The following is a 55,744-nucleotide window of genomic DNA, read 5'->3' on the forward strand; positions in this document are numbered from 1 at the left end:
CGGGGGGTTCTCGCGCGTCGACCGCCACCGGCGCACCGCCCGCGGCGAACACGACGTGCGCCACTGGCACGTCGACCACCTGCTCGGACACCCCGACGCCCGCATCGACCGCGTCGTGCGAAGCGTCGGGGGCGACGTGGAGTGTGCGGTCGCCGACCGGCTCCCGGCGGGCCCGGTCGACGGCTTCGGCGCGTCCGACTGCGACTGCGGGAGCCACCTCGCGGCGGGGACCAGTCCCCCCGCCGACCTCGCGGCGCTGGTCCGCGAGGCGCACGAGGCCGCAGTCGCGGAGGCCGGCGGAGCCGTCGACGTGGTCGGCGGGTCGACGGCATCGGCCGCCGGCGCCGTCACCGACGCGAACGCGACTCAGTGAGCGATCGGGGGCGCTCGTCAGCGCTCGTCGGCCCGACCGCCGGCTACAGGTCGTACCGCTCGACGACCTCCCGGAGCTGCTCGCGGCGCCCCTCGATCGCGTCGTCGCGCAGCGCCTCCTCCTCCTCGGTGGGTGCGGTCAGTTCCGGCACGCTCGCCGGAGTCCCCTCGTCGTCGAGCGCCACGAACGTGAAGTAGGAGGTCGTCGTCCGGCGGCGCTCGTCGGTTCGAGGGTTCTCCGCGCTGACGTGAACCTTCACGTCGAGGCTCGTTCGCCCGACGTTGAACACGTACCCCTCGATCACGGCGACTTCGCCCATCTCGATGGGCGAGATGAAGTCGACGTGGTCCATCGAGGCGGTGACGACCTGTCGGTTCGAGAAGCGCATCCCGGCGATGGCGCCGCAGATGTCCATCCAGTGGAGGACCGCGCCCCCGAGCGCCCGCTCGAGGTTGTTCGTGTCGTTCGGCAACAGCAGTTCGGTCATCTCGGTGTACGACTCCGCGACCGTCGCCGTCTCGTCCATGCCGTCGGTGAGACGGCCGGCGACTTGAACCCCCTGAACGGTGACGGCTTGCCGGGCGACCGGCAGCGCGGCGGTCAGCTTCCCTCTCGAGTGCCGTCGTCGAACTGGACCGAGTCCTGCGGCCGGCCCGCCTCGTCGATCACGTCGTCGGAGACGACGATCGGGCAGTCGATCCGGACGGCGAGCGCGAGCGCGTCGGAGGGGCGCGCGTCGAAGACGAACCGCTCCGGCTCGCCGTCCTCGTACCGCTCGGCGTCGACCTTGGCGTAGAAGGTGCCGTCCCGGAGGTCGTCGACCCGGACGCGATCGATCGCACCCCCGAACTCGGTGAGGATGTCGACGAGGAGATCGTGTGTCAGCGGGCGGTCGAACGGCTCGCCTTCGAGCGCCATCCCGATCGACTGCGCCTGATCGGCGCTGACGAAGATCGGGACGTACTCGCTGCGAACGGACAAGATGACCGCCGGCACGTCGCCGCCGGGTGCGGAGCCCGCTCCGACCCCGACGACCTCGGCTTCGTGTTCCATACCGGATCGTTGCGGCGGCGGCATGAATAGCTGTCCCACGCGAGCGCCGGCGGGGGCGTCGGCGCCTCGATCGGGTAGCGGCCCCCTCAGCGACCGCCCCAGTACCAGTACGCCCAGCCGACCGTGAACACGAGCGCGGCGCCGAGGAAGAAGATGACGCCCGGCTCGAGCAGCGAGACCGCGTACTCCGCCAGCGGGTCGACGACGTACTCGACGGTGCCGTCGACCTCTCCGCCCGCGCCGCTGTCGGGCGTCGTCTCGATGGACGGGCCGCCCCCGCTGTCCTCGGTCGCGGCGTCGCCGCCCGCGTTCTTGGCCACGCGGGCCGTCGGTCCCGCCACCGAGAGGACCCGTTGGGCCGCGAACGCCGCGAGCCCGATGATCCCGTAGCCGCCGAGCAGTCGCATCAGGGCGGACTTGATCCCGCGCGACCCCTCGGAGCCGCCGGCGAACAGCACGAGCGGCTCGTCGGCGGCCGCGTACACGTCCATCTCGCGGCCCTTCTCGGAGTAGGTCGTGTCGATGACGTCGACGAGGTCGGCGCCGTCGAGCTTCGAGAGGTGGTACTGGACGTTCTGGAGCGAGGTGTCGACGGCGTCGGCGAGCTCCGATTTGGTCGCCGGCTCGTCGTGGAGTCGCGTGAGGATTTCGCGCGCCGTCTCGGAGCCGAGGGCGGCGATGAGCTCGTCCGCGTCGTCGTCGTCGACGCCGACCACCCGGGGTTCGCGGTCTTCGGGGGTTGCGTCGGGGAGGGAGGGCAACAGCCGCGACATATCTGGCCCTCCGCCCCGTGAGAATACAAATTTGTTGGATCATCGAGTGGGAGACGGAGGTCACCGACTCACAAACCCTAAACGCGGCGACGAAGTACATCGTGGCAATGACAGAGACGCCAGGGGGATCCGACGGCGCGTCCCCGCCCCCGACGGCGAGCGACCCGGCGGCGGCCGCCGGCGACGAGAATACCCCCGCGAGCGGGACGGTCGGAACGCCCTCCGGCGGCGATGGGGACGGCTCGGTGACGGTGGTCGGCACCGCGCACGTCTCCAAGCAGTCCGTCGACGAGGTCGAGGAGACGATCGAACGCGAGCGGCCCGACGTGGTCGCCGTCGAGCTCGACGAGGGGCGGTACCGACAGATGAACGGCGAGAGCCCGGAGGATCTCGACGCCAGCGACCTGCTGCGGGGGAACACCGTCTTCCAGTTCCTCGCGTACTGGATGCTCTCGTACGTCCAGACACAGCTCGGCGACCGCTTCGACATCGAGCCCGGCGCCGACATGCGGGCCGCCATCGACGTCGCCGAGGGGCTCGGCATCGACGTGGCGCTGGTCGATCGGGACATCCAGACGACGATCCAGCGCTTCTGGGCCCGGATGTCGGTCACGGAGAAGCTACGGATGGTCGGCGGGCTCGCGTTCGGCGTCACCGACTCCCGCGTCGTCGGGGTGTTGGTGGGGCTGTTCGTCGGGATCCTCGCCGGCCCCGTGATCGGGCTCTTCGGCGGGAGCGTCGGGGTCACCGACGCGCTGTTAACGAGCGTCACCGGCGGCGTGCTCGCCGCGGTCGCGGTCGCGGTCGCGGTCGATCAGGTCGGGAAAGTCGCGCTCTCACCCGACGGACGACTCTACGCCGCGGCGGCGCTGGGCGTCGCCGCCGGGGTCACCGCCGCCGCGGTCGGCGCGATCGACGGGATCGTCGCGACGTACCTCGGCGGATTCACCGTGCGGGCGGTCGGGAGCCTCGGGCTGGGCGTGTCGCTGGGGCTGACGCTCGGCGTGCTCGCGTCGCTCGCGATGAGCGTCGTCGGACGGGGGGCCAGCGAGCCCGAACACGGCGGGATCGAGGAGCTCGGGATGGAGGACCTGACCGACACCGACGTGGTGACGATGATGATGGAGGAGTTCCGCCAGTTCTCCCCGGGCGGCGCGGAGGCGCTCATCGACGAGCGCGACGCCTTCATCGCCCACCGGCTCGTCGCCCTCCGCGAGGCCGGCTACGACGTGGTCGCCGTCGTCGGCGCGGGCCACCGCGCGGGGATCGAAGAGTATCTCGCGAACCCCGCCTCGCTCCCGCCGATGGAGGACCTCGTCGGGAAGGAGCGCGGGCGCGGGCTCCCGTGGAAGAAGGCGGTCGGCTACGCGATCACCGTCGGCTTCGTCGGCTTCTTCGTCCTGCTCGCGCTCGCCGGCGTGGAGAACGCGTTCCTCTTCCGGCTGTTCGGCGCGTGGTTCCTGATCAACGGCGCGTTCGCGTTCGCGTTCGCGAAGCTCGCGGGAGCTCGCTGGGCCTCGGCCGGGGTCGGCGGCGCCGTCGCGTGGATGACCTCGATCAACCCGGTGCTCGCGCCCGGCTGGTTCACGGGCTACGTCGAGCTGCGAAATCTGACGGTGAACGTCGGTGACATCGGGCAGCTCAACGAGCTGCTCTCCGACGAGACGCAGTCGCCTTCGGAGCTGGTCTCCGCGATGCTCGACGTCCCCCTGTTCAAGCTCATCGTCGTGGTCGCGATGACGAACATCGGGAGCATCGTCGCGAGCTTCCTCTTCGCGGTGTACGTCATCCCCGCGATGTTCGGCGACGTTGGCGGCGTCGACGAGGTGGGGCGGCTCATGATCGAAGGGGCGAGCACCGGCGCGGAACTGCTCCGACGCGCGATCACGGGGGGAGCGTGATCCGGCCCCTCGGGACGGGCGCCTCCCGGCGTGTCCGTGAGGTGAACGCGTGAGCGGAACCGTTCAGGGCCGGCGGATAGCCGGGCTCTACTTCAGCGGGACCGAGATCCGCGACCTGCTGGTCGCGTGGCTCGCGCTCGGCGTCGCGTTCACGTTCTTCTTCGTGAACGGCACCGCCGGCTTCGATCGGCTGCTCGCGGCGGGCGTCTTTCCGCCGCTGCTGGTCGGACTGCTCACCGCGGGCGTCGCGTTCCTGCTCCACGAGATCGCCCACAAGGTCGTCGCGGTCCACTACGACCAGGTGGCCGAGTTCCGCGCGGACAACAGCATGCTGTTTCTGGCGGTGATGAGCTCGCTCCTCGGGTTCATCTTCGCCGCGCCGGGCGCGGTCCACCACCGAGGCCGGCTGACGCCCCGTGAGCACGGTCACATCGCGCTGGCGGGGCCGGTGGTCAACCTCCTGCTCACGGTCGTGTTCGTGCCGGCGCTCCTGCTCGGCCCCGTGATCGGGAGTCCGGTGGTCACGCTGATCGGCTCCCGCGGGATCGCGATCAACGTCTTCCTCGCGGCGTTCAACCTGATCCCGTACGGCCCCCTCGACGGGAAGACCGTGATCGGGTGGAGCAAGGGCGTGTGGGCCGGCTTCTTCGCGCTCTCCGTCCTGCTCACGGTCGGGCTCGTGTTCGTGCTCGGGCTCGGCTTCGGCGGACCGTTCTGAGCCGGGCACCGCGGTCGGCGACGACCGACATCGCGGACCTCCGCCTCGCGGGGAACGGTGCGCTTTTGCTCCGCGGGCGTCCCTCGACACACATGACCGAGGGCGACGGCGGAGACGACGGAAGCAGTGGCGGGGACGGTGCCGTGGACGAACTCACCTACGCGGACGCCGGCGTCGACATCGGCGCCAGCGAGGCGGCGACGGCCGCGTTGATCGGCGCGGTCGGCGAGGGCGAGGGCGACTACGCCGGCCTGCTCGACATCGGCGACCGCTACCTCGCGCTGGCGACCGACGGCGTGGGGACGAAGCTCCTCGTCGCCGAGGCGCTCGGCGACTACTCGACGGTCGGCGTCGACTGCATCGCGATGAACGTCAACGACCTGGTCGCCGCCGGCGTCCGCCCCGTCGCGTTCGTCGACTACCTCGCGGTCGACGAACCCGACGAGCGGTTCGCCGAGCAGGTCGGCGAGGGGCTCGCGCGCGGCGCCGGCCTCGCCGACATGGAGCTCGTCGGCGGCGAGACCGCGGTGATGCCCGACGTGATCCGCGGGCTCGACCTGGCCGGGACCTGCGCCGGCCTCGCCGCGAAGGACGCCGTCTTCGACGGCGAGGCGGAGCCGGGCGACGCCCTCGTCGGCTGGCGCTCCTCCGGGATCCACTCGAACGGGCTCACGCTCGCGCGCGAGGCCGCGACCCGCGATCACGAGTACACCGACCCCTGTCCGTTCGAGGGGTACGAGACGGTCGGCGAGGCGCTGCTGGAGCCGACCCGCATCTACACCGACCTGCTCGACCCGATGCGGGAGCACGGCGTGCGCGGCGCGGCCCACGTCACCGGGGGCGGCTGGACCAACCTGACGCGGCTCGGCGCCAACCGGTACGTCGTCGAGGACGCCTTCGACCCCCAGCCGGTCTTCGAGTTCGTGCAGTCGGAGGGGGGCGTCTCCGACGAGGAGATGCACCGGACGTTCAACATGGGAACCGGCTTCGTCGCCGCCGTCGACCCCGACGCGGCCGAGTCGCTGGCCGCCGAGACCGACGGACGCGTGATCGGGCGGGTGGAAGACGGCGAGGGCGACGAGGGAAGCGTCGCGATCCGCGGACTGGAGCTATAACCGGTCGCCGTCGATACCGCTCTCGATCGCTTATAAATATCCAACTTCGGCTCGACGGTAAACGCGTCCAGAGACGCAACCGCCCACTGGTGAATCGTTGGTTCCGAGTCGGGAACGAATCCCTCCAGATCCCCGGCCGCGAAGCGCTTCGTGCCTCTGGCAGCCGGCGGCTGTGCCGCCGGCGACCTCCCGCAAGCGACTCGCGGCCGACGGCCGCTCGTCGGCACGCGCCACCGCACCGTTCAGTTACGAAGAGTTGGCACCACCGTTTTGCGCGGCCTCGACCCGGTCCGCCGTCGACGCCAGCGCCTCGGCGAGGGTCCGCGCCTGCGCCACCGAGAGATCGACCTCGTCGGCGTGGGCGGGGAGGTCGCCGAGCGCCGTGTCGTCGAGTTCGACCGCCAGCGTGACCTGTTCCGGGTCCTCTCTGGGCGCGGTGACGTTCACGACGCCGGGCGCGGCGACATCGAACTCGTGGCCGCGAGCGCGACCCTCCACGAGGTCGAGCGTCGTGTAAGCGTTCACGCGGAGCAGGCGATCGCTCATCGGACCGCCTCCGAGTCAGTCGCTCGCATCGTCAGTCGTCCGCCGGGGTCAGCGGCGCGTCCTCCATCGAGTCTTCCTCGGCGTACGGGTACCACGTCCGCTTCGTGTTGTGCATCATCGGGTCCTCGTAGTCGGTCTCTTCCGGGTCGACGAAGGCGTCCAGTTCCTCGTCGTCGTGGCGGGCGACGAACGCCCGGAACGACTCGCCCTCCTCGCGCTCGGCGGCGAAGCTCTCGATCAGGTTCGCGATCGCACCGGGCACCTCGTCGACCGGCACGCGCTGGGTGACCCACCGAGCGAACTGCGGGTTCTCGCCGAGCCCGCCGCCGAGGCCCACGTCGAGCGCCTCGACCGGGTCCCCGTCCTTGCGGGTCTTCATCCCGCGCAGGCTCACGTCGGCGATCTGGGGCTGCGCGCACGAGGCCGTACAGCCGGAGAGGTGGATGTGGAACTCGTCGACGTCGGCCGGGAGGTCGACGTTCGCTTTCAGCCAGCGGGCGAACCGGACCTGCCGGTTCTTCGTCTCGACGATCGACAGCGAGCAGAACTCCGTGCCGGTACACGCGACCGAACCGCGCATGAACGGGGACGGCTCCGACGAGTAGTGCTCCAAGAGAGGCTCGTCGAGGAACTCGTCGAGCGCCGCGTCCGGCACGTCGGTGACGATGACGTTCTGGCGCTGCGAGAGGCGGACCTCGCCGGAGCCGTACTCGTCGGCGAGATCCGCCAGTTCGAGCACGTCGTCCGCGCCCATCCGCCCGACGAGCACGTTCAGCCCGACGAAGTTCGTCCCGTCCTTCTGGTCGTGGACGCCGATCAGGTCGTTGCGCTCGCCCTCGCCGGCGTTGTACGTGTACTCCTCGCGAACGTCGCGTCCGGCGGATTCGAGTTCGAAGTCGACGTACTCCTCCTGAAGCGTCTCGCGGACCTCGTCCGCGCCCCACTCGTCGACGAGGAACTTCACCCGCGCGTTGTACCGGTCCTCGCGGTCGCCGTAGTCGCGGAACAGCGCGGAGAGGCCGCCGGCGACGTCCGGCACCCTCTCCGGCGGCACCCAGACGTCGATGTCGCGGGCGAGCCGCGGCTCGTTGCGCGAAAGCCCCCCGCCGACGCGGACGTTGAAGCCGACGGCGTCCTTGCTCTCGTCGCCGTCGCCGCCGTTTCCTCCGGTGACCGCCTTATACGCGGGCTCGAACGCGAGATCGTTGATGTCGCCCTGCCCGGAGCCGTCGGCGGACCCGGTCACGGACACCTTCCACTTTCGCGGGAGGTTCGCGTGGTCGTCGTCCCCTTTGAACCGCTCGTTGAGGTCGCGGATCACCGGCCACGCGTCGATCACCTCCTGCCCGTCCTTTCCCGCGACCGGATTTCCGACGATGTTCCGCCAGGAGTCCCCGCAGGCCTGCTGCGTCGAGAGCCCGTTCTCCTCCAACTTCTCGAAGATCGCCGGCACGTCCGACAGCTCGATCCAGTGGAGCTGGATCGACTGGCGGGTGGTGAAATCGGCGTACGCGTCGCCGAAGATCGGGTTCACTCCCGGGCCGCGGGCGTACTCGTCGGCGATTTCCCCGACAACCCGAAGCTGTCCCGGTTCGAGCACGCCGTTCGGGGTCCCGATCCGCATCATGAAATACCCCTCCTGTCCGTTCCGCTGGTGGTACAGCCCCCACCATTTGAACCGCTCGAACCACGCGTCGCGCTCGTCGTCCGGGATCGAGTCGAACCCCGCCTCGGCGAACTCGAACAAGCGGTCGCGGATCTCGTTGCCGTACACCTCCGATTTCCAGTTCTCGACGTCCGTTGGCATCGAGAGCCCCTACAGCCGACGCCCCCATAGGCGACCGCGTCGGGTCAACATTCGGCGGTGCTGCATCACGGTGGCACGTGTTGCCGTCATCTTCACCGTCGCACGCGGCGGACCGCGGATCGGTCGAGTTCGGCGAACTCACCCCCGCGTACCCGCCCGACGGGGATCCACCCGGTGGTTCCCTTCTCCCCGCACGCGATACACTGGCCGTACACCTGCACCTCAACGGTCGAGCCGTCGGCGCCGACCGACTGGAAGTTCTCGACGACCAGATCGGTGAGCGCACACTCGCACAGATCCGGCGCGTCGAGGCGCCACAGCTCGCTGACACGCACTTTTCGGTCGTCGTTGACGGAGATCCACGCCCCGTCGTCGAGGACGCGCAAACGAGTGGTCACACGTCCGATACGCCCGGGAGGACCCAATGGGTGACGGTGCTCGCAATCGGCGACCGTTTCGATGACGCCGCGTATGCGACAGATCGCACGACTGCGCCGCGATACCGCGTGAGAGTTTCTTCCGCACTACCGGACACGAAATCCGGTATCGGTGAGTGGTGGTTCGATTTACATGTGTGACGGTACTTATGACTCGTGCGCGCTTACGACGGTGTAATGACCGAGACGGTTCCCGACTCCAGCGGCGATCGACCCGCTAGTCGGGTCGACGACGCCGAGTACCGACAACACGCGTCCGCGGACGTAGCGCCCGAACTGTTCGACGCCGACCAGGAGGGACGATGACCGAGCGGGCGGACCCCCAGACGAGCGACGAGGAGCGAGAGGGCGCCGAGAACGACGCGGACGCGGAAGAGCCCGATCGCGAACCCGACGACGGCACGGGTCACCTCGACGACATCGAGGACGGGATCGGCTGTACGGAGATCTGGGAGCGGCTCTCTGAGCGCCGGGAGGGGTAGTTTCACCGTCGCGGCACGTCTCAAACTCCGTGAGGACCCGGGTGCGTCTTACGAGAGGTGCGCGGCGATGTCGGCCTCGGTGATGATCCCGACCGTCTCGCCGCCGTCGGTCACCATCACCGCCTTGTAGTGGTCGAGGAGGTTCCGGACCTCGTCGACGGTCGCGCCCGGCGCGACGGTGGGGAACGACTCGCTCATCACCTCGCTGACCGGGTGGTCGCCGACGTTCTCGCCGGCGTGGATCACGTCGCCCTGACTGATCGAGCCGACCGGGACGCCGTTCTGAAGCACCGGGAGCTGCGAGTACGCCTCCTCCTCCATCAGGTCGACCGCCTCGCGCACCGCGTCGTCGGGGGCGACGCTGATCACCGTCTCGTTCATCAGGTCGCTCGCGCGAACGACCTCGCCCTCCGCCTCCTGCAGCGCGTTGACGATCCGCCGGAGCGTCGAGAGCCGCGGGTCGACGTCCCCGCCTTCGATACGGGCGATGAGCGGCTGCGAGACGTCCGCCGCGTCCGCGAGTTCGCTCTGGGTCAGCTCCAGCGTCGTCCGCCGCTCGCGGAGGTCCTGTGGCGTCGGGAGTTCCATACGCTGAATAACTCGGGGTTATTAGAAAAGGTTTCGACGACGACCGATTTCGCGGGAGCGCCGCGCAGACCGCCGCTCCCGCGATCAGTGCGGCGCGTCGACCGTTCCGGCTATCGTCGGTTGGTCGTGGTTACTGCCCGGCGTCGACGTCGGCGTCCTCCTCGTCGCCCTCGGTCTCGATGACCTCGATGACCTCGAGGGGAACGTCGCGGAGCGCGCCGCCGACCTCGCTTTTCGCGATCCGCTCGGCGTGCTCTTCGCTGTCGGCGTTGAAGATGTCGATCTCCAAGAGGAGACCGACGAGAGCGGTGTTCGCGGCGAGGAACGCGGCGTCGAACGGCTCCCCGCAGACCGGACAGCCGGTGACGCCGGGTTCGACCTCGACGTACTGCTTGTCCGTCTCGTTGAGTCGCTTGCCGGCTTCGCTGACCGCGACGCCGATGGCGTCGTCGGTCTCCTCGACATCACGGACCAACCAGGCTGCTTCCATCGCGACTTCGTAGTTGCTCATACCCGAGCCGACGGGCCGCAGGGTTTCCTTTCTTGTGGTTCGCCCGCGGTCCGCGGGTCTCGGTCGCACACCGTCGAACGTCGGGCGCTCGATCGCACGCCGAAGCGACAGCACGGCCGGCTCGCATCGAACGCGGCGGGCGACGCCTACAGCCGGTCGACGATCGCCGCGGTGACCTCGTCGGTCGTCGCGTCGCCGCCGAGGTCGCCGGTGCGCGGACCGTCGGAGAGCACGCCCTCCACGGCGGCACGCACCCGCTGGCCCTCCTCGGCGTGACCGAGGTACTCCAGCAGCATGGCCGCGGAGAGGATCGTCGCGGTCGGGTTGGCGATCCCCTCGCCGGCGATGTCGGGCGCGGTGCCGTGAACCGGCTCGAACAGCGCGTTGTCGTGGCCGACGTTCGCCGAGGGGAGCAGGCCGAGCCCGCCGACGAGACCGGCCGCCAGATCGGAGAGCACGTCGCCCGCGAGGTTCGGACAGACGATCACGCCGTACTGGCTCGGGTCGAGCGGGAGCTTCGTGGCGAACGCGTCCATCAGCTCCTCGTCGGCGTCGACGCCGCGCTCCTCGGCGACCGCGAGCACCTCCTCGCGGAAGCGGCCGTCCGTCTCGCGCATCACGTTGGCCTTGTGCGCGACGGTGAACCCCTCGTCGGGGTCGCCGGCGGGGCCTCGGCCGTCTTCGACGAACTCGCAGGCGTACTCGGCCAGTTCGCGGGAGGCCGAGGAGGTGACGACCCGCGTCAGCGTCGAGAGGTCGTCCGAGAGTCGGTCCTCGTGGCCCGAGTAGACGCCCTCGGTGTTCTCGCGGAGGAAGACCACGTCCGTCTCCGGTCGGACCGCGTCGACGCCGGGGTAGGCCCTGGCGGGCCGGACGTTGACGAACGAGTTCACGGCGTCCCGGAGCGGAAGGATCACGTCGGCGGCGGTCTCGCCGGCCGCGCCGAACAGCGTCGCGTCCGCGTCCGCGGCGAGGTCGTACGTCTCCGCCGGGAGCGCCTCGCCGGTCGCCTCTTTGGTCGCGTCGCCCGCGTCCGCCTCGACGAACTCGAAGTCGACGGGAAGCGCCTCCAGCACCTCGACGGCGGCGGGGATGACCTCGCGGCCGATCCCGTCGCCCTCGATGACGACGACCTCGCGGCTCACGCCTCGTCCTCCGCGACGTGTTCGGCCGGGACGTACGGCAGCGACCGGGCGGTCTCGCGGACCGCTTCCTCGTTCGCACCCATCAGCGCCGTGGTGTCCCAGACGCCCTCGACGAGCGCCTTCCGCTGCGCGTCGTGAACCTCCGCGTCGATCACGGTGTCGTCGTAGGTGATCGTCTCCGCGGCCACGTCGATGTCGACCTCGGCGTCGGGATTGGCCTCGACGTAGTCCTGGAGCGCCTCGATGTCATCCTGGTCGGCCGTGACGGTCGGTACCCCGAGCGCGAGGCAGTTCCCCGCGAAAATCTCCGCGAACGACTCGCCCACGACCGCGTCGATCCCCCAGCGCATCAGCGCCTGCGGGGCGTGTTCGCGCGAGGAGCCGCAGCCGAAGTTGGCGTTGACGACCAACACGTTCGCGCCCCGGTACTGTTCCTCGTTGAACGGGTGGTCCTTCTCGTTGTCGTCGTCGTCGAACCGCTGGTCGAAGAAGGAGAACTGGCCCAGCCCGTCGAAGGTGACGACCTTCATGAACCGCGCCGGGATGATCTGGTCGGTGTCGATGTCGTTGCCCCGGACCGGGATCCCGGTGCCGGAGACCTCGGTGACCTTCTCCGCCGGCGCCTCGCCGGCGCTGAACTCGGGCGAGCTCATACGGTCGCCACCTCCTCCATCTCGCGGACGTCGGTGACCTCGCCGGTCACCGCCGCGGCCGCGACCATGATCGGACTCATCAGCACCGTGCGCCCGTCCTTCGAGCCCTGCCGGCCGACGAAGTTCCGGTTCGACGAGGAGGCGCTCGCCTCGTCGCCCTCGAGCTGGTCGTCGTTCATGCCGAGACACATCGAACAGCCGGGTTCGCGCCAGTCGAAGCCGGCCTCCTTGAACACCTCGTCGAGCCCCTCGGCCTCCGCGGCGTCGCGGACGCGCTGGCTGCCGGGGACGACCATCGCGCGCACGTCGTCGGCGACCTCGCGTCCCTCGACGAACGCCGCGGCCTCGCGGAGGTCCTTCAGCCGCGCGTTGGTACACGAGCCGAGGAACGCCACGTCGATGTCGTACCCCTCCATCGTGTCGCCGGGCTCGACGCGCATGTGCTTCTGCGCGCGTCGCGCCGTGTCGCGGTCCTCCTCGGGGAGGTCGTCGGGGTCCGGGATCGGCTCGGTGATGCCCGCGGTCTGGCCGGGCGTGGTCCCCCACGTCACCGTCGGCTCGATCGCCGAGCCGTCGATGGTGACGACGTCGTCGTACTCCGCGTCGTCGTCGGTCCGGATCGACTCCCAGTAGGGCTTCAGCCGCTCGAACTCCTCGGGATCGTCGGCGAAGGCGTCCGTCCCTTTCAGCCACTCGTAGGTGGTCTCGTCGGGGTTGACGTAGCCCGCGCGGGCGCCGCCCTCGATCGACATGTTACAGATGGACATCCGCCCCTCCATCCCCAGGTCCTCGATGGCCTCGCCGGCGTACTCGTACACGTAGCCGACGCCGCCGTCGGTCCCGAGCTTCCCGATGATCGTCAGGATGACGTCCTTCGCGGTGACGCCCTCGCCGAGCTCGCCCGTGACCTCGATCTTGCGGACCTTCTGTTTCTCCATGGCGACACAGCCCGTCGCCAGCACGTCGCGGATCTGCGACGTGCCGATGCCGAACGCCAGCGCGCCGAACGCGCCGTGCGTCGACGTGTGCGAGTCGCCGCAGACGATCGTCATCCCCGGCTGGGTGAGTCCCTGCTCCGGCCCGATGACGTGGACGATCCCCTGATCGCCGGAGTCCGGATCGGAGAAGTCGATGCCGGAGTCCCGGACGTTCTCCTCCAGCTCCGCCATCATGCTCTCGGCCGCGTCGTCGCGGTAGGGGCGATCGCGGTTGCCGGTCGGCACGATGTGGTCGACCGTCGCGTGCGTGCGCTCCGGGAACGCGACCTCCTGCCCGCGCTCCTGCAGCATGCCGAACGCCTGCGGGCTGGTGACCTCGTGGACGAGGTGGAGCCCGACGAACAGCTGGTCCTGCCCGGTGGGCAGCCGAGTCACCTTGTGCCGGTCCCACACCTTGTCGTACAGCGTTCCCTCGCTCATCGGCACACACCTGCGTGGCGCGTCGACCGCACGGTCCCGTCCGTCCGGTTCTCGCCGCCGCGTACGCCCATCAGGCGGTCACCTCGGCACTCTCTTCCTCGTCTTCTTCGCCCTCCTGCCACGCGAACAGGCCGCGCAGCTCCTCGCCGACGGCCTCGATCTCGTGGTTCTTCTCCGCGGTCCGGAGCTGGGTGTAGGAGGGGCGTCCCGCCTGGTTCTCCGCGATCCACTCGCGGGCGAACTCGCCGTTCTGGACCTTCTCTAAGACTTCTTCCATGTTCTCGCGGGCGTGCTCGTCGACGACCACGTCGCCCTGCGTGAGCCCGCCGTACTCGGCGGTGTCGGAGACGGAGTCCCACATCTCGCCGAGCCCGCCCTCGTACATCAGGTCGACGATGAGCTTGAGCTCGTTGAGACACTCGAAGTAGGCCATCTCCGGGGAGTAGCCGGCGTCGACCAGCGTCTCGTACCCCTGCTTCACGAGCGAGGTGACGCCGCCGCAGAGGACGGCCTGCTCGCCGAACAGGTCGGTCTCGGTCTCCTCGCGGAACGACGTCTCGACGACGCCGGCGCGGGTACAGCCGATGGCGGCCGCGTACGCGAGCCCCTGGTCGTGGGCGTCCCCGGTCGCGTCCTGATACACCGCCAGCAGACCGGGCGTCCCCTCGTCGTTCTCGTAGTTGCGGCGGACGAGGTGGCCCGGCGACTTCGGCGCGACCATCGTCACGTCGACGTCTTCGGGCGGCTGGATCTGGTTGTAGTGGATGTTGAACCCGTGCGCGAACTGGAGCGTGTCGCCCGCCTCCAGATTCGGCTCGATGGCGTTCTCGTACACGTCCGGCTGGACCGTGTCGGGTACGAGCACGCTGACGATGTCGGCCTCGGCGACGGCGTCCGCGGGGGTCTCGACGCGGAGCCCGTCGCTCTCGGCGGCGCTTCGGGAAGAGCTGTCCTCTCGGAGGCCGACGATCACGTCGACGCCGCTCTCGGAGAGGTTCTGAGCGTGCGCGTGGCCCTGCGAGCCGTAGCCGAGCACGGCTACGGTCTTGTGAGCGATCGCCTCCTCGTCGGCGTCTTCGTCGTAGTATACGGTCGAGTCGAACGTCTGTGTGTCGTCTTCAGTCATGTGAATCGTGTGTGTATGCGTGCGTTCGCGTGTCAGTCGTCGTGCGTCGTCGGTTCGCCGGCCGTTCCGGGCTTCTCTCCGGGCGCCGTCGGCGTGTTGCCGCGTGCGAGGGCGGTCGGCCCGGTGCGCGCGATCTCGACGATGCCGAACCGCTCGAAGGCGCCGATCGCGTTGTCGATGCTGGCGTTGTCGCCGGTGAGTTCGACGGTGATCGTCTCCGGACCGGCGTCGACCGTCCGGCCGTCGTACATCTCGGCGACCGCGTGGACCGCGGCCGGGTCGTCGGCCTCGACCTTCAGCAGGACGAGCTCCGAGGTGACCGCGTCGCCGGCGACCTCGCCGACGGAGATGACCGGCTTCAGCTTCGCCATCTGCTTTTCGATCTGGTCGATGCCGGGGTCCGTCTCCTCGACGACCATCGTGATCCGGGAGTGACCGTCCACGGTCGTCGGGCCGACGGTGAGGCTCTCGATGTTGAACTGGCGGCGGGAGACGAGTCCGGAGACGCGCGCGAGCACGCCCGGTTCGTCCTCCACCAGCGCCGAGATGACGGCGCGGCGCGACTCGTGTTCCGCCTCGACGACGGGGTCGATGCGGATCCCTTCGAGGTTCCGGCGCCCGTCGGGGTGGTCGCGCTCCTCGGGGCCGGGCTGTTCGCTGGGTGCGGGCCGGGATTCGGATGCGTCCCCGCTCATAGCTGGTCCTCCGTGGTGGCGAACTTCCCGTTCGCACCGCCGCTCGGCACCATCGGCAGCACGTTCTCCTCCGGGTCGATGTGGAAGTCGATCACGGCCGGGCCGTCGTAGTCGAGGGCCTCCTCGACCGCCGGCGCGACCTCGTCGTAGTCGTCGACGCGGAGGCCCAAGGCGCCGAACGCCTCCGCGAGCTTGTCGAACTCGGGCATCCACGTGTAGTCGGAGGCCATGTGACGGCCCTCGTAGAAGGCGTCCTGCCACTGGCGCACCATGCCGATGTACTCGTTGTTGAGCACGGCGATCGTGATGTCGAGGTCCTCGCGGACGGCCACCGACAGCCCCTGCATCGTCATCAGGAAGGAGCCGTCGCCGTCGAAACACACCACGTCGCGGTCGGGCTCGCCCATCGTGTCGGCCGCGACGCGCGCGCCGACGGCGGCGGGCACGCCGTAGCCCATGGTGCCGAGCCCGTGCGAGGAGACCCACGTCCGGGGCTCCGTGTACGTCCAGAACTGCGATGCCCACATCTGGTGTTGCCCCACGCCGGTCGTCACGATGGTGTCGTCGTCGGTCGCCTCGTCGAACGCCTCGACGACGAACTGCGGCTTCAGCGGCTCGTCGTCCGGCGTTGCGTACGTGAGCGGGTACGTCTCCTTCCACTCCGCACAGCGATCGCGCCACGCCTCGGCGTCCGGCGCCTCGCGGACCGCCGCGGTCAGCTGGTCGAGGACGCGCCCGGCGTCGCCGATCAGCGGGTAGTCGGCGAAGACGTTCTTCGAGATCTCGGCGGGATCGATGTCGACGTGGACGACCTCGGCCTCCGGCGCGAACGTGTCGATCCCGCCCGTCAGCCGGTCGTCGAACCGGGTGCCGACCGCGATCAGGCAGTCGGTGTGAGTGATCGCCATGTTGGCGTAGCCGGTGCCGTGCATCCCGGCCCACGAGAGACAGAGGTCGTCGTCCTCGGGGAACGAGCCGATGCCGGGCATCGTCGTCGTCACCGGGATGCCGTACGTCCGCGCGAAGGTGCGCGCGGCGTCGCTCGCGTCGGCCTTGATCACGCCGCCGCCGAACAGGCACACGGGTCGGTCGGCCGCCTCGATCGCGCGGGCGGCCTCCTCGACCGCGTCGGGGTCGGCGTTCGGGTCGGGGTCGGTGCCGGCCGGCGGGGTCGCCGGTCCGGGCGTCTCGTCGGTCTCGTCCTGCGTCACGTCCTTCGGGAGGTCGACGAGCGTCGGGCCGGGCCGCCCGGCGCGCGACAGCTCGAACGCCTCGCCGACGGTGTCGCCGACGGAGTCCGCGCCGTCCGCGAAGTAGTTGTGCTTCGTGATCGGGCGGGTGACGCCGACCGTGTCGGTCTCCTGGAACGCGTCGTTACCGACGAACTCGGTGGGCACCTGTCCGGTCAGCGCCAACATCGCGTCGGAGTCCATGTCGGCGTCGGCGATGCCGGTGACGAGGTTCGTCGCCCCCGGCCCCGAGGTCGCCAGACAGAGGCCCGGCTCGCCGGCGACGACGCCGTAGGCGTCGGCGGCGTGCGCCGCGCCCTGCTCGTGGGCCATCGTCACGTGGCGGATCGAGGAGTCGTACAGCGCGTCGTAGACGGGCATGATCGCGCCGCCCTGAACGCCGAAGGCAGTCTCTGCGCCGGCGGCCTCCAGCGCGGCGACGACCGACTCTGCGCCGGTCGACACCGGTCCCGCGGCGGGACCGTCGGCGTCGTTCGGATCGTCGGTGCCGGTCGACACCGGTCCCGCGGCGGGACCGTCGGCGTCGTTCGGATCGTCGGTGCCGGTCTCGGCGGATTCGTCCGCGTCGTCCTCTCGTGGCTGTGCTGCTGTGTCGCTCATTGTCGTGGTGGTGTTCGGTGGTGCATCTCGCGGGTGTGAGAGTGGGTCGGTCCGAACGCCGAGTCGCCGGACGAGAACTGGCTCGCTCGGTGGCGTTCGTCGATGCGTGGCGTCGGTGAGGAAAGGGTGATGTAGGGGGTTATACCCCTACAATGATCGGCGCGACGGCTCCGGCGACATCGGCGGTCGTCGGGGTCTGGAAGCGCCGTCGCATCTCGGCTCGACCAACGCGTCCGGGGTATAAATCCCTGTCGGGGAACGGAACCGGCAGACCGGCTCCGGGCGGGGGCGATCCCGTCCGCGCGCCCGTACGGCCGTCGCTCGGCGGGCTCCCCGCGCAGGGAGGCGGCCATCAGACCCGGACCTCCTCCTCGCGGTCGACGTCCGCCTCCTCGGCGAACCGCTCGACGTCGCCGGCGGTCACCTGCCGCTTGCCGGAGCCGTACTCCTTGACGCGCTTGGTGATGCGCCGGACCTCGCTGTCGCTCGGGTCGAAGCCGGCCTCCACCAGGTGCTTGCGCACGCTGTGGGTGCCGGTGTGTTTCCCGAGCACGAACTCGCGTTCGGCTCCGACCATCTCCGGGGTCATCACGCCGGTCTCGAACGTGTCGGCGTTCTCGATGACGCCGGCGGCGTGGATGCCCGACTCGTGGGCGAACGCGTTCCGCCCGGTGACGGGTTTGTTCGCCGGCACCGGGATGTCCGAGGCCTCCTCGACGATCCGCGCCAGCTTGGTGATCTGGGTCGTGTCGATCCCGGTGTCGACGCCGTACACCGACTCGACGGCCATCACGACCTCCTCGTAGGCGGCGTTGCCGGCGCGCTCGCCGATCCCGTTGACCGACACCTGCGCCTGCTCCGCGCCGTTCTCGAAGCCGGTGACCGCGTTCGCCGCGGCCATCCCGAAGTCGTCGTGGGTGTGCACGTCGACGCGGGCGTCGGTCGCCTCGACGACCGCCTTCACCGTCTTCCCGAAGCTGGTCGGCATCGCGACCCCGCACGTGTCCGGGATGTTGATCCAGTCGGTGCCCGCGTCGCTGACCGCCTCGACGATCTCGCGCAGGTAGTCGGGGTCGGTCCGCGTCGCGTCCATCGGCGAGAACATGCATTCGACGCCGGCGTCTTTCACCTGCTCGACGGCGTCGACCGCGCGCTGTTTCGCCTCCTGCCGGGTCGCGTGCATCGAATCTTCCAGCTGTACGTCGCTGGTCGAGACGAACACGTGGACCATCTCGACGCCGGAGTCGATGGCGGCGTCGATGTCGCCCTCGACGACCCGCGCCAGCCCGCAGACGGTGGTGTCCGTCGCGGCGGCGATGTCGCTCACTGCCTCGAACTCCGCGTCCGAGTTCACCGGGAACCCCGCCTCGATGACGTGGGTGTTCATGTCGTCCAGCGTCGCCGCTATGCGGCGTTTCTCGTCGTAGCTGAACGACGTGCGCGGTGACTGTTCACCGTCTCGTAACGTCGTGTCGAAGATCCGTACAGGACCGATATCGATGTTAGAAGCTATCGTGCCCTGGAAGAACTCGATCCGCCGGGGTGTCCGACGAAGCCTCCGTGATGTCTGTCATCGACTGACAGAAGCACGGTGGAGAACTTAACACTTGTGCCGACTGCAAAAACGGCCCGGCTGAGCGCGCTCGACGTTCGAGCGTCGATACGGAAAATCGCACGACATCAACGGGTTGGTTCGTCCTTATACACATTATACACACACGGAGGCGATCGGCGTGATGTGGTTTCGGAACCGGGTAAATAAACGGAATAGACGTTCGTTTCGTTCCGGACGAAGCCGGCGCGCGGTCAGCGCGCGGTCTGCGGTCGCCCCAGTCGCCGGAGTTGCCCCACTCTCCGGTCACCCCAGCGGCTGCCTCACTCCCCGTTCAGCCACGCCGAAAAGCCGCCCTCGATGAGCGTCTCGGCCTGCCGGTCGATGTACTCGCGCTGGGTGTCGTGGACCGCGGTGTCGAAGTCGTCGCCGGCGTCGAGGCGCTCGCGGACACGGTCGCGCTTCCAACTCGCCGGCGTCGTCCGGTTCGCCACTCGCCACCGGAGCGGGGCGAGCCACGCGGCCGCCTCCTCCTCGGGGCAGCCCGCCGTCCGGAGGCCCGCCTCGGCGTGGTCGAGGAGGTCCGCGTACAGCGCGTCGGTGTCGGTCGTGCGCTCGCCGTCGAGGCCGATCCACTCGATCTCCGCGCCGAGCCCGTCGGCGACCGCGGCGTAGAAGTTGTCGCGGGCGGTCCCCCAGTCGAGCCCGATGACGGGGTGCTCCCGCTGGGGGAGCGCCTGCATGAGCCCGGCGAACGCCGCCTGGAACGCGATCGAGTCGCGGACGGTGGGTTGCCCGGGGATCGGGCGAAACTCGATCCGGGCGTTGGCGCTCGACCGGCTCGCGCCCTCGAAGACGGGGCGGACCCACCGCCAGTAGCTGCCGTGTTTCGTCCGGAACGTCGCGAACTCGTCGTCGAACCGGTCGGTGCCGTCGGGTTCCGGCATCGGGATCAGCGTCTCGTCGGCGGTGACCCGGTCGACGGCGGTCTCGACGTCGTGGAACTCCCGCGGGAACCGGACCTTCCTCCCGTCGGTGCGTGCGTTGAGCACCGACTCGAACACGTGGATCCGGTTCTCCGTCGCACCCTCCGCGAGGACGCGCTCACCGTCCCACCCGTCGTCGTACAGGTCCGGCGGGAAGAGCGGCGAGTTGACCCCGAGCGCGAGCAGGGGGCCGGCGATCCGGAGCGCGTACCGGAAGTGCCGCGGCAGCGTCTCGGCCTGCGCGACCTGGTAGTGCGGCTGGATCGACGTGATGAGGCTCTCGGGCATCACCGTGTCCGCCGCGAGCGACACCCCCGGCGCCTCGACGACCGTCCCGTGTCGCCCCTCTGTGCCCGCGTTCGCCATCGCGTGGTACCGGACCGCGTCGCTCATGTTGACGGCGACGGTGACCCCGTCGACGTCGACGCTGTCGGTGAGGTACCCGCGGGCCGTCTCCCCGGCCGGCGGGATCGTCCAGAGGCCGTCCGAAACGAGCCGCATCCCCTCGACGCCCGCGGTGTTCTCCGCGGCCTCCAGCCGCGCCCGGACCTCCGCGAGCTGCGCCCGGAGCCCGTGGTCCGACAGCGGCTGCGGGCTCGTCGACATCTCGGCGTTGTGGAGCCCGAGCTCCTTCTCGAACCCCATCAGCTCCAGCAGCCGACGAGGGACCCGCATCAGGGCGTACTCGCCTGCGCGCGACTCCTCGCTCCACCGCCCGTCGGCGACCGCGTAGAACTCGTACTCGAAGCCGACGATCGACTGGTGGTTGTCGAAGGCGCCGTCGCGGAGCGCCTGCTTGACGACCTCCGCCTCCTCCTCGGCGCGGGCGTCGAACTCCTCGGGGTCGACCGCGAGCGCCTCACGGACACCGTCGGCGAGGGCGGACTCGGTGCTCATGGGACGGTCGACGACTCCGCCCGGTAAAAAGGTCTGCGCCCGATCGGCGGCGTGGGACCGGTCGCCACGCGGCGTCGGCGGCCCGCGGTCGCTCGCGGTCCCCCGTCGTCGAGACCGGCCCGTATCGGGGCGCTTTTGCCGAGCGATCGCCGACTCGGGGTATGGAGTTCGCAGCGTTCGGCGACCGAGCGGAGGCGCTGGCGGCCGAGCCCGGCGACATCGAGACGACCCGGCTCGTCGCCGACCTGCTCGCGACCGCCGGCGGCGTCGGGGGCCCCGGCGGAGATGGGACCGGCGACAGCGACGACCTCGCGACCGTCACCCGGTTCCTGCTCGGTCGCGTCTTCCCCGCGCACGACACTCGGACGCTCGACGTGGGGCCGGCCCTGTGTCGCGAGGCGATCGCCCGCGCCGCCGGGCCGAACGTGACCGCGGCCGACGTGGAGGACCGGCTGGCCGAGGCCGGCGAGATCGGCGCGGTCGCCGCCGGCTTCGAGTTCGGCGGCCAGCGCGGGCTCGCCGCCTTCGGCGAGGGGCGCGATCGGCTCACCGTCGCGGGCGTCGACGCGGCGCTGCGCGAGCTGGCGGCCGCCGCCGGCGACGGCAGCGAGTCCCGGAAGCGCGACGCGCTGTTCGGGCTGTTCAACAGGTGTGAACCCGCCGAGGCGAAGTTGCTCGCGCGGCTAGTGCTCGGGGAGATGCGGCTCGGCGTCGGCGAGGGAGCCGTCCGCGACGCGATCGCCGAAGCCTTTCTGGCGGACGAAGCCGAGGGTGACGTGCACGCCGACGGCGACGCGGCGGTTGACGGCGCCGACAGCGACGACGCCCCGACCCTCCGCGCCGACGACGAGGCCGTCGCGGCCGCCGAGCGCGCGCTGCAGGTGACCAACGACTACGGCCGCGTCGCGGTCCTCGCCCGCGATGAGGGGATCGCCGGCCTGCGCGCCGAGGGGCTGGAAGTCGGTCGGCCGGTACAGGCGATGCTCGCGCAGGCGGGGACCGCGACCGACGCGGTCGAGGCGTTCGGCGAGGTCGCCGTCGAGACCAAGTTCGACGGCGCGCGGGTGCAGATCCACTACGTCCCGGGGGTCGGTGGCGACGGCGGCGACGCTGCCGGCGGCCCCGGGCTCGGCCCGTGGATCTACTCGCGGAACATGGACGACGTGACCGACGCGCTCCCGGAGATCGTCGAGTACGTCGAAGCGCGCGTCTCGGACCCGGTCATTCTCGACGGCGAGGTCGTCGCCGTCGACGACGACGGCGACCCGCTCCCGTTTCAGGAGGTGTTGCGGCGCTTCCGCCGAAAACACGACGTGGACCGGATGCGCGAGGAGGTCGGCCTCCGGCTCCACGCGTTCGACTGCCTCCACGCGGACGGCGCGGACCTGCTCGACGAGCCACTCCGGGTCCGCCACGACCGGCTCCGCGCGGTCCTCCCCGACGCGGCCGCGAGCGTCGAGTTCGCGGACGACCCGGCGGCGGTCGAGGCGGCGGAGGCGGCCGCGCTCGACGCGGGCCACGAGGGCGTGATGCTGAAGAACCCCGAGTCGGCGTACACGCCCGGCGATCGGGGGCAAGACTGGCTGAAGCGCAAACCCGACGTGGAGACGCTCGACGCCGTCGTGATCGGCGCGGAGTGGGGCGAGGGGCGCCGCGCGGAGCTGTTCGGGACGTTCCTGCTCGGCGTGCGGGCGGGCGACGACGAGCTCGACACGATCGGCAAGGTCGCGACCGGGCTCACGGACGAGGCGCTCGCCGACCTCACCGAGCGGCTGGAGCCGCACGTGGTGAGCGAGGCCGGGACCGAGATCGAGATCCGACCCGATGTGGTCCTCGAAGTCGGCTACGAGGAGATCCAGACCTCCCCCACCTACTCGTCGGGATACGCCCTGCGGTTCCCGCGGTTCGTCGGCGTCCGGGAGGACAAATCCGTCGCCGACGCCGACTCGCTGGAGCGCGTCGCGCGCCTCGCCGGAGACGCCGAGTAGCGGTCGGGGCCGCGTCGAGAGGCGAGCGTCCCGGCGTCCGGCGAGCGGCGACGCGAGGGCGATAGCCACCCTCAAGGCGCCCGCGTCCGGAGGCCCGCGCATGACGGTCCATTACGACGACTTCTCGGTCGAGTGGCTCGGGTACGCGACGGCGAGACTGGAGCCCGAGGGCGGCCCCGTCGCCTACACGGACCCCGGTCGATACGGCGTCCTCGACGACTACTGGGCCCGCGACGGCGACCTCGTCGTCGTCACCCACGACCACCACTACGACCCCGAGGGGATCCGGTCCGTGGCGCGTGAGGACGCGACGATCGTGATCTACGAGGCGGTCGACGCCGCGGGGATCGATCGCGACGTGGAGCCGGTCGAGTCGCTGGCCGAGGAGTACGACGTGATCCGAGTCGACGACGAGGCGCGCGTCGACGTGGCGACCCAGGCCGGCGAGGTCGCCGTCTGGTCGGTCGCCGCGTACAACGATCCCGAAGGACCCAACGCCGGACCGGACGGCTCGGTCATGCACCCGCCGGGACTCGGCTGCGGGTTCCTCCTCGGGCTCGGCGACCGCACCGTCTTCTGGCCGGGGGACTCCGACGCGTTCGAGGGGTTCGCGGAGCTCGACGTGTCCGTCTTCCTCGCGAACATCGGGGGCGGCGGGATCGTCTCCGACCGCGGCGCCGCCGCCGAGCTGGCCGACGCGATGGACCCGGATCTGGTCGTTCCGATCCACTACGACACCTTCGAACAGCTGGCGGCGGACGGCGAGGCGTTCGCGGGCGACGTGGCCGCGCGCTCGATCCCGGTCGCGCTCGACGCGCGGTCGGCGAACCAGTAGCGGCGGGAGAAGGGGCACGCCGCGGGCAACGATCCGCTGGAGGGGGCGAAGGTCGCCTACGGTCGACGCGCGATCAGCGCCGCAGCGAGCGCCGCGGTCAGAGCCGCCACGACGCCGAACCCGGGCGCTTGGCTCTCCGAGCCGTCGTCACCGTCGGTCGTTCCGTCATCGCCGCCTGACGTTCCGTCGTCGCTGTCTCTTGTTCCGTCGTCGCCGTCGTCACCGTCAGTCGTCTCATCGTCGCCGTCGATCGCTCCCTCGCCCCCCGTCTGCAGCTCCTCGACCGCGGTCGCGAGCGTTCTCGTCGACTCGATGACGCTCCGCGGGGCGGGCTGATTGAGGTAGTTCACGTTCATCACGACGTAGTTGTCCTCGAGCCCCGCGGTCGTGCTGGCGTACGGCTCCTCGTCGAGGATCGACGCCTCGGGGTCGGTGACGAGGACGATCTCGGGATCGGTCTGGAGGATGACCTCGCTCGAGAGCTGGGGGTAGCCGTCGCCCTCGGCGGCGGCGACGTTGTCCACGCCGCCGACCGCCATGATGGAGTTGATGAACGTGTTGTTCGCGGCGACGTAGCCGTCACCGAGCGGATACAGCGCGGCGGGGCGGTCGAGGTCGGCGGTGCGGTTCTCGGCGTCCGCGACCGCCTGGTTCATCTCCGCGTTCGTCTCGGCGGCGGCCTCGCAGTTGCCGACGAGCCGCCCGGTCGTCTCCGTCTTCGCCGCGATGTCATCGACCGAGGTCGCCGCGGCGAAGTGGTACACCGTGAGGTTCTGCTCGCGGAGGGTCTCTGCCGTGCTCGCCGACGACGCGTTCGGGACGAGCACGAGGTCCGGTTCGGTGCCGACGACGCGCTCGACGCTGACGCCGAACCCCTCGGCCGAGACGTTCGCCCGCTCGCTGGCCCCGTCGAGGTAGGCGGCGTACTGCGTCACGCCGACGACGCGGTCCTGCGCGCCGATCTCCCAGAGCGTCTGGGCGGCCGACGGGTTCGTCGTCGTGATCCGCTCGGGTCGCTCGTCGAGCGTGACCGTCGTCCCCGTGGCGTCCGTGATCTCCAGCGGGAACCCGCACGCGTCGTCCGTCTGGGAGACGCTCGGACCGTCGCTCGGGGAGTCGACGGTCGGCGTCGGCTCCGTCGTCGGCTGTGCGCCCGCGACCGGGCCCGCGACGCCGCCCAGAAGGGCGGTCGTCACGAGCAGGGCCATCACGATGACGTGCCTGTCTCGCATCGCGTCGACGACGGCGCTCGTTCAATAAGTATTTACCTACTACAAGTTTTGTTGGAGAACGAATGAGTGCCTGGGGGCGAGCCGCGGGCTGGTCGGCGGCGTTAGCGGCGACGCTGGCCCTCGTGGCCGTGGTGAGCGCCGCGATCGGTCCCGTCCGCGTTCCGCCCACGGCGGTGGTGAAAGCGGTGTTGAACGCGCTCGTCGTTCCGACCGGCGTGGAGACGACCGCCCAGGGCGCCGGGACGCTTACGCTTCCGGGGGTGGACCTCGTGTACCGGTCGCCGTTCGCGTTCCCCGTCGACCGCGTGCACCAGCAGATCGTCGTCGGCGTCCGGCTCCCGCGGATCCTCATGGCCGCGCTCGTGGGGTTCGCGCTCGCGGCCGCCGGAACGGTGATGCAGGGGTTCTTCCGCAACCCGATGGCCGACCCGTCGATCATCGGCGTGTCTTCGGGCGCCGCGGTCGGTGCGGTCGCGTTCATCGTGTTCCCCACCGCGCTGTCGGCGACCCTGGTGCTCCCGCTGGTCGGCTCGGTCGACGTGGCGCTCTCGCACGGCGCGGGGGTGAGCCTCTTCGCGTTCGTCGGCGCGCTCGCCGCCGCCTTCGGCGTGTACGCCATCGCGACGCGGCACGGCCGGACGCCGGTCGCGACCCTCCTCCTCGCCGGCGTCGCCGTGCAGACGTTCCTCGGCGCGGTCATCTCGTACCTCCAGCTGCAGGCCGGCGAGTCGCTCCGGCGGATCGTCGCGTGGCTGATGGGCCACCTCTCCGGCGCCGGGTGGAGCGACGTCGCCGTCACCGCGGTCGTCGTCCCGCCGCTGTTCTGCGTCCTCCTGGTGTACGCGCGCGACCTCAACGTCATGCTGCTGGGCGAAGAGGAGGCCCAGGGGCTCGGTATCGCGGTCGAGCGCACGAAGCGGATCCTGCTCGGCGCCTCGGCGCTGATCACGGCCGCGGGCGTCGCGTTCGCGGGGGTCATCGGCTTCGTGGGCCTGATCGTTCCGCACATGCTCCGGCTGGTCGTCGGCCCCGACCACCGCGTCCTGCTCCCGAGCGCCGCGCTCGCTGGCGGGTCGTTCCTCGTCGCGGCCGACACCGTGGCGCGGGCCGGGAGCACGGAGCTCCCCGTCGGGATCGTCACCGCCGCCGTGGGCGCGCCCTTCTTCGTCTACCTGCTCGTGACCCGGGAGGTGCACGAGCTGTGACCGCCGACTCCCCCACCGTCGGCGATGGGGCGTCCCGCACGCCCGACGACGCCGAGGCCCCACCGATCGAGGTCCGTGACCTGTCGGTCGCCTTCGGCGATGTCCCGGTCGTCTCGGGCGTCGATCTCCGGGTCGAGCGCGGGTCGCTCGTGGGGCTCGTCGGCCCGAACGGCGCGGGGAAGACGACGGTCCTTCGGGCGATCAAGGGGACGCTCTCGCCCGACGCCGGCGAGGTCCGGCTCGACGGCGACCCCGCCGACTCGCTGTCCCCGCGGGAGGCCGGACGCCGGGTCGCCAGCGTCCCGCAGGAGACGAGCCTCGCCTTCGACTTCCGCGTCCGACAGATCGTCGAGATGGGGCGCACGCCGCACCTCGGCCGGTTCGACGGTCACGGGCCGGCCGACGATCGGGCGGTCCGCGAGGCCATGGACGCGGCCGGGGTCGCGCGCTTCGCGGACCGGGCGATCACCGAGGTCTCCGGCGGCGAGCGCCAGCGGGTCCTGCTCGCGCGGGCGCTGGCACAGGAGACCCCGTCGCTGCTGCTCGACGAGCCGACGGCGAGCCTCGACGTGAACCACGCGGTCCGGACCCTCGAACTCGTTAGGGGTCTCGTCGACGGGGGGCGCGCCGCGCTCGCGGCGATCCACGACCTCGACGTGGCCGCGCGGTACTGCGACGAGATCGTCGTCCTCGCGAACGGCGGCGTCCGGGCCGCCGGGCCCCCGGCGGACGTGTTGACGGCAGGGACCCTCCGGGACGCGTTCGACGCCGAGGCGTTCGTCGGGGCGAACCCGTCGACCGGGACGCCGACGGTCACCGCGTTCGACGCGCTCGACGGAGCCGGCGAGAGCGGTGGAGCCGAATCGACCGACGCCCGTGAGTCGACCGACGCCCGCGAACCGCGCCGCGTCCACGTCGTCGGAAGCGGCCGATCGGCGGCGCGAGCGGTCGCGCGGCTGGCCGCCGCGGGCCACGCCGTCTCCGTCGGGGTCGTCCCCGAGGGCGACGCCGCGGCGGGCGTCGCGACCGACGCGGGCGCGACGGCGGTGACGGCGCCCCCGTTCGCGGCGGTCCCTGCCGAGCGGCGGGCCGAAGCGGTCGCTCTCGCCGAGGAGGCCGACGTGACGGTCGCAGCCGGGAGCGGGGAACGGGGAGAGACGGAGGCGAATTCCGAAGCGGGCGCGAACGCGGCGGTGTTGGCGGCCGGCGACCGGATCGCGCGTATCGACGACGGATTCGGCGATAGCGAACTGCTCGACGCGGTACGCGAGTGCGACGGGAACGACGCAGCGGATCGATAACCCGGTCGAGCGGGAGCGCGGCCGCTAACGGGTGTGAAAACGGATATGAATGGCGGACAGGCGGGGTTGCCCGGCGTTCCGGCGCGGGGTATCCCGGTTGCCTTCTCCACCCCGCGACCCGACGAGCGACGGGCGTCCGGCGGTGGGCTGCTCGCTTCCGCGCCTGACCCAGTGTCGCCGACGAACCGCGACGGACCGCTCCTGCGAGCGGACGCCGCGGACCGCTGTCCCCGGCGGACGAGGCTTCCACGTTGGCTCTCGGGGCCCGCGCCGGTCAGACCGGACGCGCCCGCTGTTCGGTCCCCGCTAAAGACTACCTCACGGGTGACGAGCGGGGCCTAACCGCCCGACCTAGTCCACTTCGAGGTACACGGCACCACCTTAAGGGCCTTTCGTTCGCCGGACAGCCGGTCGGAGACCGGGCCCCTACGCCAGCAGTTCGCGGGCGTACACCGCGGCGGACACCGGCATCAGGACCGAGAGAACGACCACGGCGCGAGCGTGCCACTCCAGCCAGCGGTGTTCGGCGAACATCGTGGTGGGCTCGACCGCCGCGGCCCACAGCGCCGCGCTCAGCGTCGTCGCGACGCCGAGCATCACCGCGACGCCGGCGAGCGTCCCCGGATCGAGGTTGCCGCGCTCGACGGAGGCGACGACGACCGCGCCGAGCAGCGCGAACAGGGCGACGCCGGCGCCGCCGAGCGGGCCGGAGGCGTAGTAGCCGGCGAGCTGGGACGCGTACTCGCCGCCCGACACGACCGCGTACGGCGCGCCGAGCGCGATCACGGTGACGACGCCGGCGGCGATTCCCGCCCGGCGCGAGATGTCGCGGAGCTCCATGGTCGTGGCTCGGGAGGGGACGGCGGTAAAAGGACCGGATCGCGGCGAGTCGTCGGCGTGCGGCGGCGTCCGCCGGCGTGCTCCCGTAGCGTTTTGGGTCGCCGGCGCGGAGGGAGGCACATGACCCTCGATGTCGACCCGCCGGAGCCGCCCGAGCTCGCCGCCGTGGACCCCAACGAGTACGAGGACGCGGAGGTCGCGGGCGGGGAGTACCGCCGCGACGAGCTGGAGGCGTTCCTGCGCGAAGGCGCGTGGGAGGAGGCGTTCGAGGAGTGGGCCGCCGGCAGCGACATGGACGAGGCGGACTGGCGGATCGCGCTCGACCTCGATCTGGTCTCCCGGTTCGACTTCTTCTGGGACGACTTCGCCGACCGAGTGGGGTACCACGCCCCCGGACTCCCCGAGGACTGGAAGGAGCGCGACCTCCACCCCGACCTGGACTCGTGGGGCACCGTCTCGGCGATCAACGCGGGGCTCACCGAGCTCGGGCAGATCGTGTGCGAGACGCTGAAACAGGAGTACATCGACTGGGAGGCCGAGTTCGAAGCGCCGGACGACCTCCCCGACTTCGACGAGTAGCGCCGTGCGAGAGGCCGGAGTCGAGGGGGCGACCGCTCAGTGCCCCCAAAGGTTCCCGTCCGGGGCGTAGCGGGCGTCCATGATCCGGTCCCACTGCCCGTCAGAGAGGTCGAGATCGGTGGCGGCGACGTTTTCCGCGAGCTGGTCGGGCGTGCGCGCGCCGACGATGGGGACGCAGGTGAACTCGTCCCACTCCGTGAGCCACGCGAGCGCGGTCTGGGCGGGCGTCGCGTCGAGCTCGTCGGCGACCTCGCGCACCGCGTCGAGCACCTGCCAGCCGCGCTCCGAGAGGTAGAAGCGCTCGAACCGGTCGTCGAAGCTCGCCCGCGAGCCGTCCGGGGCGATCACCTGCTCCGGGTCCTCCGGGTCCGCGCGCTCGTACTTCCCGGTGAGGAACCCGCCCGCGAGCGGGGAGTACGGACACACCGCGAGGTCCTGGTCGGCGCAGACGTCGAGGTACCCCTCCACGTCCTCGTAGTAGCCGGCGTGGTGGAGCGGCTGGACCACGTCGAAGCGCGCGTAGTCGTTGGCGTCGGCGGTCCACAGCGCCTTCGTCAGCTGCCACGCCGCCATCGTCGAGGCGCCGAGGTAGTGCACCTTCCCCTCCGAGACGAGCTCGTCGAGGACACGCATCGTCTCCTCGATCGGCGTCTCCTCGTCCCAGCGGTGGATGTAGTACACGTCGAGGTACTCCGTGTCGAGCCGGTCGAGGGTCCCCTCGACCTGCGCGCGAACGTGCTTTCGCCCCAGTCCCGAGTCGTTGGGGCCGGGCTCGCCGCGCCCGTCGAACGGGAAGTACACCTTCGAGGCGATCACGTAGTCCTCGCGGTCGCGGTCGGCGAGCCACTCGCCGATGTACTCCTCGCTTTTCCCGTTCGGCGTCCCGTACACGTTGGCGGTGTCGATGAAGTTGATCCCGCGGTCCGCCGCCGCGTCGAGCAGTTCGTGGGCCTCCTCGCGCCCCGTCTCCACGACGCCGTTCGTCTCTCGCCCGAAGCGCCACGTCCCGAAGCAGAGCTCGGAGACGCTGAGTCCCGTGTTGCCGAGTCGTCGATACTCCATACGGTCCCCTCTCGCCGCCGATCTGTAAAGCGTGGCGGCAGCGGCGGTTCGGACGAAAAATCCCGCTATCCGCCGCCGATCCCGCCGTATCCGCCGCTCCGCGCCTCCGCCTCGCGCTCGCGGCGGTTCCGCTCGTCGTCCCCGTCCGGCGGCGTCGACCGCTCCGGGTCCCGGTCGGGCCTCCGTGCCACGAGCGCCCAGCCGAGGTTCTCGCGCGCGAGCTGTCGGAGGGACACGGCCCACGTTCACGTCCGCGAGGGAAGGGCCCTGTTCCGAAGGGGCCACGAGGCCGGACTCGCCGGGCGGCGTCGCCGACCGCTGTGGGAGTTAAGCCGACGCCGGACGAACGTCACGTATGGAACACGTTCACTACGCGTACACTCGCGGGATGGACGACGACGAGGCCGCCGAACGCCTACGCACGGCGGACTCCGGCGTCCTGTCGCTCGCTCGGGATAACGACGCGTACGCGCTTCCGCTGGCGCACTACTACGACGGCGAGAAGCTCTACTTCCGCCTCGGACTACGCGACGAGAGCACGAAGCGAGCCTTCTGGGACGCGACCGAAACCGCCTGCTACGTCGTCCACGACACGGAGCCGACCGACGAACCGCAGGAGCTCGACTCGTGGAGCGTCGTCGTCACCGGGCACCTCGCGGAGCTGTCCGAGGCCGAGCGCGAGCGCTTCGACACCGCCGAGATCAACCGTCGATTTACGCCGATCCGCGTGTTCGACGAGGCGATCGAAGCCGTCGATATCACCATCGCCGAGTTCGAGATCCGCACGATGACCGGGCGGACGACGCCGGCCGCGGACCGCTGACGCGAGTCGCGCGTCGCCGATGGGGACGGTCGGCGCAGAGTCCGCCGTATTCAAATACGCGCGCGCAGACCAACGGATATGGACGAGATCGACGACCAGTACACGCCCGCGGACGTGGAGTCCGGGGTCGACGAGTACTGGGACGACACCGACGCCTACGAGTCGGCGAAGGAGGCGCACGCCGACGACCCGCCCTTCTTCTTCGTCGACGGCCCGCCGTACACCTCCGGACAGATGCACCTCGGCACGGCGTGGAACAAGACGCTGAAGGACGCGATCATCCGCCACAAGCGGATGACGGGGCACCGCGTCACCGACCGCCCGGGGTACGACATGCACGGGCTCCCGATCGAGGTGAAAGTCGAGGAGGAGCTCGGCTTCGAGAACAAGCGGGACATCGAGGAGTACGGCATGGAGTCGTTCATCGAGAAGTGCAAGGAGTTCGCCCTGCGAAACCGCGCGGCGATGGACGAGGACTTCAAATCCATCGGCGTGTGGATGGACTGGGACGACCCCTACGAGACGATCAGCCCCGAGTACATGGAGGCGACGTGGTGGGCGTTCTCCGAGGTCGCCGACAACGGGCTCGTCGAACAGGGGAAACGCTCCATCTCGCAGTGCCCGCGGTGTGAGACCGGGCTCGCCAACAACGAGGTCGAGTACGAGGACGTCGAGGACCCCTCCATCTACGTGAAGTTCCCGCTCGCCGACCGCGAGGGGAGCCTCGTCATCTGGACGACGACGCCGTGGACGATCCCCGCGAACACCTTCGTCGCCGTCGACGAGGAGCTCACCTACAACGCCGTCCGCGCCGAGAGGGACGGCGAGGAGGAGCTCCTCTACGTCGCCGCCGAGTGCGTCGAGGACGTGCTGCAAGAGGGGCGTTACGAGGAGTACGAGGTCGAAGGCGAACTGACGGGCGACGAGCTCGTCGGCTGGGAGTACGACCACCCGCTCGCCGACCACGTCGCCGACTACCCCGACTTCGAGGGCGCCGGACAGGTGTACGCCGCCGACTACGTGGAGGCCGACCGCACCGGCCTGGTCCACTCCGCGCCGGGCCACGGGGAGGAGGACTTCCACCGCGGCACCGAACTCGGGCTCGAGATCCGCTGTCCGGTCGCCCCCAACGGCGAGTTCACGGCGGCCGCCGGAGCGTACGCCGGCCAGTTCGTGCGCGACGCCAACGACGACATCGTCGACGACCTGGTCGCCGCCGGCCACATGCTCGCGCACGGCACCGTCGATCACAGCTACGGCCACTGCTGGCGCTGTGACACCGGCATCATCCAGCTGGTCACCGACCAGTGGTTCATCTCGATCACGGACGTGAAAGACGACCTCCTCGACAACATGGAGGAGTCGGAGTGGCACCCCCAGTGGGCCCGCGACAACCGCTTCCGCGACTTCATCCAGGACGCGCCCGACTGGAACGTCTCCCGCCAGCGCTACTGGGGCGTCCCGATCCCGATCTGGGTGCCGGAGGACGCCGACGCCGGGAACCTCGACGACGACATGATCGTGATCGGCACCCGTGAAGAGCTCGCCGAGCGCGTCGAGGAGGACATCGACCCCGAGACGATCGACCTCCACCGTCCCGCCGTCGACGACCTGACCATCGTCGAGGACGGGACCGCCTACCGCCGGGTCGAGGACGTGTTCGACGTGTGGCTCGACTCCTCGGTCGCCTCGTGGGGCACGCTCGGCTACCCGAGCGACGAGGCGGCCCACGACGAGCTGTGGCCCGCCGACCTCATCGTCGAGGCGCACGACCAGACCCGCGGCTGGTTCTGGTCCCAGCTCGGGATGGGCACCGCCGCGGTGGATCAGGTGCCCTACGAAGAGGTGCTCATGCACGGGTTCGCCAACGACGAGGACGGGCGGAAGATGTCCAAGTCCGTCGGCAACATCGTCACGCCCGAGGAGGCGATCGAGCGCGCCGGTCGCGATCCGCTGCGGACCTACCTGCTCAGTCACGACCAGCAGGGCGTCGACCTCGCGTTCGAGTGGGACGGGCTCGGTGAGATCCAGGGCAAGCTCAACATCCTCTGGAACGTGTTCCGGTTCCCGCTGGAGTACATGGACCTCGACGGCTACGACCCCGCCGAGGCCGACCTCGACGACGGCGACCTCGAACTCGTCGACGAGTGGGTGCTCTCGCGGCTCCAGTCGGTGGAGACGGAGGTCGAGGCGGCGTGGGAGGACTACCGCGTCAGCGACGCCGTCAACGCGGTGATCGAGTTCGTCACCCAGGACGTGTCGCGGTTCTACGTGAAGGCGGTCCGCGACCGCATGTGGGAGGAGGCCGACTCCGCCTCGAAGCGCGGCGCCTACGCGACGCTCGCGACGGTCCTCGACGAGACGACCCGACTGCTCGCGCCGATCGCGCCGTACATGACGGAGCGCATGTACCAGACGCTCGACGGCGAGGCCACGACGGTCCACCAGCTCGACTACCCCGAAGCCGACGAGACCCTCCGCGACCCGGATCTCGAGCACGATATGGCCGTCCTCCGCGACGTGGAGGAGGCCGCCGCGAACGCCCGCCAGCAGGCCGGCCGGAAGCTCCGCTGGCCCGTGCCGCGCGTGGTCGTCGAGAGCGACGACGAGGGCGTGACCGCCGCGGTCGAGCGCCTCTCGGAACTGATCGCCGAGCGCGTCAACGCCCGCGAGGTGACCGTCACCGACGCCTTCGACGAGCTGGTCGAGACCGCCGAGCCGCAGATGGGCGCGATCGGCCCCGCCTTCGGCGCCGACGCCCAGAAGGTGATGGAAGCGGTGCAGGGCGCGCCCCGCGCCGCGGTCGAGAACGGCGAGGTGACCGTCGACGGCGAGCCCGTCGACCTCGACGACGAGATGGTCGAGTACGTCGCCGAGCCGCCGGAGCACGTCTCCGGCGCCGACTTCGACGGCGGCGCCGTCTACGTCGACACCTCTCTCACTCCGGAGATCGAGTCCGAGGGATACGCCCGCGACGTGATCCGCCGCGTACAGGAGATGCGCAAGGATCTCGATCTGGACGTGGAGGCTCGGATCCGCGTCGGCGTCGCCGTCGACGACGACCGGATCTCCGGCTTCGTCGACGACCACGCCGACCTGATCGCCGGCGAGGTGCGCGCCGATACGTGGCTCGACGACCCGAGCGACGCCGCAAACGTCGACGGCGGCCTCGTCGAGGAGTGGGAGGTCGAAGGCGTCGCGATCACGATCGGGATCGAGCCGGTCGCCTGACGCCTGATCGGGAGCGCCGCGGGAGACCGTACGGCGATCCGTAAGGACAGGCAGTTGTCAGACGCGGACCCCCGACGGAGCTGATCGGTTTGGGTATTCTCGCCCGTTATTCCCCGTGAAACGTTCTCGTCCCGAAACCTATAGGTGACTTCTTTACCCACGGTCGTATATGCATGTCCGGGCGGCGCGGCCCGACGACGCGGAGGCGCTGCGGACGGCAGTCTCGCGAGCCCGCGAGGCGACCGTCTTCGACGACATCGGAGCTCCCCTTCTCAACGTGTCCGCCGCCGGCGTCCGCGAGGCCGCCGCGGAGGCCGAGTGGTCGTTCCTGATGGAGGACGAGGACGGACCGGTGGGCGTCGCCATCGCCCACCCTGACGCGGAGGGGGCGTCCGACGAACCGGGATCGAACCAAGCGCGCGGCGACGCCGGCGCGGGCGATCTGGAAGCCGAACTGCTCGCGCTGTGGGTCCACCCGAACCACGCGGGGGAGGGCGTGGCGACCGAACTGCTCGCGCGCGTCGCGTCGTCGGTGACCGAACGCGGCGTCGGAACCCTTCGCGCGACCGTCCCCGCCGACAGTCCCGGCGCCACCGAGTTCTTCAGCACGCACGGATTCTCTCACCGCGACACCCGTCGCGGCCCGGCCGGTGACGAGTTGGTCGTCGTCGCCGACGTGGCCGCGCTGCGATAGCGCCCGCGTCGCCGCGCTCACCAACCGGTAGAAGGGATCTGCCGATGCCGGACGGACCGCCCGCCGCGAGTTACTTCAGACGCTCCTGCAGGAACGAGGGGTGCGCCGCGGTGACGCCGTCGACGCCGAGGAGTTTCTCGGAGATGACGTCGCCGAGTTCGTCGCCGTCGCCGGCGCGGACCTCGGCCATCAGCATGTGGTCGCCGGAGGAGGTGTACAGCGCCTGCACCTCGTCGAGCTCCTTCAGCTTGCGAGTCGCGCCCACGTACTGACCCGAGTCGACGTCCATACCCACCATCGCGATCGACTGCGACGAGAGCTTCTTCGGGTCGATCTCCGCGGAGTAGCCGACGATCACGCCCTTCTCCTCGAGGCGGTCGATGTACTTCCGCACCGTCGGCTTCGAGACGTCAGCCCGGTCGGCGATCTCCGCACAGGAGGCCTGTGCGTCCTCCTCTAACACCGACAGGATCCGTTCCTCCGTCGATACCGTACTCATGAGTATCGCTTTGTCTCCACGGAAAAAATACCTTGCGAATCAAAAAACGAGACGAACGGACGACGAACCCCGGCGGGACCGCCGGTCGATCCCGGTGTACGGCCGTATCAGGCGTGCTTGTCGAGGAACATGTCGTGGGAGCGCTCCCACTCGTAGTCGTCATCCCAGTAACGCTCCGCCAGCGGCTCCTCGGGCATCTCGCCGATCGACTGCTTCTCGGCGCCGTAGGACGGGCGGTCCTCGTCGACGTAGAAGCGGCCGGTGAGCACCTCGCCCTCGTACAGCGACTCCTCGGTCTCGCGCATCATCTCCGCGGCCTCGACGCGGTCGGTCTTGTCGAAGTCGTAGTCGTCGGACTCGTTGACGTCGATGTACGGGACGTACTGGCGCGCGTCCTTGTTCCAGGTCGGACACTGGGTGAGGAAGTCGACGTGCGCGAAGCCGTCGTGTTCGATCGCCTCGATCAGGATCTCCTTGGCCTGGTTCGGGTTGACCGCGGCGGTCCGGGCGACGTAGGAGGCGCCGGCGTTCAGCGACATCGAGAGCGGCTTGATCGGCTCCTTGGCGCTGCCGTGCGGCTGCGTCTTCGACTTGTGGCCCTTCGGGCTGGTCGGGGAGGTCTGCCCCTTCGTGAGCCCGAAGATCTCGTTGTTGAAGACGATGTACGTCATGTCGTGGTTCTCCCGGGCCGTGTGGATGAAGTGGTTCCCGCCGATCCCGTAGCCGTCGCCGTCACCGCCGGCGGCGATCACTTCGAGGTCGGGGTTCGCGAGCTTCGCGGCGCGGGCCACGGGCAGCGAGCGACCGTGGATCGTGTGGAACCCGTACGTGTCGAGGTAGCTGTTCAGCTTGCCCGAGCAGCCGATCCCGGTACACAGCAGGGTCTCCTCCGGCGAGCGGCCGACCTCGGGGAGCGCCTGCTTGAGCGCCTTCAGGACGCTGAAGTCACCGCAGCCGGGACACCACGTCGGCTGGGGCTCGACGCCGGGCGTGTACTCGTCGCGGTCGATCTCTCGCTCCTCTCCGATTGCTGAAAACGTGCTCATTGGTTAGTCACCTGCGGCTGGGACGAAGGTGGTCTGCTGGCCGGACGCATCGCCGTCGCCCTCGATGATTGCGGCCTCGAACCCGTCGACGACCTCCGCCGGCTCGAACGGGTTCCCGTTGTACTTCAGCAGGCTCGACAGCTTCTCGCCGTAGCGGCCGAGATTCTTCTGAATGAGCCCGCGGAACTGTCCGGACGCCGTCATCTCGACGACGAGGACCTCGTCGACGCTCTCGACGAACGCCTCCACCTGCTCCGTCGGGAAGGGGAGCATGTCGGAGACGCCGTACGACTTCACCGAGATGCCGGCGTCGTTGAGGCGCCCGACCGCCTCTTCGACGGTCCCCTGCTGGCTGCCGAACGTGAGGATACCGTACTGGGCGTCTTCGGGGCCGGCGTACGACCCGGTGTCCTCCTGGTCGAGGTCGGCGCGGATCGCTTCCAGCTTCTCCGTGCGCCGGTCGATCTGCGCGACGCGGTTGTCGGGCGACTCCGCGATGTGGCCGGTCGGGTCGTGCTCGTTGCCGGTCGCGAGGAAGCGACCGCCCTTCTGACCGGGGATCGACCGCGGCGAGACGCCGTCCTCGACGTCGTGCTGGAACCGGTGGAACTTCCCGTCGGCCGAGTGCGGCTCGTCGGCCAGCGCGTCCTCCGAGAGCGTCTTCCCGAGGGTCGGGTTCGGCTCGCGGTCGAAGTGGCTCTTCGGGACGTTGGTCATCTCGCCGCCGAGCTTCTGGTCGTACAGGAGGATCGACGGGATCTGGTACTCGTACGCCAGCCGGAAGGCGATCCGCGACTGCTCGTATGCCTCCTCGACGGTTCCGGGTGCCAGCACGACGCGCTGGGAGTCACCCTGCGAGGTGTACAGGACGTGCTCGAGGTCGGACTGCTCCGGCTTCGTCGGCATCCCGGTCGACGGCCCGGCGCGCATGGCCTCGACGAGGACGACGGGAGTCTCCGTCATCTCCGCGAGCCCGAGCGGCTCCGACATCAGCGCGAAGCCGCCGCCGGAGGACCCGGACATGGACTTCACGCCGGCGTGCGAGGCCCCGACAGCGAGCGCGGCCGCAGCGATCTCGTCTTCCACCTGCTCAGAGATCCCGCCGAGCTTCGGCAGGTTCTTCGTCATGATGGTGAAGACCTCGGTCCACGGCGTCATCGGGTAGCCGGCGATGAACCGGCACCCCTCGTCGATGGCGCCGTAGGAGATGGCGTCCGAGCCGGACATGAGCAGCTGCGTCTCGTCGTGCTCGCCGGTCGGCACCCCAACGTCCGGGGCGTCCACGTCGTACTCCTCGCTGACCTGGTCGTAGGCGGTCTCGAGGATCTCGATGTTCGGTTCGAGGATCTTCTCCGGCATCGCGTCGCGCATCAGGTCCTCGACGTGATTGAGGTCCATCCCGGTCAGCGCGCAGGTCGCGCCGACGCCGGCGGTGTTGCGCATGACCTCGCGCCCCATGTCGCGGGCGAGGCCGCGCAGGTCGAGCGGGTATACGTGCCAGTTGTTCTCCTCGGCGCGCTCCTCGAAGTTCGGAATCTCGGAGGCGTCGAGCAGTCCCTCGTCGTATACGATGACCCCACCCTCGCGGAGCTCGTCGAGGTTCTCCGAGAGCGGCTTGATCTCTTCGTTCCCGTAGACGGCCTCCTCCTGCGGGTTTCGGGCGAACGAGTCGCCGAGCGCCAGCAGGAAGTTGTAGCCGTCTCCCCGGGAGTTCACCGGGTCCGAGGACGCCCGGACTTCGGTGTAGGTGTGACCCCCGCGGATCCGCGACGGGTAGTGGCGATGCGTGAAGACGTTGAGCCCCGATCGCATCAAGGCCTTCGCGAAGTTCTGGCTGGTCGAAGCGATCCCGTCACCGGATCCCCCCGAAATCCGCCAGATGAGTTCGTCGTCAGTCATAATGGTATGTGAGCCCGTGAGGGCCTCGTAGGTCGATGTTATGTTGGTTACCTCTTAGGGCTTGCTATGGAATCACAAGAGACGATCATGTAGGACCGTCCGTATCGGCTCTCGCGACCGTTCGTATCGCTCGCCGCCGACCGCGTGGGTCGATCGTCCGCCGCTCCGATCGGGACGCCCTTCCGCGTCCTTTTACTCGCCGGCCCCCCGACGGACCGTATGCTCACGTTCATCGGTCTCGGACTCTACGACGAGCGGTCGATAACCGTCGAGGGGCGCGAAGCGCTCCGGTCCGCGGACCGGGTCTTCGCCGAGTTTTACACCAGCAAACTGGTCGGCGCCGGCGTCGAGGAGTTGGAGGCGTATCACGACGCGGAGATCGAGGTCCGGTCGCGCGAGGGCGTCGAACAGGACCCGGAAGCGATCCTCGCGGCGGCGGACGACGGGCACGCCGCGTTCCTCACCGCCGGTGACACGATGATCTCGACGACCCACACCGACCTCCGGCTGCGCGCCGAGGAGCGCGGGATCGACACCCGCGTGATCCACGGCGTGACCGCCCAGTCGGCCGCGTCGAGCCTGACCGGGCTCCAGAACTACCGGTTCGGGAAGGCGACGACGCTCCCGTTCCCGTACGCCCACGGCGGCGACGACGTGCCCGGAAGCGTGGTCGACACCATCGAGGCGAACCGCGAGCGGGGGCTCCACACCGTCGTCTACCTCGACATCAAGGTCGGCACCGGGCCGACCGGCCCCGACCCGGATCACGAGGAGTACATGACCGCCGACGTCGCCGCCGGCCTGCTCGCCGACGGGTGGGAGGACGCGCTCGCGGTCGTCGTCGCCCGCGCCGGATCGCCCGACTCGGTCGTCGCCGCGGACCGCCTGAGCGCGCTCGCGGACCGCGAGTTCGGCGACCCGCTCCACCTGCTCGTGATCCCCGGCGACCTTCACCACGTCGAGGCCGACGCGCTCGCCGGGCTGGCGGGCGCGCCGGCGGACCTCGTCGAGGAGTGAGCGCGGCGGGGCGTCCGACCCCAGCGACCGGTCGTTTGATATTCCCATCTCGCGTCACCATACCACATGACCGATATCCCAGTCGAGCGGCTGATGTCGACCGAGCTCGTCACGATCGGATCGGGGGCGGCCGCAGCGGACGCGGCCGAACGCATGTTGGAAACCGGCGTGAGTTCGGTTCTCGTCGTCGACGACGACGGGCGCCTCGCCGGTCTGATCACCGCGACCGACTTCGTGTCGCTCGTTCGGCGGAACGACCCGGAGGACGAGACGCCCGTCGAGGCGTTCATGACGACGGAGATAGCCACCGTGTCTCCCGACGATTCCGTCGAGGAGCTCGCGGAGCCGACGGACGAGGGGTACACGCACCTGCCGGTCGTCGACGCGGAGAGCCAGCTGGTCGGGATGGTCTCGACGACCGACCTCACGGCGTACCTCTCCGGGCAGCGGTGAGCCGCTCGCCGCCCCGCCGCGGAAGTCGGGGTGACCGGAGGGGTCGCCTACCGGAAGAGTAATCAAATATGCTATCACATCACACAGTATGGATTTGAACGACCGGACTCGCGTCAGCGAGGTCATGTCGACGCCGCTCGAAACGATCGGAGCCGACGAGCCGCTCCGAGAGGCGGCCCGGCGGATGAACGGGGACGACATCAGCGCGCTCGTCGTGACGACCGGCGGGGGCTGTATCGTCACCCAAAGCGACATCGTCGGAGCCGTCGCCGCGGGCAGAGACCTCGACAGTGCGGTGGTTCGCGACGTGATGACCGAAAACGTCGAGACCGTGACGCCCGATCTCATGATGGAGGAGGTCGCGGCGATGATGACGATGTACGGCGTGAAACACCTCCCCGTCGTCGACGACGACTACGTCGGCATGGTCTCGTCGACCGACGTGGCCGAACACCTGTCCTAACCGGGGCGGCAAGAGCCCCAGGCGGTTACAGGAGCAGCAGCGGCACGCCGACAGCCATCCCCGCCGCGATCAACACGAGGTTCCAGAACAACACCGGCCGGATCAGCTCGCGCGCGATGCTCGCGGCGAACGCCGTCTTCACGAGGACGCTCGCGAGCGTCCCCGCGACGACCCCCGTGACCGCGGTGTCGACGGTGATCTGTCCGGTCCCCAAAAGTGAGACGGCCGTGGTCGTCGCCGTCCCGGAGGAGACGAGCCCAGCGAGGAACGACGTGGCGACGAACCCGCCCGCGCCGAACGCGCGCTCGGCGCCCGCCGAAACGACCAGCACGAGGAGGAACAGCGCCCCGAACGTCAGGGCGTTCCGGAGGCTGAACGGCGAGGTGAGCTCCGCCTCCATCGTCGTCCGCCAGTCGCTGCGCCACACCGCGATCCCCACGCCGGCGACCGTGATCGCGCCCAGCGGCGCGCCGACGATCAGGGCGGCTTCGGGAACGAACGCGGCGACGACGGCGGCGTTCCGGAGGGCCATCGCGGCGTTCGCCAGCAGGATCGAGCCGACCGCGATGTCGAGCAGGTCCGCCCGCCCCTTCGCGCGCTTGGCCATCTCCGCGACGACCGCGGTGGAGTTCACGAGTCCGCCGAAGAACCCGGTGACCGCGTATCCGCGCCCCTGGTACCGCTTCACGAGCACGTAGTTGACGAAGCCGATGGCGCTGACCGCGACGACCAGCGACCAGATGAGCCGCGGCTGGACCGCGCCCCACGGGTCGATCGTCTCCGCCGGGAGCAGCGGAAAGACGACGAACGCGAGGATCGTGAACTCGACCGCGCTGCGAACCTCCTCCCGCGAGAGGCCCCACGCGAACTGGTGGAGCTCGCGTTTCAACACCAGCAGCAGCGAGGAGAGCACGGCCACCGTCACCGCCTCGATGAAGAACCCTTCGGAGACGAGCGCGCCCACCCCGTACGTGACGAGCATCGACACCGACGTGGTCAGGGAGAGCCCGTCGACCTCCTCCTCGACGAAGCTCCGGACCGCGAGCAGCACCGCGATGGCGACGATCAGCGCCCCGCCGACGAGCAGGAGCCCGCCGTCGCCGAGCAGCGAGAAGACGGCCGCCGCGAGGCTGATCAGCGCGAACGTCCGGATCCCCGCGGACTTCTGGGACCACTCCCGCTCTAACCCGAGGAACATTCCCAACGCGGTCGCCAAGACCAGCTTCGCGACGTTCGTCTGGAGGTAGACCAGCGGGTCGACGGCGCTCAACACGCGGCGTCACCTCGCCGCCGGCGCCGAGCCCACTGTCGCTGCGCCCGCCGCCGGCCTCCCGGGGTCCGCTCCGACCGAGTCATCGCGCTCATACGCGAAACAGTCGACAGCGACGCCTATAGCTTACTATATACTGATATATAACTCGGCGCGACACGTCTCCGCGACGCCGCGTCAGCGGTTCGTCGGCTCCCGCGGGAGATCGAGCGCCTCGGTCAGGTCGTGCTCCTCGCCGGTGAGCAGGTACAGCACGTCTTCGAGGATGACCACGAGCTCCGGCAGCTCGCGCACCACGAGGAACGTGATCCCGATCAGCGCCACGACCGCGAGCAGCTGGCTCATGATCCGGTCGGAGATGAGGAACGACACTCGGTAGGGGTCGCTCGCGCCGAACATCAGCAACACGAGGTCCGGGTACCACTGCATGTACTGGTTGCCAGCGACGACCGAGATGAACGTCGTGCGGAGGATGTTGAGGACGTAGATGAGCGAGACCGACACCGCGAGCCCGCGGAGCTTCCGTCGGAGGGGCGCGTCGACCGCGGCGACGAGCCCGCCGAAGATCGCCATGCTCCCGAGCCCCGTGCACGCGAGCACGATGTCGATCCGGTAGGTGTGGCCGTCGTCAAGGGTCCACAGGTAGGCGGCGTCGTATCCCTCGCTGCTGGCCACCCGCTCGGGGGCGTAGCCGAGGAGGTCGATGAGCATCCCGGTCTGCGTCGCGACCGCCTCGATGAGGATCCGGCGCGGCTCGGGGAACGCGACTCCCGCGAGCGAGAACGCCGGGATCGTCTCGAACGGGAGGTAGATGAACAGCATGATCGCGATCGCTCGCGTGAGGGTGAACAGCGACGCCCGCCCGTTGTACAGGAGGTACCCGGCGTACATGCAGGCGGGTACCCCGACGAGCGCGAGGATCGACTCAACGTAGCTCTGGTGCTCGAACGCGAAGTACGGCACCGTCGACAGCCAGAACAGCCCGAACAGCGCCCACGTGCCGGCCGCGATCGACCGGCCCGCCGCCAGCCCGCGGCTGTCGAGCAGCCACGCGACGGCGAAGAGGATCGCCACGAGCCACGCGAACGTGAACGTGTCCGGCAGCAGGCTCAGAACTGCCGGCACGCCGGAACCGAACATGTCCGAACCGTCAGTCGTCAGCGGATAAAGCCCTTGTCGTTGCCGACGATCCGTCGGATCGGCGAGCGCGAAAACGGAGACGGAGAGAAGTCGGACCGCTTACCGCTCGTCCGAGTCGAGCACGCGGATCTGGTCGCCGCGAACGGTCACCGGAATCGGGACGGTCGCCTCGTACAGCTCGACGGTCACCTGGTCTTTCCCTTCGTCGATCCGCTGGACGCGGGCCTTCTCGCCCTTGAACGGCCCGGCGATCAGCTCGACGATGTCGCCCTCGGCGATCCCCTCCACGTCGGGGGTCGGCGAGAGGAAGTGCTCGACCTCGGAGAAGGGACTCCGTGCCGGCCCCTCGGAGCCCTGAATCACGCCGCGGGCGTGGGGGATCTCGTCGAGGATCCGGGCGAACACGCTGCCGTCCGTCGCTTCGACCATCACGTAGCTCGTCAGCTGATCGGGAGCGATGACGGCCTGGATCTCCGGCATCTCCTTCTCCGCGAGCATGTCGGCGACCGTCCGCTCCTGGCTCGCGGTGGTCTTCACCGAGAAGATGGGCATTACGCGCCGACCCCCGGAAGGAGGCTCATGATCGCGAACATCAGGAAGCCGATGAAGCCGATGAGGAGGATGCCGGCTCCGGCGATCTTCGACACCTGGAGGAACTCGTCGGTGCCCGGCGTGCTCGCCAGTTTCAGCACCCGAATGTAGCTGTTGAGGTCGTACGGAACGTCCATGTTACGTGGTGGTTGGAGTCGATCCGGTTTTTACCTTTTGATGCGAGGCGGACGGAACGAGAAGGAGAGACACCGGCAGCGGCAGAAGGAAGTCGGCGAACGACCGAACGCCACCGTCGACCGAGCGGTTATTCGACGTAGTCGATGTCTTCCATCTCGGGAGCGGCCTCCCCGTCGGAGACCTCACCGTTGCGGCCGTAGATCTGGGGCGACTCGACGCCGGTCACCACGATCATGGTCCGCATCTCGCCCTCCAGCTCCTCGTCGACGGAGGTCCCCCAGATGATCCGCGCGTCGGGGTCGATGCGGTCGTAGATCTCCTCGACGACGCCCTCGGCCTCCTCGATGGACATGTCGGTGCCGCCGGTGACGTTGACGAGCGCGGAGTTCGCGCCGGAGATGTCGACGTCGAGCAGCGGCGAGCGGAGCGCCGACTTCACCGAGTCCTGCGCCTTCGAGTCGGAGTCAGACTCGCCGAGCCCGATCATCGCGACGCCGCCCTTCTCCATGACCGTGCGAACGTCGGCGAAGTCGAGGTTGACCAGCCCGGGCATCGTGATGAGCTCCGTGATCCCCTTCACCGAGCGCATCAGCACCTCGTCGGACACCTTGAACGCCTGCCGGACGGGGAGTTTCCCGACCGCGTCGAGGAGTCGGTCGTTGGGGACGACGATGACGGTGTCGCTCACGTCGCGGAGTCGCTCTAAGCCGGCCTCGGCGTTCGTCCGCCGGACCTCGCCCTCGGCCGTGAACGGCGTCGTGACGATGGCGATCGTCAAGGCGCCCGACTCGCGGGCGGCCTTGGCGACGACCGGAGCCGACCCGGTCCCCGTGCCCCCGCCGAGCCCGGCGGTGACGAACACCATGTCCGAGCCGTCGATGGCGTCCTGAATCTCCTCTTGGGACTCGATGGCGGCCTCTTCGCCGACCTGCGGGAGGGAGCCGGCGCCGCGCCCCTGCGTCTTCTGCTGGCCCATGAGGATCTTCGTGTCGGCCTCGATGTTGACGAGGTGCTGAACGTCGGTGTTGGCGGCGACCAGCTTCGCGCCGTGGATCCCCTCCTCGGTCATCCGGTTAACCGTGTTGCCGCCGGCGCCCCCACAGCCGACGACGGTGATGTTCGTCTGGAGATCCTGGAGGACATCCTGCAGCTCCTCGTCGGTCATCGTCCCGGTCTGTGGCGGGGCGCCGGCGGCGGCGTCGTTCCCGCCGGTGCCGTCCTCCCCGGCGCCGTCCGCCGGGGATTCCTCGGCTTCGTCGATGGCGTCCTCTACAATAGAGTCCATTATATGGTGTGGTTGCGACCCGGACGTATTTATTTTTGCCCGATCGTCTGACGCGAGTCAGACGGCCGGAGACGGTCTCCAGAGCCGCCGAAGCCCGCGTATCACCGATCAAAAACAAATAGGTCGACCGCCGCGCTTCCGCTGCGTCGCCGTCGGGTCGCCGTCGGGTCGCCGTCGAGGCCGCCACCCGATCGGGAACCACACTGTCACTCGATCGGGAACCGCTCCGTCCGCGCCTCCGACACGTCCTCTGGCGCGACGGTCTCGCCGTCGACTTCGATCGACTCCCCCTCGGCGAGCCGCCCGAACGCCGGCCCTTCCGAGACGCCCCGCTCCGCGGCGAGCCCCGGGTCGAACGCCGTCTCGCGAGCGACCACGGCATCGTCACTGACCTCGACGGCGTCGTAGCCGCGCTCCAACACGTCCGCGAGGTCAGCGACGAGGTCGTCGTATCCGGGCGAACTCTCGGCGACGCCGAACGCGGCCCGGCCCGCTGCTCGCGTCCCGGCCTGCTCGGTGTCGAAGGCAACAGTGTTCGTCTCCACCGCCGCCCGGGCCGCGGCCGCGTCCACGCCCTGCGCCCGCGAGAGCAGGGCCGCCGGAAGCGCCTTGACGCGGAGACCGTCGGGAGTTTCGGGGACGACCTCGCCGAACCGGAGCCCCTCGTCGACCGTCGCGACGTCCGCCTCGAGCCGCTCGACCAGCGATAGGGGGGTGTCGCCGACCTCGCGCACCCACGTCTCGGTCACGACGCGGTGACCGAGGTCCTCGACCGTCGCCGCGAGGTCGGGCCGGTCGCCCTCGATGACCGCCAGATCAGCGCGGCTCCGCGCGAACGCCTGCTCGATAACGTCGCGGTTCGCGTCGGGCGCGCCCAGTTCTCCGAGCGCCCAGTCGGCGCCGACGTGGCCCACCGCCCACTCGGTCTCGCGGACGATCCGGGTGAACCGCGGAGCGTAGTGGCCGCCGCCGAAGCCGACGACGTGCCGGGGCGGGGAGTCGGCGGCGGTCTCGTCGGCCGTCTCGTCGACCGTCTCCCCGCTGTCGCCCACCAGATGCGCGCCGGTTCCGCGCAGATCGAGCACCGCCCGCGCGACCGCCCGCGCCGCCTCGGGGTCGGTCCACTGCGGCTCGTCGGAGCCGAGCTCGACGAACAGCGAGGGGACGGCGGTGGCCGTCGGCCCGTGGTGGGTGCACTCGATCCCCGCGTCGTACCCGTCGGGGGCGTGCGACGCCAGCGCCTCGACGACGCGCTTCTCGGCGCCCGGCGCGGCGCGCGCCAGCGTCTCCGGCTCGCCGCCGTACGGTGCGGGACCGAAGTTGCCGGTGACGTGGGCGGTCAGCAGTTCCCCCGTCTCGCCGGAGTGCCGCGAGACGAACGCGAGGAACGCGGGGTCGCAGTCGAAGGCGGTGGCCGGGTCGTCCAAGTCTATGTGGAGGTCGTCGAATTCCCGCAGTTCGAACCCGTCGGTCCGGTAGTACGTCCCGCCGCCGGCGGCGTCGGGGCGACTCGGGTCGTCGCGGCGCTCCCAGTCGCCGATGTCGAGCAGGTGCTCCCCGATGTGTTCGGAGGCGCTGTCGGCCCGGCTGACGACGATCGCTATCACGGTTCCCGGTCGGGGGCGGGCGACCGAATAGCCGTCGGTTCGGTCGCGGTTCTGAGTCGGTCACTGCCCGTCGAAGTGCCCCCGTGGCGCGCGACCGCACGTCGCCTCGTCGGATCCGCATCACACCGTCCGCGGCGGCACTCCGGCATCACACCGTCCGCGGCGGCACCGACCGCGCGCTCACGGCAGCAACAGGTAGATGAACGCGACGTAGCCGACGACGAGAACGCCGCCGTCGACCCGGGTGATGTGGTCCCCGCGGTACATCACCACGACGAGCAGGGCGGTGAACGCGAGCAGCGCGGGGAACTCGAAGCCGCGTACGCCGGGGCTCACGCTGATCGGCGTGATGACGGCGACGATGCCGATGACCGCGAGGATGTTGTAGATGTTCGACCCGACGACGTTGCCGACGCTGAACTCCGCTTCGCCGCGGATCGCGGCGACGACGCTCGCAGCTAACTCCGGCAGCGAGGTCCCCAGCGCCAGCACCGTGAGCCCGATGAAGATGTCGGAGAACCCGGCCGCCGACAGCAGCGACTGTCCGCCCTCGACCAGCCAGCGAGAGCCGAGGACCAGCGCGACGATGCCGCCGACGACGAGGACCGCGTCGCGGAGGCGCGCGTCCGGCATCCCGTCGCGATCGGCGTCGGAGATGCCCGACTGGGTCTGCTGGACCCGTCGCAGGATGACGCCGGTGAACGCGACGAGGACGGCGAGCAGGAGGACGCCCTCGAACGCGCCGACCCGGCCGTCCCAGCCGAAGCCGACGAGCAGCAGCGCGGCGAGTACCATAAACGGAACGTCACGCCTGAACACGGTCTGAGAGACCGCGATCGGGCGGATCAGCGCGGAGATCCCCAACACCAGCCCGATGTTGGCGATGTTCGATCCGACGATCGCACCCAGCCCGGTGTCGGTCGACACCGTGAGCGCGCCGAGCACCGAGACGAACAGTTCGGGGGCCGTGGTCGCGAACGCGACGACGGTGACCCCGACCGTCGACGCTTTCAGCCCGACGGCGAGCGCGAGATCGCTGGCGCCCTTGACGAGCAGTTCGGCGCCGAGGTACAGGAGGGCGGCGCCGCCGGCGAGCAACAGGAGTTCCGTGAGCGGCGACCCGACTAGCACGAATCGGGCTTGTCGTCGGTATTTTAAAAAGCGTCGTGATTCGAGGGCGCCACAGGGTCGCAACGCGTCGGGGGCGTGTTCGCCATCTGCGTGTTCGCCGTCTCAGACCTGCGTCGCGCGGAACTCGCCGTGTTTCATCCCGACGACGAAGGCGATGGCACCGAAGACGAGCATCGAGGGGAGCACCATCATCAGCGTCGTCTGAAGCTCCATCGGCGTCCCGAAGGTGACTCCGGCGGTTCCGAGGACGACGATGAGCGCGACGATACCGGCCGCACGCGGAAGGTCGAACTTCATGTCCACGGTACGGCTCGCGAGACCCTAAGGGTTCGGCTCGCGGCGGCGGCGTCACCGGCTGGACAGCGCGGTCAACCCCCGGGCAGCGCGGCGCTACGCCTCGATGATCTCGTCGTCGTCCGCCGGCGGCACCCGCAGTTCGCCGTCCATCGAGACGACCGCCCGCCCGCCGACGCGCACCGCGTCGCCGTCGACCCGGACGCGGACGTGACCGGGGCGATCGATGAAGTGGCCCTGCTCGAAGCGCAGCTCGTCCGGGGCATCGCCGTCGAACGCGTCGACCTCGCGGAGGTAGGCCCCGACCGCGCCGCTGGCGGTCCCGGTCACGGGGTCCTCGGACACTCCGACCGCCGGGGCGAACGCGCGCCCGTGGAGCGTCGAGTCGGCGTCGAGCGTGTCGAACGTGAACGCGTACACGCCGGCCACGTCGTGCGATTCGGAGATCGCCTCGATCGCCGCCGTGTCGGGGTCGGCCTCGCCGAGCCGTTCGAGGAAGTTCACGGGGACGACGAGCCACGGCAGCCCGGTCGAGGCGACCGCGACCGGGAGGTCGGCGCCCACGTCGCGCAGCGCCGCGGGGTCGATCCCCAGCGCGTCGCCGAGGCGGCCCGCATCGAGGGTGGAGCCGTCGTCCGCCGTCTCGATCACGTCGACAGTCGGCGGGTTCTGTCGCATCCAGACGGTTCCGTCGTCGTCGACCGTAATCTCGAGGTCGCCGACGTTGGTCCGGAGAGTCCGGTCGCCGGCGTCGATCGCGCCCTCGGCGAACAGGGCGCCGTAGGTCGCGATCGTGGCGTGGCCGCACAGATCGACCTCGGTCGAGGGCGTGAAGTATCGGAGCCGCTCGTCGGCGTCGGCGGCGGCGGCATCGGCACCGGGAGCATCGCCATCAGGGGCGTTGTCATCGCCGGCGTCGAACAGGAACGCTGTCTCCGACGCACCGAGTTCCGCGGCGATCCGTCCCATCCGGTCGTCGTCCAGCCCCGCGGCGTCCGGCACGACGCCGGCGACGTTCCCGGCCAGCGGCTCGTCCGCGAACGCGTCGACGAGAAGCGTGCGTCGCGTCTCCATGCGCCACCGTGACGGTCCGCCCTCAAAAGGCTCCCGAGAGGAGCGGCGCCGACATCGGGGACGACAGGTCCGGAAAGCGATGTGAACCCTTTTGCCCTCCACGCCGGATGTACCCCTATGGGCCTCTTCGACCGGCTGCGAGGGAACGACACGCCCCGCGTGGCGTTCATCGGGATCGACGGGCTTCCCCACCGCCTCGTCGCCGACAATCCGGACACGTTTCCGACGCTGTCGGCGATCGCCGACGAGGGCGACGGGGGACCGATCGACAGCGCCGTGCCGCCGGAATCGAGCGCGTGTTGGCCGGTGCTCACGAGCGGCGTGAACCCCGGCGAGACCGGCGTCTACGGCTTCCAAGACCGCGAGGTCGGCTCGTACGACACCTACGTTCCCATGGGCCGCGACGTGCAGGCGACGCGTGTGTGGGACCGGGCGACCGACGCCGGCCTCGACGCGACCGTGATGAACGTCCCCGTCACCTTCCCGCCGCAGCGAACGGTTCAGCGCATGGTCTCCGGCTACCTCTCGCCCGACGTCGACAAGGCCGCCCACCCGGAGGAGCTCCGGGAGTACCTCACCGAGAGCGACTACCGGCTGTCGGTCAACGCGAAGCTCGGCCACCGAGACGATAAGACGGCGTTCGTCGAACAGGCCCGCCAGACCCTCGACGCCCGTGCGGAGGCGTTCACCCGCTACGTGGAGCGGGACGACTGGGACCTGTTCGTCGGCGTGTTCTCCACCCCGGACCGGATCAACCACTTCCTGTGGGGTGACTACGAGGACGGCGGCCCCTACCGCGATGACGTGTTGGCGTTCTACGCCGCGCTCGACGAGCACATCGGCGCCATCCGGACGGCGCTCCCGAACGACGTGCGGCTCGTCGTCGGCTCCACGCACGGGTTCACGCGGCTCCAACACGACGTGTACTGCAACGAGTGGCTCGAACGCGAGGGGTGGCTCTCGTACGACGGCGACGACCACGGTTCGCTGTCCGACATCGACGACGACGCCCGCGCGTACTCGCTCGTTCCCGGTCGCTTCTATCTCAATGTGGAGGGCCGTGAGCCCGACGGTGTCGTCCCCGAATCGGAGTACGAAGCGGTCCGGGAGGAGCTCCGGACCGAACTCGAGGCGTGGGAAGGCCCGAACGGAAACCCGGTGGCGAAGCGGGTCGTCGAGCGCGAGACGGTGTTCCGCGGCGACCACGACGCCATCGCACCCGACCTCGTGGTGGTCCCGCACGAGGGGTTCGACCTCAAGGCCGGATTCCGTCCCCGCGGCGCGGTGTTCGATTCGGACGGCCCGCGGACGGGAATGCACACGTTCGAGGACGCCGCCCTGTTCATCGATCACCCGGACGCGAAAGTCGAGGACGCGGACCTCCTCGACGTTGCGCCCACGCTCCTGCGCCTGCTCGACGTCGAGTACGGTCGGACCGATCTCGACGGCGCGAGCCTCATCTGAGGTGAGTTAACGTGGAACGCACGCCGGACGGCACCCCGGTCGGCGTCGACGACCCGTACGCGGTCGCGGGCGTCTGCGACCACCTCACCGACGACGGTCGCTGTCGGTTCGCGCTGACGCGAGCCGGCGACGACCGCGAGTTCGCGGCCGAACGCCGCAGAGACGGCTACCGCTGTCACGTCGGCGAAGCGAGCGCGTGGCGTGCCTGCCCGCAGTACCGATCGACGACGGACGGACGCGAATGCTCCCGATGCGGGCTGCCGGAGGTCCGGTTGGCCCACGACGACGCCCGCCCGCTGGTCGAGGAGCACCACCTGTCGTACGGGGACGCCGCCTCTGGTTCGCCCGATTCTCCCGACTCCGAGGACGCCGGTCCACACGAGATCACCGTCGCTCTGTGTCGCTGGTGTCACACGAAGGTCCACAAGTCGTTCGCCCGGATCGACGACGACGCCAGTCCCGATCCCGAGGCGATCGCCGCGAGAGAGAGTCGCCGGAGCAAGGAGCAGTCGGAGTCCGCATTCGAGACCGCGAGCGAGCGGTTCGACCGAGAGCCGTAGCGAGACGGCGACGCCGAAGATATCGTCGCTCGTCGCGGCAGCTCAGTTCTCCGGCTTCGGGCGGATGAGGTTCGCCAGCGCGACCAGCAGGCCGAGGAACCAGCCGAGCGGGACGGAGATCCCGACCCACATCAGGACGTAGCCGAGCCCGGTGACGCCCCACTGCTGTCCGAACGTCTCCAGGTCGAAGGCGCCGCGAAGCGTCTCGTTGATCCCGCCGACGGCGAGGAACGTGTCGAGGATCCAGCGCGCGAGCTCGTAGCTCGGGTCGAGGACCACGTTCGAGATCGAGGGCGTGAGCAGCCCGGCGACGACCGGCGGCAGGAAGATCGCCGTCATCGCGAACGGGTACGCGAGGAGGACGCTAACGAACCGTCCGCCGGTCTTCGAGAACCCGGCTGCGAGCCCGGCGGCGACCACGGCGACGACGCTGGCGCCGCCGATACCAAGCATCACCTCGGTCGGCAGTTGGAAGTGCGCGAGGAGGGTCAAAGAGCCCCAGACGACCGTGGCGACGATCACCGCGCCGAGCACACCGAACCGCGTGACCGCAGAGTCGAGCTTCGCCGCGTAGTACCGGGTGGCGAACCCGACGAGAAGCAGTGGATACGCCACCGCCACGAGCGGTGCCCCGACGACCGCCCAGAGGTAGTATCCGACCGTCTGGACGGAAGTCTCGGGTTTCCACTTCCCCAACACCGCGCTCGGATCGAGCTGTCGGGGAAAGACGACCTCCATCCACGTCTCGTGGAGGCGAACGACGTCAAGGAGGAGCGCTTCCACCAGCCCGGTTTGTCCTCGGCGTTCCATTTGGCTCACCTCGCGCGCGACACACCGTGAACTTTGTGCCTTCGACTTCGCCGCCGAACCGCGCCGTGGCCGCCTCACGAGCGACCAGTTAGCAGACCGAAGGGTACCGGCCAGAGGCCACGCGACTGCGAAATTATCAGATCGGTACACCCTCGACGATACGCTTAACCGTCTCATCGGGCGTATCGGTAGGTATGCATAGACGCGGACTGCTCGCGGCGATCGCCGCATCGTCAGCCGTCGCGGTCGCCGGGTGTGCCGGCGCCGGCGGCGAGAACGGTAACTACGAGTTCGACGCGGAGCCGGCAACCGTCCCGTCCCCGGCCGCGTCCGAAGCGGGGTACGACGGAGAGGAGCCGGAGTCGTTCACCGTCGAACAGGAGTTCGACGTGGCCGGCGTGAACGCGCAGCTGTCCGCGACGACGTGGATTACCAGGTACGAGAACGCGGACAACGGATCCGCGCTGTCCGTGGCAAGCACTCCGGACGCGTCGGTGGGCGGGCAGTCCGTCAACCCGCTCGTCCGCGCGGACGACGCAGAGCTGATCCGACGGTTGTTAGAACAGGTCGATCAGCGCGGCATCGGCGGCAACGACACCGAGATCGAGACGAGTGACATCGAAGAGCGGGGGTCGGAGACTCGAACCGTTCTCGACAAAGAGGTGGAGATCGCGATCTTCGAAACGACCGTCAACGCGGAGGTCAACGCCGGCAACGGACAGAGCGGAGAAGTGGAAGACGTTCCGGTGTACCTGTACGTCGGGACGGTCCAACACGACGAGGACGTGATCGCGCTTATCGGCGTCCACCCCGCCGCCGTCGACGCCTCCGACTCGCTGCTGTCCCTGATGGGGCAGGTCGAACACTAACGCCCTATTTGCGGTCCGTTTAACCCAACAACTCCGGCTAGAGAGTCCATACTCTACCGCAGTACGCTTGTCCGGAATCCGCCGACTACGCCCCTTTTACCGGAGATGTTTCCGCAGGCGGAAGCTTCCCGGTCCGTAATTCACTTATAAGCAATCCGACCGAATGCGACCACCGCGCGTTGTGAGACAGCGGGACGGGCTTCCACTGTCGCGATCCGCGGCCTGAGTCCCCGAGAACCGCTGTTCTCGCAGCCGGAGACTCAACAATGAAACAGCGACTAACGATTCGGTGTGCGGTAGTCTGTACCCTCGTTCTCTCAGTCGCCTTTTTGTCCGTCATTGGGGTTGGGATAATGTCGGTTAGCGGGGCAGTTTGGAATGTGAGTGAGGCGGAAGATATTGAGATTGGTAGTAATGAGAACCAAACAATTAGTGGAATTAAAACACGAGGTGATGAGAAAAATGTGAAAATTCGCGTAGGCTCTCTTGTTAGTAGGGGAGCTGATCTTGACGGTTCAAATTCGTCATACACTGTGCCTGATCGAGACGATGTGTCTCCTTCAGATGTCTACATTAAAAACAAAGATAAGGAAAGCGCGACGGTCGTCGTTGATAATTCGGTGTTAGATGGGTCAGAGTTCAATGTGGAAATATCAAATATAGACACGACAGATGTGAGCATGTATGATGAAAAATTGTCTCTATTAGATGAAAGTATCGAATACAGGGTAGAGCAAGGCGGCTCTGATTGGCTTGTCCAGTTTAGTATACATTCTCCATCCAATGTTAGTATTTCAGGTGACTCATATAATGATAAGACAAAAACTGTGTCACTCAATAGTTTGAAACTAACCAACCGTACGGATTACGTGGTCATTTGGAAAAGATCCGATGATGGAAAATTGGAGCGACAATTGGGAGAATCACAAGGAGTCAAAAAAGAGATCGAGATTGCTGGAGAGAACATAAGTGGTGAGACAGAACTTGCAGCAACAATTCACCCCGGAGTGGAGAAGCCAAATACCGATGTTATTTATGCAGCAAATAGCCGTTCAGTTCAATTCCCAGTTCAATTAGAAGTACTTCAAGAACCGGTACATTATGTCAATAGATCTTCGCACCTGGGTAATCACACTTCTAATCTCTCATTAGTATTTAATACAGAAATAAGTAATGAAAGTGGAAATATATCTATAAACTTTTTCAATAAATCTATGAAAAATATTAGAATAGGCGAAGATCATAGATATTATAGAATCGATGAGAACAGAATCACTATTTTGTTAGATAGTACAGACCCCAGTAGAGAACTCTCATATATAAAAGAGGTACTCGTGAATGACCTTGAGTCAAAGCACTACAATAGTGAATATCCTAAGACAGAGTATTCGCCTCTAAGGGTTGCTCACAGCATTGAACATGAGACAGATATTGTTGCAGCGCAGGGTTCACATATTAGAGTAGAATCAAACGGATCCGATTCAATATCAATAATTTCTAGAGGACAAGAATTGCAACATAGCCCCATTCGTAGTTATGAGGGTACTAGCGTCATCAACACTACAGACCTCTCAGAAGGAGCGTATGAGATCCGGTCAGAATCAAATATCAACCAGACGCAAATTACTGTTGTTAATACTACACTAACACCGAATACCCCAACTACATCAGTCGAAAATGGAATAGTCGCGGAATTTGCTGCTACCGAGCCTCCTCGGCATATAGCCACTAGTATCCAAAAGGATTCAGTGGCAAAAGAAGATACGTTCCGGATTGTTGGTAGTGATACCGTGAATAAATCGGTGAGTGTTTCTGAAAGTGGGGAATACGAAGTAGAATTTATAAATACCAATACTGGTGAAGCAATTAATAGAAATGTGACTGTATTAAATGAGAAAGCCACCATATCAAGCCTTCCGGGGTCAGCAGATCCCGTTTCCATAGGTCAGATTCTTCCTGTTGAAATCTCATCTACATATAATACATCTCTTGTCCGCCTTGACGATCTGAGTACCAACACAACAGCCGCCACGATCAAACTTGCGACACCCAACAAGGGACGGACGACGCTCCGGTTCAACACGTACGCGGCCGCAAACGGGTCGCTGAACGAGAGCATGGCCGTGACGGGAGCAGGGTCTTCGATCGAATCCGTCACCGAACCCGGGCAAAACGCGACGCTTCAGCCGGGCACCTACGAGATCGAGGTTCGCTCGGAACAGGGTCTCGCCGCGACGAGTGACAACCGGACCGTGACACTCACGCGGCGCTCGACGAACGGACTCACCACGTACGCGGGGACGGAAGCGGATCGGGCAGGCCTCGGGAGCGCCGCAGCGGTACGAGACGCCATCGAGAGCGGCGCCCTCTCGCGATCGGAGCGCGTCACTGCGAACGACACGGTGGTCTACGCGGTGAACGCGTCCGGGCTGACCGGACTGCCGGCAGCGCGGAACGCCACGCCCGAGACGGGTGCCGACCTCGACCGCCTCGACGGGATCGAGTTCGGCGTCCGGCCGTCCGCGGGCGAAGACGAAGTGGCCGCAAACGGCGCGAACGGGGAGATCCCACGCGACTCGACCGTCCACGTCGACGAGACCGGGCTCTACGTGGTCACCGACGGCACCGACGCCCTCCCGTCCGACGGGAAGCCGGAGCCCGGAGCGGAGTTCACCGCCGCGTTCCGCGTCACCGACGACCGGCTCCGCGAGGCCTCGTCGGACGCGCCGGGCGGTCACCGCGTGACCTCGACGGTGACGTTCGTCGATCCCGAACGGAACGGGCCGTCTGGCGGCGCCGACCGGATCGCGTCCGGCGGACCCGTCGGCGGCGGTAGGAGCGGCGGCGGTAGGAGCGGCGGCAAAGCGGGAGGCGCAGGCGGGGGAGGCGGGGCCGGCAGAGCGACCGGGCCGAGTGGACCGAGCGGACCGACCAGATCGGCCGGAGTCGGGAGAACGGGGGGCACCGCAGGGGGCGCGGCCGGGGGGTCGAATCCACCTGGCCGATCCGTCGGCGATCGGCCGACCGGGCCGGACGAGGACGGTGCCGCGGGAGTCGGCGGGAGCGAAACGCCGATCGCCCCGTTCGATCCCACCCGAGCGATCGGGTTCGGATCTCGCCCCGACGCCAACCGTTGGGCACCGGCTCCGGCCGGACCGGGCACCGCGTCGGACACGACAGCGACCGGGGGGCCCGGGGGTAGAGAAACGTCCACAACCGGTGCGGGAGCGAGCGACGCCGAGGCGAGCGGCGTCGGAAGCGGAGCGACCGGTGAGACGGAAACGACGAGCAGCGAAACGGGTGGCGACGGGTCGGAACGACCGACGCCGACCTACGAAGACGCGCCGATCCGGACGACCGCCGAGGACGTTCCCGGGTTCGTTCCCCTACACTCGCTGGCCGCCCTCGCGCTGGTCCTCCTCACCGCGAGTCGGCGACTGCGGGGCCGCTGATCCGCGGTCGAGTGCGGGGCCGCCGCGACGACGGCGGTATCCTTTTGCTGGACCGCGCCGTTTGTCCGCGCATGAGCGTCACCATCACCCCGCCACGAGAGCGCGAATGCGAGCTGTGCGGCCGCGAGGAGCGGTGGGACGACGACGCCGACGGGTGGCAGATCGACGGCGAAGCCGGGAACGTCTACTGTATCCACGAGTGGGACATCAACGGGACGTTCACCCCGCTGAGCGAGTGACCCCGGGTCGACCGGCCGGAGCGGATT

The 55,744-nt window shown here is 68.9% G+C and carries 55 protein-coding genes and 1 other RNA gene (1 of these 56 only partly in view); 22 read left to right on the forward strand and 34 right to left on the reverse strand.

Going from position 1 to position 55,744, the window contains the following annotated elements:
* Positions 1-373 carry the 3' portion of a GIY-YIG nuclease family protein gene (locus ACT4MF_RS01140; RefSeq protein WP_444681480.1) on the forward strand. Its footprint begins 164 nt before the window's first position, so only the last 373 of its 537 coding nucleotides appear in the window; its start codon lies beyond the left edge, outside the window; it ends in the stop codon at positions 371-373.
* 43 nt (positions 374-416) lie between these two features.
* Here ACT4MF_RS01140 and ACT4MF_RS01145 read toward each other — a convergent pair whose 3' ends face one another.
* From ACT4MF_RS01145 to ACT4MF_RS01155, 3 genes are all read right to left on the reverse strand, one after another.
* Positions 417-899 (reverse strand): acyl-CoA thioesterase, encoded by a 483-nt coding sequence (locus ACT4MF_RS01145; protein WP_099255010.1) that lies wholly within the window; start codon positions 897-899, stop codon positions 417-419.
* Positions 900-973: 74 nt separating this feature from the next.
* Positions 974-1,426 (reverse strand): bifunctional nuclease family protein, encoded by a 453-nt coding sequence (locus ACT4MF_RS01150; RefSeq protein ID WP_099255011.1) that lies wholly within the window; start codon positions 1,424-1,426, stop codon positions 974-976.
* 86 nt (positions 1,427-1,512) lie between these two features.
* Positions 1,513-2,199: an ArsR/SmtB family transcription factor gene (locus ACT4MF_RS01155; protein WP_099255012.1), complete on the reverse strand. Its 687-nt coding sequence runs from the start codon at positions 2,197-2,199 to the stop codon at positions 1,513-1,515.
* Positions 2,200-2,306: 107 nt separating this feature from the next.
* On the opposite strand from ACT4MF_RS01155, the gene ACT4MF_RS01160 reads away from it, so the two are divergent.
* From ACT4MF_RS01160 to purM, 3 genes are all read left to right on the forward strand, one after another.
* Complete coding sequence (locus ACT4MF_RS01160; protein WP_099255013.1) at positions 2,307-4,100, forward strand: TraB/GumN family protein; 1,794 nt, start codon at positions 2,307-2,309, stop codon at positions 4,098-4,100.
* A gap of 49 nt (positions 4,101-4,149) precedes the next feature.
* Complete coding sequence (locus ACT4MF_RS01165; protein WP_099255014.1) at positions 4,150-4,818, forward strand: zinc metalloprotease; 669 nt, start codon at positions 4,150-4,152, stop codon at positions 4,816-4,818.
* Between the two features lie 92 nt (positions 4,819-4,910).
* Positions 4,911-5,933, forward strand: coding sequence for a phosphoribosylformylglycinamidine cyclo-ligase (purM, locus tag ACT4MF_RS01170; protein ID WP_099255015.1), 1,023 nt, complete (start codon positions 4,911-4,913; stop codon positions 5,931-5,933).
* Positions 5,934-6,179: 246 nt separating this feature from the next.
* Here the strand turns inward: purM and ACT4MF_RS01175 are convergent, their stop codons facing one another.
* From ACT4MF_RS01175 to ACT4MF_RS01185, 3 genes are all read right to left on the reverse strand, one after another.
* Entirely contained in the window at positions 6,180-6,479 is a 300-nt protein-coding gene (locus tag ACT4MF_RS01175; protein ID WP_099255016.1) for a DUF6360 family protein, read from the reverse strand.
* A gap of 31 nt (positions 6,480-6,510) precedes the next feature.
* Entirely contained in the window at positions 6,511-8,286 is a 1,776-nt protein-coding gene (locus ACT4MF_RS01180) for a nitrite/sulfite reductase (RefSeq protein ID WP_444681481.1), read from the reverse strand.
* A 92-nt stretch (positions 8,287-8,378) separates the two neighbouring features.
* Positions 8,379-8,684 carry a DUF8134 family protein gene (locus tag ACT4MF_RS01185; RefSeq protein WP_180271745.1) on the reverse strand — a complete coding sequence of 102 codons (306 nt, stop codon included), beginning with the start codon at positions 8,682-8,684 and terminating at the stop codon, positions 8,379-8,381.
* Between the two features lie 216 nt (positions 8,685-8,900).
* Here ACT4MF_RS01185 and ACT4MF_RS01190 point away from each other — a divergent pair, with 216 nt between their 5' ends.
* Complete coding sequence (locus tag ACT4MF_RS01190) at positions 8,901-9,029, forward strand: hypothetical protein (protein ID WP_275539512.1); 129 nt, start codon at positions 8,901-8,903, stop codon at positions 9,027-9,029.
* The gene (locus ACT4MF_RS01195) at positions 9,026-9,205 is read left to right on the forward strand and encodes a DUF8595 family protein (protein ID WP_444681482.1); all 180 of its coding nucleotides are present in this window, start codon (positions 9,026-9,028) and stop codon (positions 9,203-9,205) included. The genes ACT4MF_RS01190 and ACT4MF_RS01195 overlap by 4 nt, the downstream gene beginning before the upstream one ends.
* Before the next feature lie 48 nt (positions 9,206-9,253).
* Here ACT4MF_RS01195 and relB read toward each other — a convergent pair whose 3' ends face one another.
* From relB to ACT4MF_RS01245, 10 genes are all read right to left on the reverse strand, one after another.
* On the reverse strand, positions 9,254-9,793 hold the full coding sequence (gene relB / locus ACT4MF_RS01200) for a type II toxin-antitoxin system RelB family anti-toxin (protein ID WP_099255020.1): 540 nt from the start codon (positions 9,791-9,793) through the stop codon (positions 9,254-9,256).
* Between the two features lie 130 nt (positions 9,794-9,923).
* Positions 9,924-10,304, reverse strand: a complete 381-nt coding sequence (locus tag ACT4MF_RS01205) for a DUF555 domain-containing protein (RefSeq protein WP_099255021.1) — start codon at positions 10,302-10,304, stop codon at positions 9,924-9,926.
* Between the two features lie 146 nt (positions 10,305-10,450).
* Positions 10,451-11,449 carry an isocitrate/isopropylmalate dehydrogenase family protein gene (locus tag ACT4MF_RS01210; protein WP_444681483.1) on the reverse strand — a complete coding sequence of 333 codons (999 nt, stop codon included), beginning with the start codon at positions 11,447-11,449 and terminating at the stop codon, positions 10,451-10,453.
* Positions 11,446-12,102, reverse strand: coding sequence for a 3-isopropylmalate dehydratase small subunit (gene leuD, locus ACT4MF_RS01215; protein ID WP_099255023.1), 657 nt, complete (start codon positions 12,100-12,102; stop codon positions 11,446-11,448). Before leuD ends, ACT4MF_RS01210 begins: the two co-directional genes overlap by 4 nt.
* Entirely contained in the window at positions 12,099-13,520 is a 1,422-nt protein-coding gene (leuC, locus tag ACT4MF_RS01220) for a 3-isopropylmalate dehydratase large subunit (protein WP_099255024.1), read from the reverse strand. Before leuC ends, leuD begins: the two co-directional genes overlap by 4 nt.
* A gap of 70 nt (positions 13,521-13,590) precedes the next feature.
* Positions 13,591-14,646 carry a ketol-acid reductoisomerase gene (gene ilvC, locus ACT4MF_RS01225; protein WP_444681484.1) on the reverse strand — a complete coding sequence of 352 codons (1,056 nt, stop codon included), beginning with the start codon at positions 14,644-14,646 and terminating at the stop codon, positions 13,591-13,593.
* Positions 14,647-14,678: 32 nt separating this feature from the next.
* Positions 14,679-15,341, reverse strand: coding sequence for an acetolactate synthase small subunit (gene ilvN / locus ACT4MF_RS01230; RefSeq protein WP_099255026.1), 663 nt, complete (start codon positions 15,339-15,341; stop codon positions 14,679-14,681).
* Positions 15,338-17,191: a biosynthetic-type acetolactate synthase large subunit gene (ilvB, locus tag ACT4MF_RS01235; protein ID WP_444681485.1), complete on the reverse strand. Its 1,854-nt coding sequence runs from the start codon at positions 17,189-17,191 to the stop codon at positions 15,338-15,340. Before ilvB ends, ilvN begins: the two co-directional genes overlap by 4 nt.
* A gap of 352 nt (positions 17,192-17,543) precedes the next feature.
* Positions 17,544-18,725, reverse strand: coding sequence for a LeuA family protein (locus ACT4MF_RS01240; protein ID WP_444681576.1), 1,182 nt, complete (start codon positions 18,723-18,725; stop codon positions 17,544-17,546).
* A 341-nt stretch (positions 18,726-19,066) separates the two neighbouring features.
* Positions 19,067-20,626 carry a glutamate-cysteine ligase family protein gene (locus tag ACT4MF_RS01245; RefSeq protein ID WP_099255028.1) on the reverse strand — a complete coding sequence of 520 codons (1,560 nt, stop codon included), beginning with the start codon at positions 20,624-20,626 and terminating at the stop codon, positions 19,067-19,069.
* A 161-nt stretch (positions 20,627-20,787) separates the two neighbouring features.
* Here ACT4MF_RS01245 and ligA point away from each other — a divergent pair, with 161 nt between their 5' ends.
* A complete protein-coding gene (ligA, locus tag ACT4MF_RS01250) occupies positions 20,788-22,614 on the forward strand; it encodes an ATP-dependent DNA ligase LigA (RefSeq protein ID WP_444681486.1) in 1,827 nt (608 codons plus the stop codon).
* Positions 22,615-22,714: 100 nt separating this feature from the next.
* On the forward strand, positions 22,715-23,449 hold the full coding sequence (locus ACT4MF_RS01255; protein ID WP_444681487.1) for an MBL fold metallo-hydrolase: 735 nt from the start codon (positions 22,715-22,717) through the stop codon (positions 23,447-23,449).
* Positions 23,450-23,505: 56 nt separating this feature from the next.
* On the opposite strand, the gene ACT4MF_RS01260 is transcribed toward ACT4MF_RS01255, so the two are convergent.
* A complete protein-coding gene (locus tag ACT4MF_RS01260; RefSeq protein WP_444681488.1) occupies positions 23,506-24,681 on the reverse strand; it encodes a PGF-CTERM-anchored ABC transporter substrate-binding protein in 1,176 nt (391 codons plus the stop codon).
* Positions 24,682-24,743: 62 nt separating this feature from the next.
* On the opposite strand from ACT4MF_RS01260, the gene btuC reads away from it, so the two are divergent.
* Both btuC and ACT4MF_RS01270 read left to right on the forward strand, forming a co-directional pair.
* On the forward strand, positions 24,744-25,886 hold the full coding sequence (gene btuC / locus ACT4MF_RS01265) for a vitamin B12 ABC transporter permease BtuC (RefSeq protein ID WP_099255032.1): 1,143 nt from the start codon (positions 24,744-24,746) through the stop codon (positions 25,884-25,886).
* The gene (locus ACT4MF_RS01270; protein WP_444681489.1) at positions 25,883-27,187 is read left to right on the forward strand and encodes an ATP-binding cassette domain-containing protein; all 1,305 of its coding nucleotides are present in this window, start codon (positions 25,883-25,885) and stop codon (positions 27,185-27,187) included. Before btuC ends, ACT4MF_RS01270 begins: the two co-directional genes overlap by 4 nt.
* Before the next feature lie 50 nt (positions 27,188-27,237).
* Here the strand turns inward: ACT4MF_RS01270 and ffs are convergent.
* Positions 27,238-27,549: signal recognition particle sRNA (gene ffs, locus ACT4MF_RS01275), an RNA gene on the reverse strand.
* Positions 27,550-27,613: 64 nt separating this feature from the next.
* A complete protein-coding gene (locus tag ACT4MF_RS01280; RefSeq protein WP_099255034.1) occupies positions 27,614-28,027 on the reverse strand; it encodes a DUF7548 family protein in 414 nt (137 codons plus the stop codon).
* A 120-nt stretch (positions 28,028-28,147) separates the two neighbouring features.
* Between ACT4MF_RS01280 and ACT4MF_RS01285 the strand changes: the two genes are divergently transcribed.
* The gene (locus ACT4MF_RS01285; protein ID WP_444681490.1) at positions 28,148-28,606 is read left to right on the forward strand and encodes a DUF7992 family protein; all 459 of its coding nucleotides are present in this window, start codon (positions 28,148-28,150) and stop codon (positions 28,604-28,606) included.
* Between the two features lie 36 nt (positions 28,607-28,642).
* Here the strand turns inward: ACT4MF_RS01285 and ACT4MF_RS01290 are convergent, their stop codons facing one another.
* Entirely contained in the window at positions 28,643-29,668 is a 1,026-nt protein-coding gene (locus ACT4MF_RS01290; protein ID WP_444681491.1) for an aldo/keto reductase, read from the reverse strand.
* A 65-nt stretch (positions 29,669-29,733) separates the two neighbouring features.
* A complete protein-coding gene (locus ACT4MF_RS01295) occupies positions 29,734-29,904 on the reverse strand; it encodes a hypothetical protein (protein ID WP_180271741.1) in 171 nt (56 codons plus the stop codon).
* A 119-nt stretch (positions 29,905-30,023) separates the two neighbouring features.
* Here ACT4MF_RS01295 and ACT4MF_RS01300 point away from each other — a divergent pair, with 119 nt between their 5' ends.
* The 3 genes from ACT4MF_RS01300 to ACT4MF_RS01310 all read left to right on the forward strand — a co-directional run bounded on the left by ACT4MF_RS01300 (position 30,024) and on the right by ACT4MF_RS01310 (position 34,416).
* Positions 30,024-30,491: a pyridoxamine 5'-phosphate oxidase family protein gene (locus tag ACT4MF_RS01300; RefSeq protein ID WP_444681492.1), complete on the forward strand. Its 468-nt coding sequence runs from the start codon at positions 30,024-30,026 to the stop codon at positions 30,489-30,491.
* Between the two features lie 78 nt (positions 30,492-30,569).
* Positions 30,570-33,722 (forward strand): isoleucine--tRNA ligase, encoded by a 3,153-nt coding sequence (ileS, locus tag ACT4MF_RS01305; protein ID WP_444681493.1) that lies wholly within the window; start codon positions 30,570-30,572, stop codon positions 33,720-33,722.
* 169 nt (positions 33,723-33,891) lie between these two features.
* Positions 33,892-34,416: a GNAT family N-acetyltransferase gene (locus ACT4MF_RS01310; protein WP_444681494.1), complete on the forward strand. Its 525-nt coding sequence runs from the start codon at positions 33,892-33,894 to the stop codon at positions 34,414-34,416.
* A gap of 70 nt (positions 34,417-34,486) precedes the next feature.
* Here the strand turns inward: ACT4MF_RS01310 and lrpA1 are convergent, their stop codons facing one another.
* From lrpA1 to ACT4MF_RS01325, 3 genes are all read right to left on the reverse strand, one after another.
* Positions 34,487-34,915 carry an HTH-type transcriptional regulator LrpA1 gene (gene lrpA1, locus ACT4MF_RS01315; RefSeq protein ID WP_099255040.1) on the reverse strand — a complete coding sequence of 143 codons (429 nt, stop codon included), beginning with the start codon at positions 34,913-34,915 and terminating at the stop codon, positions 34,487-34,489.
* A 107-nt stretch (positions 34,916-35,022) separates the two neighbouring features.
* Positions 35,023-35,961, reverse strand: coding sequence for a thiamine pyrophosphate-dependent enzyme (locus tag ACT4MF_RS01320; RefSeq protein WP_099255041.1), 939 nt, complete (start codon positions 35,959-35,961; stop codon positions 35,023-35,025).
* A gap of 3 nt (positions 35,962-35,964) precedes the next feature.
* Positions 35,965-37,860: a 2-oxoacid:acceptor oxidoreductase subunit alpha gene (locus ACT4MF_RS01325; RefSeq protein WP_444681495.1), complete on the reverse strand. Its 1,896-nt coding sequence runs from the start codon at positions 37,858-37,860 to the stop codon at positions 35,965-35,967.
* Positions 37,861-38,079: 219 nt separating this feature from the next.
* On the opposite strand from ACT4MF_RS01325, the gene dph5 reads away from it, so the two are divergent.
* From dph5 to ACT4MF_RS01340, 3 genes are all read left to right on the forward strand, one after another.
* Positions 38,080-38,877 carry a diphthine synthase gene (gene dph5, locus ACT4MF_RS01330; protein ID WP_444681496.1) on the forward strand — a complete coding sequence of 266 codons (798 nt, stop codon included), beginning with the start codon at positions 38,080-38,082 and terminating at the stop codon, positions 38,875-38,877.
* Positions 38,878-38,943: 66 nt separating this feature from the next.
* Positions 38,944-39,330 carry a CBS domain-containing protein gene (locus ACT4MF_RS01335; protein WP_099255044.1) on the forward strand — a complete coding sequence of 129 codons (387 nt, stop codon included), beginning with the start codon at positions 38,944-38,946 and terminating at the stop codon, positions 39,328-39,330.
* A gap of 88 nt (positions 39,331-39,418) precedes the next feature.
* On the forward strand, positions 39,419-39,793 hold the full coding sequence (locus ACT4MF_RS01340) for a CBS domain-containing protein (RefSeq protein ID WP_099255045.1): 375 nt from the start codon (positions 39,419-39,421) through the stop codon (positions 39,791-39,793).
* A 25-nt stretch (positions 39,794-39,818) separates the two neighbouring features.
* Here ACT4MF_RS01340 and ACT4MF_RS01345 read toward each other — a convergent pair whose 3' ends face one another.
* The 9 genes from ACT4MF_RS01345 to ACT4MF_RS01385 all read right to left on the reverse strand — a co-directional run bounded on the left by ACT4MF_RS01345 (position 39,819) and on the right by ACT4MF_RS01385 (position 48,323).
* Positions 39,819-41,066, reverse strand: coding sequence for an MgtC/SapB family protein (locus ACT4MF_RS01345; protein WP_444681497.1), 1,248 nt, complete (start codon positions 41,064-41,066; stop codon positions 39,819-39,821).
* A 174-nt stretch (positions 41,067-41,240) separates the two neighbouring features.
* Complete coding sequence (gene artA, locus ACT4MF_RS01350; protein ID WP_444681498.1) at positions 41,241-42,203, reverse strand: archaeosortase A; 963 nt, start codon at positions 42,201-42,203, stop codon at positions 41,241-41,243.
* A 99-nt stretch (positions 42,204-42,302) separates the two neighbouring features.
* On the reverse strand, positions 42,303-42,755 hold the full coding sequence (locus ACT4MF_RS01355) for a transcription elongation factor Spt5 (protein WP_004050001.1): 453 nt from the start codon (positions 42,753-42,755) through the stop codon (positions 42,303-42,305).
* Positions 42,755-42,931 carry a protein translocase SEC61 complex subunit gamma gene (locus tag ACT4MF_RS01360; protein ID WP_099255048.1) on the reverse strand — a complete coding sequence of 59 codons (177 nt, stop codon included), beginning with the start codon at positions 42,929-42,931 and terminating at the stop codon, positions 42,755-42,757. Before ACT4MF_RS01360 ends, ACT4MF_RS01355 begins: the two co-directional genes overlap by 1 nt.
* Positions 42,932-43,059: 128 nt before the next feature.
* On the reverse strand, positions 43,060-44,217 hold the full coding sequence (gene ftsZ / locus ACT4MF_RS01365; protein WP_099255049.1) for a cell division protein FtsZ: 1,158 nt from the start codon (positions 44,215-44,217) through the stop codon (positions 43,060-43,062).
* A gap of 206 nt (positions 44,218-44,423) precedes the next feature.
* Complete coding sequence (locus ACT4MF_RS01370) at positions 44,424-45,824, reverse strand: D-aminoacyl-tRNA deacylase (protein ID WP_444681499.1); 1,401 nt, start codon at positions 45,822-45,824, stop codon at positions 44,424-44,426.
* Between the two features lie 180 nt (positions 45,825-46,004).
* Complete coding sequence (locus ACT4MF_RS01375; RefSeq protein WP_099255050.1) at positions 46,005-46,955, reverse strand: calcium/sodium antiporter; 951 nt, start codon at positions 46,953-46,955, stop codon at positions 46,005-46,007.
* 102 nt (positions 46,956-47,057) lie between these two features.
* Positions 47,058-47,252 (reverse strand): DUF7333 family protein, encoded by a 195-nt coding sequence (locus ACT4MF_RS01380; protein WP_099255051.1) that lies wholly within the window; start codon positions 47,250-47,252, stop codon positions 47,058-47,060.
* A gap of 93 nt (positions 47,253-47,345) precedes the next feature.
* Positions 47,346-48,323: a PhzF family protein gene (locus tag ACT4MF_RS01385; RefSeq protein WP_444681500.1), complete on the reverse strand. Its 978-nt coding sequence runs from the start codon at positions 48,321-48,323 to the stop codon at positions 47,346-47,348.
* Between the two features lie 117 nt (positions 48,324-48,440).
* Here ACT4MF_RS01385 and ACT4MF_RS01390 point away from each other — a divergent pair, with 117 nt between their 5' ends.
* Positions 48,441-49,787: an alkaline phosphatase family protein gene (locus ACT4MF_RS01390; RefSeq protein WP_444681501.1), complete on the forward strand. Its 1,347-nt coding sequence runs from the start codon at positions 48,441-48,443 to the stop codon at positions 49,785-49,787.
* An 11-nt stretch (positions 49,788-49,798) separates the two neighbouring features.
* Positions 49,799-50,347, forward strand: coding sequence for a DUF7097 family protein (locus ACT4MF_RS01395; protein WP_099255054.1), 549 nt, complete (start codon positions 49,799-49,801; stop codon positions 50,345-50,347).
* Positions 50,348-50,389: 42 nt separating this feature from the next.
* Here ACT4MF_RS01395 and ACT4MF_RS01400 read toward each other — a convergent pair whose 3' ends face one another.
* Entirely contained in the window at positions 50,390-51,130 is a 741-nt protein-coding gene (locus ACT4MF_RS01400; protein WP_099255059.1) for a hypothetical protein, read from the reverse strand.
* A 221-nt stretch (positions 51,131-51,351) separates the two neighbouring features.
* On the opposite strand from ACT4MF_RS01400, the gene ACT4MF_RS01405 reads away from it, so the two are divergent.
* From ACT4MF_RS01405 to ACT4MF_RS01415, 3 genes are all read left to right on the forward strand, one after another.
* Complete coding sequence (locus ACT4MF_RS01405) at positions 51,352-52,026, forward strand: DUF6517 family protein (protein ID WP_444681502.1); 675 nt, start codon at positions 51,352-51,354, stop codon at positions 52,024-52,026.
* A gap of 2,117 nt (positions 52,027-54,143) precedes the next feature.
* A complete protein-coding gene (locus ACT4MF_RS01410) occupies positions 54,144-55,478 on the forward strand; it encodes a hypothetical protein (protein WP_444681503.1) in 1,335 nt (444 codons plus the stop codon).
* A 71-nt stretch (positions 55,479-55,549) separates the two neighbouring features.
* Positions 55,550-55,717, forward strand: a complete 168-nt coding sequence (locus tag ACT4MF_RS01415) for an HEWD family protein (RefSeq protein ID WP_180271748.1) — start codon at positions 55,550-55,552, stop codon at positions 55,715-55,717.
* Positions 55,718-55,744 lie beyond the last annotated feature (27 nt).

It is taken from the genome of Halorubrum sp. FL23 (assembly GCF_052439115.2).
Lineage (GTDB): Archaea > Halobacteriota > Halobacteria > Halobacteriales > Haloferacaceae > Halorubrum > Halorubrum persicum.

What these genes read in the sequence shown, in the direction of transcription:
- ACT4MF_RS01145 (WP_099255010.1), bottom strand. Translation starts at nt 899, where the DNA reads ATGGACGAGACGGCGACGGTCGCGGAGTCGTACACCGAGATGACCGAA.
- ACT4MF_RS01150 (WP_099255011.1), bottom strand. Translation starts at nt 1,426, where the DNA reads ATGGAACACGAAGCCGAGGTCGTCGGGGTCGGAGCGGGCTCCGCACCC.
- ACT4MF_RS01155 (WP_099255012.1), bottom strand. Translation starts at nt 2,199, where the DNA reads ATGTCGCGGCTGTTGCCCTCCCTCCCCGACGCAACCCCCGAAGACCGC.
- ACT4MF_RS01160 (WP_099255013.1), top strand. Translation starts at nt 2,307, where the DNA reads ATGACAGAGACGCCAGGGGGATCCGACGGCGCGTCCCCGCCCCCGACG.
- purM (WP_099255015.1), top strand. Translation starts at nt 4,911, where the DNA reads ATGACCGAGGGCGACGGCGGAGACGACGGAAGCAGTGGCGGGGACGGT.
- ACT4MF_RS01175 (WP_099255016.1), bottom strand. Translation starts at nt 6,479, where the DNA reads ATGAGCGATCGCCTGCTCCGCGTGAACGCTTACACGACGCTCGACCTC.
- ACT4MF_RS01180 (WP_444681481.1), bottom strand. Translation starts at nt 8,286, where the DNA reads ATGCCAACGGACGTCGAGAACTGGAAATCGGAGGTGTACGGCAACGAG.
- ACT4MF_RS01190 (WP_275539512.1), top strand. Translation starts at nt 8,901, where the DNA reads ATGACCGAGACGGTTCCCGACTCCAGCGGCGATCGACCCGCTAGTCGG.
- ACT4MF_RS01195 (WP_444681482.1), top strand. Translation starts at nt 9,026, where the DNA reads ATGACCGAGCGGGCGGACCCCCAGACGAGCGACGAGGAGCGAGAGGGC.
- relB (WP_099255020.1), bottom strand. Translation starts at nt 9,793, where the DNA reads ATGGAACTCCCGACGCCACAGGACCTCCGCGAGCGGCGGACGACGCTG.
- ACT4MF_RS01205 (WP_099255021.1), bottom strand. Translation starts at nt 10,304, where the DNA reads ATGAGCAACTACGAAGTCGCGATGGAAGCAGCCTGGTTGGTCCGTGAT.
- leuD (WP_099255023.1), bottom strand. Translation starts at nt 12,102, where the DNA reads ATGAGCTCGCCCGAGTTCAGCGCCGGCGAGGCGCCGGCGGAGAAGGTC.
- leuC (WP_099255024.1), bottom strand. Translation starts at nt 13,520, where the DNA reads ATGAGCGAGGGAACGCTGTACGACAAGGTGTGGGACCGGCACAAGGTG.
- ilvC (WP_444681484.1), bottom strand. Translation starts at nt 14,646, where the DNA reads ATGACTGAAGACGACACACAGACGTTCGACTCGACCGTATACTACGAC.
- ilvN (WP_099255026.1), bottom strand. Translation starts at nt 15,341, where the DNA reads ATGAGCGGGGACGCATCCGAATCCCGGCCCGCACCCAGCGAACAGCCC.
- ilvB (WP_444681485.1), bottom strand. Translation starts at nt 17,191, where the DNA reads ATGAGCGACACAGCAGCACAGCCACGAGAGGACGACGCGGACGAATCC.
- ACT4MF_RS01245 (WP_099255028.1), bottom strand. Translation starts at nt 20,626, where the DNA reads ATGAGCACCGAGTCCGCCCTCGCCGACGGTGTCCGTGAGGCGCTCGCG.
- ligA (WP_444681486.1), top strand. Translation starts at nt 20,788, where the DNA reads ATGGAGTTCGCAGCGTTCGGCGACCGAGCGGAGGCGCTGGCGGCCGAG.
- ACT4MF_RS01255 (WP_444681487.1), top strand. Translation starts at nt 22,715, where the DNA reads ATGACGGTCCATTACGACGACTTCTCGGTCGAGTGGCTCGGGTACGCG.
- ACT4MF_RS01260 (WP_444681488.1), bottom strand. Translation starts at nt 24,681, where the DNA reads ATGCGAGACAGGCACGTCATCGTGATGGCCCTGCTCGTGACGACCGCC.
- btuC (WP_099255032.1), top strand. Translation starts at nt 24,744, where the DNA reads ATGAGTGCCTGGGGGCGAGCCGCGGGCTGGTCGGCGGCGTTAGCGGCG.
- ACT4MF_RS01280 (WP_099255034.1), bottom strand. Translation starts at nt 28,027, where the DNA reads ATGGAGCTCCGCGACATCTCGCGCCGGGCGGGAATCGCCGCCGGCGTC.
- ACT4MF_RS01285 (WP_444681490.1), top strand. Translation starts at nt 28,148, where the DNA reads ATGACCCTCGATGTCGACCCGCCGGAGCCGCCCGAGCTCGCCGCCGTG.
- ACT4MF_RS01290 (WP_444681491.1), bottom strand. Translation starts at nt 29,668, where the DNA reads ATGGAGTATCGACGACTCGGCAACACGGGACTCAGCGTCTCCGAGCTC.
- ACT4MF_RS01300 (WP_444681492.1), top strand. Translation starts at nt 30,024, where the DNA reads ATGGAACACGTTCACTACGCGTACACTCGCGGGATGGACGACGACGAG.
- ileS (WP_444681493.1), top strand. Translation starts at nt 30,570, where the DNA reads ATGGACGAGATCGACGACCAGTACACGCCCGCGGACGTGGAGTCCGGG.
- ACT4MF_RS01310 (WP_444681494.1), top strand. Translation starts at nt 33,892, where the DNA reads ATGCATGTCCGGGCGGCGCGGCCCGACGACGCGGAGGCGCTGCGGACG.
- lrpA1 (WP_099255040.1), bottom strand. Translation starts at nt 34,915, where the DNA reads ATGAGTACGGTATCGACGGAGGAACGGATCCTGTCGGTGTTAGAGGAG.
- ACT4MF_RS01320 (WP_099255041.1), bottom strand. Translation starts at nt 35,961, where the DNA reads ATGAGCACGTTTTCAGCAATCGGAGAGGAGCGAGAGATCGACCGCGAC.
- ACT4MF_RS01325 (WP_444681495.1), bottom strand. Translation starts at nt 37,860, where the DNA reads ATGACTGACGACGAACTCATCTGGCGGATTTCGGGGGGATCCGGTGAC.
- dph5 (WP_444681496.1), top strand. Translation starts at nt 38,080, where the DNA reads ATGCTCACGTTCATCGGTCTCGGACTCTACGACGAGCGGTCGATAACC.
- ACT4MF_RS01335 (WP_099255044.1), top strand. Translation starts at nt 38,944, where the DNA reads ATGACCGATATCCCAGTCGAGCGGCTGATGTCGACCGAGCTCGTCACG.
- ACT4MF_RS01340 (WP_099255045.1), top strand. Translation starts at nt 39,419, where the DNA reads ATGGATTTGAACGACCGGACTCGCGTCAGCGAGGTCATGTCGACGCCG.
- artA (WP_444681498.1), bottom strand. Translation starts at nt 42,203, where the DNA reads ATGTTCGGTTCCGGCGTGCCGGCAGTTCTGAGCCTGCTGCCGGACACG.
- ACT4MF_RS01355 (WP_004050001.1), bottom strand. Translation starts at nt 42,755, where the DNA reads ATGCCCATCTTCTCGGTGAAGACCACCGCGAGCCAGGAGCGGACGGTC.
- ACT4MF_RS01360 (WP_099255048.1), bottom strand. Translation starts at nt 42,931, where the DNA reads ATGGACGTTCCGTACGACCTCAACAGCTACATTCGGGTGCTGAAACTG.
- ftsZ (WP_099255049.1), bottom strand. Translation starts at nt 44,217, where the DNA reads ATGGACTCTATTGTAGAGGACGCCATCGACGAAGCCGAGGAATCCCCG.
- ACT4MF_RS01380 (WP_099255051.1), bottom strand. Translation starts at nt 47,252, where the DNA reads ATGAAGTTCGACCTTCCGCGTGCGGCCGGTATCGTCGCGCTCATCGTC.
- ACT4MF_RS01385 (WP_444681500.1), bottom strand. Translation starts at nt 48,323, where the DNA reads ATGGAGACGCGACGCACGCTTCTCGTCGACGCGTTCGCGGACGAGCCG.
- ACT4MF_RS01390 (WP_444681501.1), top strand. Translation starts at nt 48,441, where the DNA reads ATGGGCCTCTTCGACCGGCTGCGAGGGAACGACACGCCCCGCGTGGCG.
- ACT4MF_RS01405 (WP_444681502.1), top strand. Translation starts at nt 51,352, where the DNA reads ATGCATAGACGCGGACTGCTCGCGGCGATCGCCGCATCGTCAGCCGTC.
- ACT4MF_RS01410 (WP_444681503.1), top strand. Translation starts at nt 54,144, where the DNA reads ATGGCCGTGACGGGAGCAGGGTCTTCGATCGAATCCGTCACCGAACCC.
- ACT4MF_RS01415 (WP_180271748.1), top strand. Translation starts at nt 55,550, where the DNA reads ATGAGCGTCACCATCACCCCGCCACGAGAGCGCGAATGCGAGCTGTGC.